The sequence below is a fragment of the Pseudovibrio sp. W74 genome, assembly GCF_001623085.1.
In the GTDB taxonomy this organism is placed as follows: domain Bacteria; phylum Pseudomonadota; class Alphaproteobacteria; order Rhizobiales; family Stappiaceae; genus Pseudovibrio.
In genome coordinates this window covers 127,804-185,474 of the sequence record NZ_LMCJ01000004.1, presented here as the reverse complement: position 1 = coordinate 185,474, position 57,671 = coordinate 127,804, and the positions used below count along the sequence as shown (strand labels likewise).

Below are 57,671 nucleotides of genomic sequence, written 5' to 3'. Positions count from 1 at the left end.
CGTTAGGGCTGTTCCTGCCCCTCCAATGGCTGCAATCTCAGTGTCTTGCGCAGATTGTAACTCAAAGAAGATGTAGGATTTATTGTGCCGAAACACGTCTTTCTGCTGGGATGGGTTTTTGGATAACCAGGCACGAAGCGCATCCATGCCCATGTTATCTCTGGAGATTTCGCCTTGCTCAATCAACACACGGCCAATCGCGGTGTACTCATGACCAGACTTGCCTGCAAAAGCTAAACGCCGCAACTCGCCATTAGGCAGGCGAACACGGGCAGACCCTTGAACAGCTGTAAAAAATGCATCTATCGGGTCTTTCACCCACAGCACTTCAAGGCCCATTCCATCCAGTGCGCCGTCCATCACATCGCCGCGTGTTGGCATCACCTTCAGGCCTTTGGGATAGGCATGAAGGGGAACAACAAACTCGTTAGTGCGAACAAGCGAGCCTTCCAGCTCTGGCATGTAGTAGCCGGTCACAAACCCGTCGTCCTCCACGCGTTGAAGCGTAAAGTTCTGTTCTAAAAAGGTTTTTGCATCACTTGCGTTATTTACGTTGATTTTGCGCGATTTTGCGCAGATAGCGCGTAATTTTGCGTCGCTAATGCCAAACGCCTTTGTCGGCAGCGTTCGGCCCTCGCTCGCCTCGCAGTGAGCCACAAAAGCGGAAAGGGCCGCAGAATGATCATCTGCAGCCCATCCGTCGATTTCGTTGGGATCAAGTGGCCCGGAGAGCTTCGCGCTTCGCATGGTCCTATGGTCTTTTGTAAGGGTGTTTCCAGCTACAGCAGCAGAACTTATCCCCGCCGCGACGCTGAGTGCCATAATGAAACTCATAGCGCCGCGAGAGAAAGAAAACGTCATGCAGATTCAGTTGCAACCAGCTTCCAGTTTGGATCGTTCTCGCCAGTTACCCGAGCGAAGGTCCAGATGTCAGTCAGGTCACTCACTGCGGTTGGGTCACCATCCACAATGCGGTTTTCAGAATCCCGTGTCGCGGTGATCAGCTGACCCTTGAAGCGAACAGTCACTTCAGCAAGCTTGTCTTTGTCGTTGAAGGCCGCTTCCACAATGTCAGCTTTGTCGATGCCCACAAAGGTGGACTCAACACGCTCATTGCGGCTTTCCCGGTCATCAATCGCAGCAGAGAAACCACTGAACACTTCAGGAGAAAGAAGCTCTTTGAGCGTGCGGCGATCACCCTGCGCAAACGACATCAAAATGATTTCGTAAGCGCCGCGTGCACCTTCCGCAAACTCTTTTGGATTGAAAGACGGCTCAGCTTTCCAGATTTCCCGCAGACCGTGATTCAACTCACTGCCTTTTTTGGCAAGCTTGTCGATTTCGGCCTCAATCTGTTCGCGAGCTTCACGCTCAGCGCGCTCAGGGTCATGTTGAACATGCTCACTACCTGGAAGAGGAATAACATTGTCCTCATTCTCAGGAGCCTGAGTCTTTTGAGAGTCTTGTTTTTGCTGAGCAGAATACGGGTCAAATGGTTGACGCTCGTTACCGGTGCGATTGCCCAAAACGGAGCGTAACCGCAGGAAAATAACAACTGCCGCAATAAGGAAGATTATGTTGTAGACGTCGAATATTTCGTTCATTCCGAGTACCGACCGGTCCTTTACTCGTGGGCTGCCAGGCGCCGATGATCAAATGCATTAGATATCTAGATAATGTGCTCTAGCGCATTTTTACAGGCTCTGTCACTAATTTAAGGTTTCTATCAGCAACATCCAGCTATTTCGTGTCCATCCCAATGCCTTTTTAAGGTCTTACCACGCAAGTATAAGCTAAAATCAGTCATTGCAATTCTGTGAAGATCACCCACTATAAGTAAGATCGCTTCAAAAAGAAGTGATCAAAAAGCAAAATAAACCTGAACCTACGCGGACGCTATGCCACTCGGACTTATCATTCTTGCCTGTTTCATTCTGCTACCAACCATAGAGATCTATCTCTTTATTGAGGTTGGAAGTGTTATCGGGGCAATTCCAACAATCCTGTTGACTGTAGCTTCCGCAGCTGCCGGCACGTATATGCTGCGCCAGCAGGGGCTGTCTTTGCTCATGCGCATGCGTGCTGAAATGGACTCAGGACGGGTTCCAAGTCATGAGATGATGCATGGCGCGATGATCGTGTTTGCAGGCCTCATGCTGTTGATTCCGGGCTTCTTTACAGACGCAATCGGCCTTCTGCTCTTCATCCCGCCACTGCGTGAGGTAATTGGCAACTATCTGGCGCGCCACGTGAAGGTGCAAAACCTCAACGTCAATCCGGGTTACCGTCGCCGTGATGGCACTGTGGACCTGAATGAAGATGAGTGGAGCTCCTCCCGTCATACAGAGCAGGATGATGACCCTTCCCGTCCTCGTTCCAATGACCCGGACCAGATCAGCCCATGGTCCTCTGACGACGACAAGCGTAGATGATATGGGATCTCACACCTGCTCGGAGGTTTCGGGCAGGTTTTGATTGCCAATTGAATTTTTGTAATCTTCGATCCATCTATCCTCACACCAAGCCCCTTCTCCTTTTCGTTGTAGAGACTTTAATTCTGCTTGATGGGTACGTTTACGAGACCAGGGGACGACTCTTTTCAGCAAAATACTGAGGCGATAATCTATATCTTTTAGTATCTTAATTTCTGATGCTTCTTTGAAATTCCAAGTATCTATCTTGCCTGAAAAGTCCAAGTTTAAGGGAGTATATGCAGGAGAATAAAACGGATAAGCTCGGAAATCTGAAAAATGCAGTTTTCTTGTGAAGTCGAACACCTCTAGGGTTGTACTCTTTGAAACTGGCCTCAGAAAAGTATGCCGAAAACATAGAATTGTACGGATACAACCCGGGCGAGCGGATCGTCCACCCAGCCGAATTAAGCTGATGTGACGGTCTTCTTCAATGAACTGTAGAGTTTGAGATTCCTTGCATCGCGTAAATCCAAACTCCAAGAGCTTTTTTGAAAATTTTCGCTCGTATATATGCGTAAAATATTGATTTTCCAAATTAATTTCCATTAATAAATTATTGCTTCTTAATTGAGAGCGTCGCTAAATCCCGCCAAGCTTAACGGAGAGCTGCCTGAACTGACTCAGGACTCTCCAACAGTGTCGCGACCAAAGCAATCAGATAAGTGACGTCCAGCTCTTGCTCTGCATTCCAGGTGGTTGAGAAGCACCAGTCATTTCCGTCAGGGTCTTCCAAGGCATAGGTCATGTTGAGCACACCAATCTCACTGCCGCCCTTATAAGCATAAGACGCCCAGTTATCCGGTTCGGCCACACCCGGATTTACGAAAACTCCCTTGATGTCCTTCACTTTTGTTACAATCGTGCACAGTTCGCGGTTCGAAATGTACCACTCGACACCTTCCGTCAAAGGCACGGAAACCTTGTCAATCGGTGGAAGTTGAGCCGGTAAGGCAGTAAGAATCCGCGCCCGCTCCTCTGGCCCTGCTTGGCGATAAGCTTCTGCAACTTGCTCATCCGCTTTCAGATGAAACAGCTGCTGCGTCGTCAGAGCCGGTGAACTCTCTCCCGGCAGCATCACACTTTCCTGCCCCACCAGATCCATCAGCAAGTCCGTGGCCGTGTTGTCCGAGATCTCGATCATGTTGCGCGCCACATCCAGCAAAACAAACTTCTTGCCAACCGGCTCATTTTGCATTGTGCCACCCGGATACGAGATATGCCGTTGTTCCAGTGTGATTTTGTCTTGCCAGCTCAGGTCTCCGTCCCTGACCTGCTGCGCCACTTGGTCCAGCACATAAAGCTTGAAGGCAGATCCGACAGCCAGCTGAGCGTTACTGTTATTTTCAGCATGCACCTTCCCGTTCTGCATCAGCAAAAAGCTCTGCGTCGCGGTCTGCTGTTTCATGTGTTCCAGCAGGTCTTCGTGTTTCACATCCTTCACAAGCGCAAAGCGAAACAGCAGTCCCGTCAGCTGACCAGTCTTATTCTGCTTCAAAAACGTTGGAATCCTGTAGGATTTCGTCTCAACAAGAAACTTATGCGGGTCTTTGGTCGCTTCAACATGAAGCGCAGGGCCATAGATCGAACGTTGTTCTGAAAGTATGGAGACGAGAAGTTCTTTCGGGATCTTCTTGTAGACTTCAGGCGCAAAGTCATCGGCATCAAAGTCCGGCCCATTCCAGATTTTCTTGAGCAACTCCGGCGGGCTTGTTACCTCCTGAGCACTTAAGGGCTGTGGAGTGATGACCAAAACTGCAACAGCGCATAATGCCTTAAAATACCTAAGCAATTGCATCTCCAGAATATCCGGTGGAACTATATGTATCCTAGGCGCATAAAAACTAACATTACCTTAGGTCATAAAGATACAAGCCATAACATCAGGCCGCGTTGCAAAGTCTCAGGTAGCCCTTTGGCAATCAGGCGCGGTAACCAACAATTAAAGTTGAAGAGATGCCGCTAGTATTCGCATCCCTTAAAACTTATGATTGCACGAATTAATTAGTAAATTTATGGGCGGTATTACATGGCGGCGCACCAAACCTCCAGTCGTGTGGATTGGGTCGACTACGCGAAAGGCTTTTGCATCTTTCTCGTGGTGATGATGCATTCAACCCTTGGGGTTGGAAGCGCCATTGGCGAAATGGGGTTCATGGGCGACATCGTTGCCTTTGCTAAGCCCTTCCGTATGCCGGACTTTTTCATGATCTCCGGCTTATTCCTCGCCTTGACGCTGGATCGGGACTGGCGCCTGTATCTGGACCGTAAAGTCGTCCATTTCTTCTACTTCTACATACTCTGGCTTACGATCCAGTTTGGAATGAAAGCACCGTCCTTCGCAGCAGAGTTCGGCTGGGATGGCGTGTTGATGCACTTCGCGCTCGCCTTCGTGCAGCCATTCGGAACCCTCTGGTTCATCTACGCCCTGCCCGTTTTCTTCGTCATCACCAAACTGCTGCACTCACTAAAAGTGCCATGGCAAGTGACCTTGCTGGTCGCTGCTGGCCTGCAAATCAGCGCGTTGCACACCGGCTCTGTGCTGATTGACGAAACAGCTGCTCGCTTCGTGTTCTTTTTCGCAGGCTACATTTTTGCGCAAAAGATCTTCGTCATTGCTGACTGGGTGCGTGAGAACGTGTTGAAAGGTCTGGCCTTTGTGTTTGTCTGGGCCGTCGTCAACGGCCTGTTCGTTGGCTACGGCTATGCCGACCTGCCATTTGCCTCGCTTGCTCTGGGCGGTTTGGGCGCATTGGCGGTGATCACTGTTTCCGCATTGCTTTCCACGGTTAAAGCGCTGGATCTGCTGCGCTATATGGGTAAAAACTCCATCGTGATCTACCTGTCCTTCTTCTTCCCGATGGCCGTATCGCGCACCATCCTGCTCAAACTGGGCATCATTCAGGATGCGGGCGTGATCTCGTTGATCGTCACGTGCACCGCAACCATCGCACCGATGATCCTGTTCTGGCTGATCACCAAAGTAGGTTACGGCCAGTTCCTGTTCAAACGTCCGGCATGGGCCTACATCGCGGAAATGCCGCGTGCCAAGAGCCCTGCACCGTCACCAACCTGATATCTGCACAAAACCGCTGATCTTCCGAAGCCCCCGGAGCCGCCGCTTTCGGGGGCTTTTTGCATGCATGTTCAGCAAGCGCCAATTTTAGTGGTTGGGTGCAGAAGGTCTTTCCGGTCTTTGCTTAGGCTTTGCGGAAGCAAACGGTGTGACAAGATCAAGGAACGTATCTCCATGAAACTCGGGGCTCTCAGGGTTCTGCCGCTTCTCTTCATTCTCGTGGCCATCGGCTTGCTGGAGCTACGCCCCCACCCCGCTGTTGCGCAAAAAGAAGATAAAGCACGTCAAATTCTTAATAAGACCATCGAGAAGTTCAGCGAAATCAAAGCCATGAGCTTTACCGTCTACGCGAGCGAGGAGCGCATCTTTAAAGACAGGGTGCCGCTAAACTTTGTGTTCGAATACACGGTCAACATTCTTGGGCATGGTGATCTGAAAATTGACCTCCCACGCCCCAACGGGATGAGCGAAATCTATCTTGATGATGGCATCATCACTTATTTCGACAAAACGCGGAACATCTACACTCAGGGTGATTTCACTGGAACTTCCTCGGAATTTATTGAGGTACTACGCAGTGACTTTCAGCTCACATTGCCCGGCATTGATTTGGCCAACCCGGAACTGGGCCAGATGCTTGATGACCTGATAACAAAGTCCGTCTACGTCGGGCGTGAGGTTCTGCCAGAAGGGGTTGCCCATCATCTTGCCTTTTTTAACGATCAGGTAGATTGGCAATTGTGGGTCTACGAAGACAGCGGCCTGCCCGGTTATCTTATTATCACTTATAAGGACCTTGTTGGTTTGCCTCAAACACACCTGTCCTATCGAGGGTGGAACCTTGAACCTCAGCTCAATTCAGAAGACTTCCGCTTCAATCCTCCTGAGGGGGCTGAGCGCTTCAGCTTGCCCGCCCTTTCAGCAGTAGAAAACGGAGGGAGCTCAAGATGAGTTACTCCACCACAGCACAGCTTCTCAGCAACTCACTCAGATCACTGGTCATCCTGACCTTCATCACAGGCGCTGGCATACTCACAGCCCAGGCGCAGGAAACCCCGCCTCCCCCCAAACAGGCCACACCCGCCGAAGTTGCGGAGTGCGAGGAAGAACACATGAAGCGTGAGGGCATTGCTGATCTGGGCGGCTCTCAATACCGCGATAAGATCCGCGATCTCTGCAACAAATCCGTACATGGCGCTGACAAAGCAGAGGCGGGAAAAGAGCCAGCTACCAACGATTACTACTTCAGCGGTGACAACAACGGCTTTGTCTATGAGCTCAACGAAGAATGCCAGCAGATCCGCATTCAGGATGAGCTGATTTTTATCTGTCCGGAAGGCAAATACAAACCAACCATCCGCAACAACCAATCCGGTTTCATGCCTTATTTAGAGCCCGTGGAACCCATTAGGCAGGGTGAGAAGCCGTAGGAAGGTCATAAGTAAACACATGGTGTACTCCGTGCCGGATGTTCATTTTGGGAGCGCCTAAATTACATTGGACTTTTACGCCCGACAGAATGCTCTTCGTGTAGCCCTTAGCATCATTCGTTGGGGCAAAATTGCTGATAAAATCAAAAGCATACGCTCTGAAAAAGTTGAAACTGTAAGGCGGTGTGGAGGCTTGTCTGACATGCAAGCACGAACAACTAAACTTGCAAATCGCTCCGGGTCATTTCCGCTTTCTTCGCTTTTCGCCATACTGTTAATTGCACGTGTTGTAGAAGGTTCGTAAGGGTCGTTGTCGGATGGACTTCGCCTTCTCGCTGCACCAAAGCCAGTTCGATGATCTCCCCGTTCCACTAGTATAACGTGGAGTCCAAAAGGAGCGACCTCCATTGATAAGGCCGCCGCATAGTTCGCAATCGCGGCTTTTGATGCACTGTAAAGTGCTTGAAAAGGGATTGGGAGCCGTGATGCAATAGAGCCAATAATTACAATCGTTCCTGCTCGCTTTTTTCGCATATCAGGAAGAAAGGCGCGTACCATTCTATCAACGCCGAGTAGGTTGGTATCGATCTGTCGAACGGCTTCGGAAGCAGCTGTCATTTCAATAGGGCCAGCGATGCCAGAACCCGCATTCAATATCAAACAGTCGGGGACAAGGTTAATGCGGTTGCGAAGTGCAATCACAGAATCTTCGTCGCACACATCAAGTTCTTCTAAAGTGCCTCCATGGCGAGATGTACCAATCGCTTGCCATCCGTTTGTTGTAAAAGCTCTTAACATTGCGGCACCCAGCCCTTTGGAGGCACCGGAAATTAAAACAGAATTCATGAGCAATTCTCCAGATTTCAAATATGTTATCAATGGTAACATCAGTTGAGACTATTTGGTCAAGTGGAAAGTTATCAATGGTAACATCAAGACAAGAAAAACAAATTCCGGGCACATCGGAATATCATCATGGAGGTTTGCGTGAGGCGCTTCTGGATGCTGTCGAAGCTCAGTTGCCCGAAAAAGGGCCTGAGGGGGTGAGCTTACGGGCTGCTGCCAAAAATGCAGGTGTTTCCTCTGCTGCGGCTTTCAGGCACTTTAAAGACAAGCGGGCTGTGATGACGGCAGTTGCTGTCCGCGCACATCGCGGAATGGCAGAGCATATGGAAACGGCAGCCACTGAAGCACGCAGTGCGGGGCTCTCGGTATTTGCCGCTAAGGGGCAGGCCTATCTGGACTTTGCTCTTTCTGAGCCTGCCAAATTCAAAACAATGTTTCGTACGGCATTATTGGATGAGGCAGATGTAGATTTAGTCGAAGCAGAGGCACGCATGACGCGCCTATTGCTTAACGATGCTGTTGAAGATGAAAAACACACTGAAATCCCAGCTAAATCCCTGCTTGCGTGGGGGGCCGTACACGGCCTGGCCATGCTCTCGATTGAAGGTGGATTACCAAGCACAGCCACGAAGGATACACGATCAGCAATTCTGGAGGCATTAGATTTGTTAGAACAACAGGATTAGTCAGAGCAACTTCATTTTTGTTAGGTGGAAGTTGAAAGCTAAGTAGCCAGAGGCCGTTCCAAACTCACCCTCCGCTAAAACATCATTGAAAAAGGGTTAATAGCTCTTTCTTTGTCGGCCCAAGGCGGGCATGATCCCGCTCATGTCGACACAATCCATTGCACCAGCTCTCACAGAGAACGATCACCTCATCCTGATCGATGGCTCTACCTTCATTTTCCGCGCATATCATGCGCTGCCGCCGCTTACTCGCAAGCCCGACGGACTGCCCGTTGGCGCGGTTTCCGGCTTCTGCAACATGCTTTGGAAGATGATGCAGGAAGGCCCCACCAAAGAAACTGGTGATGAGCCAACCCACTTCGCCGTGATTTTCGATAAGTCCGGCAAAACGTTCCGCAACGATTTCTACCCGGAATACAAAGCCCACCGCCCACCGCCGCCAGAAGATCTGCGCCCACAGTTTGGTCTGATCCGTCAGGCAACGCGCGCGTTTGGCGTGCCTGCCATTGAGCAGCAGGGGTATGAGGCGGATGACCTGATCGCCACCTACGCCCGTCAGGCAGCAGCGCAAGGCGCCCGCGTCACCATCGTTTCTGGCGATAAAGACTTGATGCAACTTGTCACCGACAAGATCGGCATGGTCGACACCATGAAGAACAAGGTGATTGGCAAGCCAGAGGTCTTTGAGAAATTTGGCGTTGGCCCGGAAAAGGTCGTCGAAGTGCAGTCGCTCGCAGGCGATAGCGTCGATAACGTGCCCGGCGTCCCAGGCATCGGCCTGAAAACCGCTGCTCTGCTCATCAATGAGTTTGGCGATCTGGATAGTCTTCTGGCACAAGCCGACACCATCAAGCAGAAGAAGCGCCGCGAGAACCTCATCGAGTTCGCCGAGCAGGCCCGCATTTCCAAGCGCCTCGTGCAGCTGGAAGAGGCCGTACCGGTGGAAACTCCGGTCGAAGACTTCACCGTGTGTGATGTGGATGGCGCGCAAGCAGTTGGCTTCCTCAAAGCCATGGGCTTCACCAGCCTCACCAAAAAAGTGGCAGATAAAACCGGCGCTGTGCTGGAAAACATCGAGCCGATTGAGCCTGTGATTGAAGGCTGGGAAAGCACTGCAAAACCGGCAGAACAAGCTGAGGATTCTGCGGGAGAACTTGAGGGTAAAGCATGGACCGCCGCCCCTCTGGCAGAGAAAGTTGCAGCTGAAATATCTGCGCTGCCCATAGATAATTCCGCATACGAAACAGTTTCTACCACTGAGCGCCTCAAAGAGTGGATAGCGCAGGCCTATGAAGTGGGCTATGTGGCTGTGGACACTGAGACAGATGCCCTCAACGCCATGGAAGCTGGCCTTGTTGGCGTCTCCCTCTCCTGCACTCCGGGCAAAGCCTGTTACATCCCGCTGGCCCATGTGGATGGCGAAGGCGATCTCTTCAGCGGCGGTGCGCTGCTGGAAGGCCAGATCCCGCTAAACGAAGCGGTCGCCCTGCTCAAGCCAATGCTGGAAGACCCGGCTGTCCTCAAAATCGCGCAGAACATGAAGTACGACTGGCTCGTGCTCAAGCGTTACGGCGTGGAAATGGCGCCGTTTGACGACACCATGCTGCTCTCCTATGCGCTCGACGCGGGCATGGGCGGCAATGGCATGGATGAGCTCTCCCAGCGTTGGCTCAACCACACGCCAATCCCGTTCAAGGAAGTGTGCGGCTCCGGTAAATCGCAAATCTCCTTCGATAAGGTGCCGCTGGATAAAGCCACCTCCTATGCGGCGGAAGATGCAGACGTCACCCTGCGCCTCTGGAAAATCCTCAAACCACGCCTCGCTGCTGAGGAAATGACCGTGGTTTATGAGCGTTTGGAACGCCCGATGGTGGCCACGCTGGCCAAAATGGAGCGCCGCGGCATCTCCATCGACCGTCAGATGCTCTCCCTGCTCTCCGGTGAGTTTGCGCAAGGCGCAGCCGCGCTGGAAGCTGAGATCCACGATAAAGCTGGCGAAATCTTCAACGTCGGCTCGCCAAAGCAGCTGGGTGAAATCCTGTTTGGCAAAATGGGCCTGCCTGGCGGCAAAAAAACCAAAACCGGTGCTTGGTCTACTTCCGCCTCCGTGTTGGATGACCTCGCCGCGCAAGGTCATGAGCTGCCTAGCAAAATTGTAGAGTGGCGCCAGCTCAGCAAGCTGAAATCCACCTACACCGACGCCCTGCCAAGCTTCATCAATCAGGAGACGGGCCGCGTCCACACCTCGTTCTCGCTGGCGTCCACCTCCACGGGCCGTTTGTCCTCCTCCGAGCCAAACATCCAGAACATCCCGATCAGAACCTCTGAAGGCCGCAAAATCCGTCAGGCGTTTATCTCTGGGAAGGGCAAAAAGCTCATTTCTGCCGATTACAGCCAGATCGAACTGCGCGTGCTCGCCCACATGGCCGATATTCCGCAGCTCAAACAGGCGTTTGCTGATGGGCTCGACATTCACGCCATGACAGCAAGCGAGATGTTTGGTGTGCCGATTGAGGGCATGGACCCAAGCGTTCGCCGCCGTGCAAAAGCGATCAACTTCGGCATCATCTACGGCATTTCCGCGTTCGGCCTTGCAAACCAGCTGGGCATTGGTCGTGGTGAAGCCGGTGATTACATCAAAACGTATTTTGAGCGCTTCCCGGGCATCAAAGAGTACATGGAAGAAACCAAAAAGTTTGTCCATGCAAACGGTTACGTCGAAACCATCTTTGGCCGCCGCGCCCATTACCCGGATGTAAACACCAAAAACCCGAACATGCGCCAGTTCTACGAGCGCGCAGCCATCAACGCCCCAATTCAGGGCTCAGCGGCAGATATCATCCGCCGTGCCATGGTGCGCATGGATGAGGTTCTGGAAACGGCAAATCTGGACGCGCAAATGCTGCTGCAGGTGCATGATGAATTGATCTTTGAACTGCCTGAGGATCAGGTGGATGAGACCAAAAAACTCGTCATCACCACCATGGAAAAAGCAACAGAACCCGCCCTCCAGCTCTCGGTCCCCCTCAAAGTAGAAGCCGAAGCCGCCACCAACTGGGAAGAGGCGCACTAGCGCTTCTTTTCCCCTCAGGGCTAGGCAATTTGCCCCAGCAAACAGTGCGATCCCGGGCCAAGCACCCCGCCAACCCGGGCCGCACAAAACCACGCACATAAAGCTTTTGCCCACCAGCAGACCACGAACACCGAAGCCGCCAAGCCGCACCCCTTCGGTGTCTTCCCGGCCCCCGAGCCGGGATCCATAGACCATACCCTCGAACTCAGCCGCTTTTTGTGTCGATACTCCCCAGCAGCCACTTCATCGGCCCTGCCATCAAGGCCATTCCGTGCTGCTCTGGGTCCCAGATCGCCGCTCTGCTTGTCCGGGATGACGTCAGAGGGCAGCGGCAGACTTCACTCCACCATGTCATGGGTTGTATGGATGAGGGGCAGGAATAGGCAATTCTGGTGCGCAAATACTGCTGCAGGTGCGTGTTAGTGTCTCTTTAAGAAGGCCATGGATTGAGAGGAAGACATAGAGCATACATTGCTTGATATCACGAATGCAGATGTGCTGGCTCAAGCACAATCCCAATTGTATAGGACTCGGGGACTTGTTGATCACATCAAACAATCTGATCTGTATTTGTTAAATTCATTTAGTTGTGAGGGTTTCGGAAACCGAAACCCTCTTGCTTCCTATTTTTTCTTTCGATTTGGTCTTTGTGTTAGTGCTGATCCAGCAGCAGTTTTGGCTGCTGGGCTCGATTTGCGGCTGCGAAGTACTTTGCTTGCAGCCGAGGCTGCTCTTTTGCTGGTAACTTCACTGTTTTTTTTAGGCATATCGTTTTCCTATTCCGCCTGAGTACAAAATTTGCCAAATCAGACCGAAAAAGGTACATAAAGCTTGTTAGAGCAGTTCTTTCTCGGTTTTGGCTTCCTCAACGAGAGGCGGTTAAGCTCGAAGAGAACTCTATTTTGAAGCGGGGTTTGCAGACCCCGCTTCAAACTTAATTGCAGTCAGCAAAGCACCTCCGTACCTCACCGTTTCCTACGAATTTTGTGAGTTGGCGATAGTTGCCACTCTCCTTGCGAATGCGGCCTGCCACGATTGCTGGATGCACGCTTGCTTGTTTCGCAATGGATAAAACTTTGGAGATTTTAGTAGATGGAGCCATTTGGTACTCCTGCCAAATGTCCGCAGGGATAAGCGCATCCAAAGCAATTTGATCTGCTTCTCTTTCTTTTTCCCAGCTTTCGTCGTGGTCGCTCTCATTCAGATTGAGGTCATCGACGAACATATTATCATCGTCGGTCAAGTGATGACCAATATGGGCCAGCTCATGCAATAAGCAGAACCAAAAATTATCTATGCGATCATATCGAATGGTGACCCCAACAACAGGGACACCCTCAACGGTGCGCATTGCAGCTCCATCGAGGTGTGTCTTAGGGAGGTGTGCGGCATAGACAAGTACAATGCCGTGTTTTGCCAGAAACTCTTTTGCTAGTTTAGGTCCTTCGTCAAACTGGCTGAGTCGTGCGACGTTCCGCAAAAACTCAGCAGTAATAGTTTTCTGATCGTATTTTGCAGTTAGTGGTTGGCTTCTGGCTTTAGCAAGAACATAGAGGCACCAAGCTTGTAGCGCGTATGGGTCCATCTTGGCATTACGACGGACGCTATTGTTTTTCCGATACATTGGAGCTGGTATCGCTTGTTCCCCGCAAGCACGCTCAATGAGGTCTCGCATAATCTCCTCAGCTCGATCTTTACAGTTCTTAGCTTGAGGTACCCAGCCAAGCTTAGCCATCTGTAACAGCGGGAATTTTTCCCAAACGACATCAGACATACTGCCGGGAAGTTTCGAATTTTCTTTTCCGATTAACACCTCGGCAGGAATCTCAAGGTGTTTGTTTAGTGCTCGGATCATTGCTAGCGTTAAAGAGCGTTTTCTGGAAAGAACCTCTGAAACTTTAGAGCGATTGCCAATGAAGGGTCCTAAATCTTTTTGAGAAAGACCTTCTTGCTCCATACGGAACTTAATTGCGTCAATTGGGTCAGGAAGATCAATAGGGTGATGTTTTGCTTCATAAGCTTCTACGAGCGTAGACAATACCTCAAGTTCATCTTGTGAGTGATCATCATCTGAAGCCTCGTCCATGAGAACTTCAATCCGCTCTAGAGCAGAGTCATAATCCGCTTCTGTTCTGATTGGGCGAATAAAGGTCATCTCAGACGTCCTCTGCATTAATCTTGTCGTATTCTTCTTGAGTACCGATAAACTTGATCATGACTATGCTGGCTTTGTAATTCAGCGAAACCACAAGTCTGTGTCGGTTTTCCGCAATGTTGAATACAACTCTTCCATTCTTCAAAACACTGGCATGCCTGTACTTAGCTTCGATATCTGATTGGCTATTCCAAGTCGTGTGAATTGCCTCATAATACCAACTATCCAAAGATGCCTTCGCATCCGGTATGCGATCGCCGTACTCGCGGAGTTTCCTTTTTGCATTAACGCGCATACTGATTGCTATATGCTCCCACTTTAGGGATAAAGTCAAACGTTCCCATTCTGAGAGTATATATTATGCGAGTCGTTTGGGATTTGCAATGATGTTACTGCTTCTCGCAATTTTAAACTCCTTCCTCCCTCACCTGCAACAACGCCCCATTGACACCGCATGCATCTACAGCCATCCTAACAACGAGGCTTCACAACCTCTATCAACGCGGTACCGCTCCCGTTAACTAGCGGATTTTTTGTGCCTTTTTTCTAAGGGCGCAAACCCTTTGCTATGAGCGGGAGGGCGGTGAATACAATACCTCCTTCGGGGGGGAATAAACTCGCCTGTCGTTGTCAGGTTGTGAACCTCCCGCTCGCCAGCGGGCCATCACAAGCTCGTTGCCGTTGCGGTTCTTCAACAGCCTACTACGAGGGCCTTGAGAATGGACGACACCGCATGCGCATGTAGCGCCACAAACACGCTTCAAAACGAAATTGACGAAGTCATCATAGCCGTCTCGGATTTGGAAAATCTGGCTTATATGCAGCAATTAGTGCTGAATGAGCGGATGCAGGAATGCCGGGAACGCGATGCTTTGTTCACTCTGCAACAAGCCTTACGCGACCGACTGGAAGCATTAAGAAAAACCTGCGGAATACTGGAGCGGGTCGCCCATCCGCAGCCAAAAAAATCCAAAATATCGCTTCTTGAATAAGCCAGTCTTTGCCTGACACTTATAACAGGCAAAACGGCTTAATCCCATCACGCGCGCAAAACCGGGTGTTCCAACCACCCGCCCGTGCGCACTCACGCACTGTGCCTTTCGATGCTCCGGCGATCTCACAACACCCCGTGTCATCGCCCGTGCACACAGCACAAAATGAGCATCCTGCTGGCCTGCGGCCGGGCAACTAAGCCCGCAGGTCAGCGCCTTGGTAAATATGACCCTAGCAGCACGAACAGGTGCGAGCCATTCCCCGGATCTAAGGAGTGCGGCGCCTGAGCTTGAAGCGAGCCATACTCTGTGCAAACCCCTTAGTCGGTTATCTCGATCTTTCCGCAGGCCTCATCAGAAAAGCTCTTTGGCTTCCACTGCTTACCTGCCAGATACGTGTAACAAACCTTGATTTTGTTGATGGCGACACTGCTGTTCACGTCACTATCTGCATCAAGCGGGTTCCTGTCGAGTATGACCAGATCAGCCACTTTGCCCTGCTCCAGCGTGCCAACCTTGTCATCAATCAGCGTTTGCTCGGCTGCAACGGCGGTGATGCCCTTCAGGTTCTCATAGATGGACCGACCATCCCGGTTTCCAGCCCACTTGCTGTCAGGCATATCTTTGACCTGACTGCCCTTGATATCTGGATAGACCCAGGTGTTGCGAGTGACCATCTGCTCAACATACCAAAGCGGATTCACCGGCGCGATAGGTGCATCACTGTGCAGCGTGAAGGGGATGTTATCGCGAACATCCAACGTGGTGGCATCCAACGTCGGCGCCCGCCCGTTAGGGTCTCCGTCCGCACCTAAATTATTGAGATCCTTGCCATCCAGCAGGCTAACAAACCCGCCACCCCAATACCCGACATGACCGGTAAGGTGCGACACGATGAAATTCAGAGGAAGGCCTCCCTCGTTTTTGCAATGCACCCGCCTTGCAACTTTGGTCAGCTCCCACAAATACTGCGCAACTGAACTGGGTGAAGTTGCAGGGTCCCCGCCAACCGTCGCGTGAATAAGCGTCACAGGATACTCGTTGCACCGTCCGGTACTCAGTCCCAATGTGGTGATCGCGACGGCCTTGATCGCCTTGTCGCCATTGGTGTGGATTTGAATCGGCCAGCCTTTGCTCCAGAAGGGTTGCAAAGCGGTCAGAAAGCTTCCATCCCCTCCGGCAATCTTGCTCAAATCCGGCTCTTCATCATTATCCGGCATAAAAAACTGATAGTTCGCGCCATGCGAGCCAGTAACGGCAGTCTTCTTGCCATTCTCCTCATCCACGCAAATGCCATTTATGTTGTAACCCTGAGTGAGATAAGCCGAGCATCCCTGCGTTGAACCATCCGCCCAGAACTTGATGCCCGTGGCACCGTAGCGACCCTGCGTGTTCTTTATCAGCGTCGTATTGCTCAAAACCTCCTCCGGCCACAAAGACGTCATCTCCGCCTCGGCAATCTGAACCGCTGTTTTGCTATGCTCACTGGGATCAATCGCCGTAGCCGAAATAAGCGTACGGATACGGAACGGGGCTGTGAAGTTGCCAGCCTCATCTTTATGCAGCGCAACATCTTTGTTGAACTGAATGATAGGAACAGTGAAGCCGCCGCCATTCACAATGGTCGTGACACCAGCCGCCGCAATCTTTTCAACCACCGGAGCAACGGCCTTGAGGCCTTCTTCGTAATCCATGAAGAAGAAGGGGCTACTGGCAGGCACTCCTGCCATCTCCTGAATTTTCGCGACAAACGGCCTGTAAGCCGCTTCTTCCTGCAATAAGCCGGAGTAATAGGTGTTCCCGTCCTGACCAGTATAAACCTGCCATTTGCCAAGAGGGTCTGGCGCAGGCATGTCCTTGTTCCTGTTTATCTCCGGCCCACAAGGCCAGGCAGTGCAGATGTTGGCAGCAACAAACGCATTCCCATTGACATAGGCAACGTGTTCGGACTGGTCCAGAATAAGCACAGGATGTTCATCTGCGCCCTCAACACTCTCACTGATTTCCTCAGCGGGATGGGAGCGGAAAGCAACAACGCGCTGGATCTCATCTGGTGTGACACCAAACCGTGAAGGATCAATGCCATTTCCCACAATCCAGGCCTGCTTTGTGGGCATCCCATCCGGCGCAAAAGGCACCCAGCGATTGGGTGCACTGTTCAGGACATTCCAGGTCCATTCAAAACCAGTCTCAATACTGCCATCATATTTGCAAACGGTTTTGTCTCTAAAACGCGGGTCAACTTGGTTGTCATAGGTGCGGTAGCTGTAAGGCTCTGGCAAACAAGGAGAAAGGTCAGCAACCGCAGCATAGTTCACCACAAGCGGCATATGCATATGTGGCTCAATAAAGCCGGGCATTAAGGTTGCTCCACCCAAATTGACCTTGGTGACAGCGCTGTCGGATAAATAGGTTTGGTAGTCTTCGTCCGACTTGAAGATCTCAGAGATTTCGCCATTTCGAACAATCAGCGCTTTGACTGTTTTGCGTTGATCCGCCTTCTCATCGGCCATTGTCAGAATATCGCCGCCATAAAAAAGCGTTTGCGGCTCAGCCTGCGCCTGAGAGAGCGCCATCATCAAAACTGCCGGAGCACAGGCGACCAAAAACGATGCCCGCCGTTTGACCGTGCTGCCTCTACGCCTGGCAGTTGGAAAGCAGATGGATGCAAGCATGAAAACCAAATCTCCAATTGATGACAAACACATAATTGCCAGTGGAGATTGTAATCTGATGTACGCTGATCCCTGATTTCAACCAACCCGCCGCAAGTTCCAGGCATGCCTTACAAAATCTAACCCAAGCCCCCCACAAAGAAGCCTTTCTTGAAAGAAAGTCTTATGTTTTAGGTCTACTTCACTTGCTCAGCCGACCAACCTATAACAAACGGAATAAAGAGAGGCATAGAAATGCCCTCTTTATTCGGGAACTGCTTTGTAAACCGCGGGCTTCAGCGAGAGGTTCTGCTCCAAAGGTGATCGCAGCTCGAAACAAGCGGGTTCCTCAGAGAAGTTGTAGACACGGACAAGCACAAACCGCTCCGGCTCATCTTCCGAAAAGCTCAGTTCATTCTCGGAGATGTAAAATGGTGTTTCCCGCCCACCATTCGTGGTCTTCACCTCAATGAGCCGCTCAGTACCATCAATTTCATAAGAGCGGATGTCATACCCAAGCCCATCGCCTTCCTCTTCAGAAGCCCAAATGACTTGCTCGGCTAAGTCAGTTCTTCCAGCCTTCTTCAGCCGTTGTTGCTCAAGTTGAACAACATACGCCTCACCTAGCTTGCCAAGTTCCCGATTGCTCGCATCCCGCTCTGCGTAATCCAGCTTTTGCGCCCGACGAACCACATTGCGAGGCTTAGTGAGCTCAATCGTCGAAGCTTGGGACGGTGGCGGAGCGATGTACTCCTCAGGTCCTTCATCAAGCTCCATTCGTTCTTCTGGAACTTGCTGCAAGTCCTCCTGTTGTCGTGCATCTAAGTGCCGTTGAACTGCATCTTTGAGAGATTTTTGATAATGTTCGGCTGGACTGAGGCCAGTGATCCATAGTTGATTGCGGTCTTCCAGAATAGCACTTACATTCTGCTGTTTCCGTCCAATGGCTTTCACCGATCTTGGAATAGAGCGCGCAAGTTCTCTCTGCCGAGCAGCCTTATTGAAACTCTGACCTTGAAGCCCCAACTTCAGCATTTCAAAATACTCAGCGACAAGAAGATCATTCTCCTCGTCTGTCCAATCATCTGCGCCCATGAAAATCTCAAATCAAACAATGTTTGAATTGAAGTTAGCACGTTCATTCTACAACCTTAAGTAGGTTTATGAGCCTTATCTCTCATCCCTCACATAAAGCTCGTGGGGCAATCCATCCTCTGTGAAGTCTTTGAAATAGCGAAAGCCTGCGCGTTGAGAGCAGTGGAGTGCAGAGGTGTTTTCGGGTCGGTGACCAACGCAAAAGAACTGATCCTCAGCGCAGACAAGCGGCTTCACATGCTCAACTGCAGCATTCAGCATGACTGTTCCTAGTTGTTGGCCTAGGGAAGCAGGATCGCCGATGTAGTAATCGAAGCTAACACCAGCTATTATGCCAATTGTACCGGTGCCGTACTCTGGAAAGTCGCGGTTCAGATACCATTGCAGATAATCGAAGGGCGCGCCGTTAAGCTCCGCGATCAGGCAGTTGGTTGGATGATTGTTCGAAACGCGGCACGCATAGCGCTCTGTTACTTGCTCAAGCGTGCTGGGCTCACGCTCATAAAAGGGCCGCAGATGGGGTTGGTTGAGCCATTCATGCAATAAAGGCATGTCCGAGACGGTAAGGGCCCTCAGTTGAACAGTGATGCTTTGCGCCTCGCTCATGACCAATGCCTCCGTTTTCCCTGCGTTCAAAACTCTAGCCCATCCAAACTTGCTCCAACAGGCCTCCAAATAAAACAAACCCCGCCATGAAAGACGGGGTTTGATAATATCCGGCGGACTTGCAGGCCATTAAGGCCGGCAGGATTACCTTGCTGGTCTACCAGCCGCAGGATTTGCCAGAATTTTGCTCGTCCAGATAAGCTTGGAGTGGAGCAAAATATTCAAGAATAGCTGTCGCGTCGGCTTCACGGCTTCCGGTGAAGGCCTCCAGGCTGTCCTGCCATGGAAGCGCAGCGCCTGTTTCCAACATGGCGTTGAACTTCTCGCCAACTTCCTTGTTGCCATAGATGGAGCACGCTGCCAGCGGTCCTTCCCACCCGGCAAGGCGACAAGCCTCACGGTAAAACTGGAACTGGAAGATGTGCGCCAGAAAATAGCGTGTGTACGGCACGTTGTTGGGAATGTGGTACTTGGCACCCGGATCAAACGCATCCGCAGCACGGTCAACCGGAGCCGCAACGCCTTGATACTTCTCGCGAAGGTCCCACCAACCGTCGTTATAGGTGTCTGGAGTCAGCTCTCCGTTAAACACCTTCCAGCGCCACTGGTCCACCAGCAAGCCAAATGGCAGAAATGCGATCTTGTCCAGTGCCTGAGCCAACAGGATGTTGGTGTTGACCTCTTCTGAAGCATCAAGAGGCAGAAGGCCTATCTGCTTCAGGTACTTAGGCGTAATGGACAGGCTCACCATGTCGCCAATCGCTTCGTGGAACCCATCGTTCGGGTCATCCTGATACATCGGCGATTGGTGATTATAGGCGCGCTGGTAGAAGTTGTGACCCAGCTCGTGGTGGACGGTATTGAAATCCTCCCCCGTCACCTCGGTGCACATTTTGATGCGCAGGTCATCCTTGCCATCCACGTTCCAGGCAGATGCATGACATTGCACATCACGATCACGCGGCTCGGTAATCAACGAGCGCTCGTAAAACGTCTCAGGCAGCGGGTCAAAGCCAAGCGAGGTGAAGAACCCCTCCGCCGTCTTCACCATTTTGAGCGGCGTATAGTTCTGCTCTTCCAGTAACTTGGTCAGGTCGTAGCCTTGCTCGTCCCCATCAGCAGCGACAAGCGGATAGATGTTGCCCCAGGATTGAGCCCACATATTACCCAGCAAATGCGCAGGAATTGGCCCGTCGGCAGGCACTTTATCGGCTCCGTAATGATCCGCCAGCTTATCGCGAACATAACAATGCAAGCTGTCGTAAAGCGGCTTCACTTCACTCCAGAGGCGATCAACGTCCTGCCGGAAATCATCCGGATCCATGTCGTACTTGGAGCGCCACATGGAGCCTGTGTCTTTAAAGCCAAGCTCGTGAGAGCCCTGATTGGCGATGCCGACCATCTCCGTGTACATGTCCTTCATAGGCGGAGAGACAGTGCGCCAGCCTTTCCAGACTTCCAGCAGTTTGTCGTAATCACGACTCGTCGCCATGATGCGGCTGAGCTTGGAAAGAGACAGCGCCTCGCCATCAAGCTCATACTTGCCCGTGCCGTAAATGGTTTCCATCTCGGTATTGATCTGCGCAAGCTTCTTGATCTTGGCAGGGTCATTCTCAGGGGCAGGCAACGTCAGGTTCAGTTTCAAAAGCTTCATTTTCCGAGCAAGGTCTGGCGGAAGGTCAAGGCCGTCATACTGCTTGGTCTGATTGGCAAGAGAAACGTAGAGCTTCGTGGTGCGCTCCGACATTAACGCATTCAGCCAGTTGGTGTCATAAGTGATGAAATTAGCATTCACCCAGGCAACGCGGCCCGCTTCCTCTCCGATCTCCTGAATGGTTTTTTCGGAGGTTTCAATAAACGTTCTCGCATCCTCAACGCTGACTTTCTTCTCGGCGTTAGCCTGTGCTGAACTCAGCGGAATGAGAGCGAGTGAAAGTGCGGGCAATACAGATAACAACCGCTTCAAGGCAGCCTCCCCAACCATGGCATATTTTAGAGATTTCAGATGCATTTCTAATGCATAATCTCTCTGTTATGCCGTTACGGTAAGGGTTTTATTCTGTAAGTCTAGCCCGTTTCATCGCGATATTTCTCCTATTTTTGGAGTGATCTAGCAAAATTATTGCATTAGCAATTTAGAAGAATCTTCAACACTGAGCCCGTTTCACGCACATAGCTGCAATGCCTGAAACGGTATAATGATTGCGTTTTAAAACGACATTTTGAGTAAGTGTCAGCCCTCCTTGCGAGTCGAGGCAAACTTCATGTCGTTCTATCTCCAGAAGTTGTTCGCTCTTCATTTGACACCGGATGATGACAAAGAAAACTCTGCTTCTGCTCTGGCAACGGTTCAAACATTCGCCGTAATGTTTGGTACCGCTCTCGCGGGCCGCATTGCCAACTCAGCCTTTTGGCTCTTCTCCAGTTTCGCGGTCTTTGGCATTCTCGGTATATTCAGCACATGCAAAATCACCAATTGGCATGCAAGTACCGACCTGAAAGAGGTTGAGACACACTTCTAACCATATGAAGAAAAAAGAAGTTCCGCCCCTATTCATGCTGCAGCCCTCCTAAAGATCTAGCAATGCATGCTTAAGGCAATCGTTAGATTTCTGGTTACCCTAAACGTAAGTTAGAAATCTCACTGTGATACCTCCCTCAAATCAATATGAGGAGAAGTATCATGTTGAGGAAACTAGGCGCAGAATTTGTAGGAACCTTTGCTCTGGTCTCCGCTGTGTGCGGCGGGGCATTGGTGTCCTATGCACCGGTTGAGTGGTATGGCGGATCTGGCTTGCTGGGCGTTGCCTTTGCGGTTGGTCTTTCCGTTGTCTGTATGGCTTACGCGTTCGGCAATGTGTCAGGTGCTCATTTCAATCCATCGGTGACCATCGGCCTTTGGGCTGCAAAACGGTTCCCAACCTCAGATGTGGTCCCCTACATCATCGCGCAGGTGATTGGCGGCACAGCAGCAGCCTTTGTATTCTGGATCATTCTCGCCCATGGCCCGGGCGACCCTCCGGGCTTTGCTTCCAACGGTTATGGAGAGCACTCCAACGGCGGCTTTTCTGAAATTGCGGTCGGCATTACCGAAATCACAGTCACAGCGCTGTTCCTGATTGTTATTATTGGTGCAACCTCCAAAAAAGCACCCGCAGCCCTCGCTCCGCTTGCCATCGGCCTGATGCTGACATGCATGCACATCATCGCGATCCCCATCTCGGGCGCATCTTTAAACCCGGCTCGGTCCACGGCAACAGCTATTGTCAACGGTGGTTGGGCACTGGACCAGCTTTGGTTGTTCTGGCTGGCACCAATAGTTGGGGCGCTCATCGGAGCGGCAGTTTGCTGGATCATCGGCACCTGTGGTCGTGAGGAAACAGATTAACCAACGGAGATGCAATCGTTTTTTGGCCTCCTTCGCAGTCAGGAACCTGTGAAGGAGGCTTTTATTATGAATGCACTCAATCCCCAGCTAGGGAAAAACCCTCAATTTAAAACTTGACTATTATATTCATGTTTATAAAACACGGATAGAAACAACGTTTGCAAAACGCAAACACAAGCTAGCCAAAGCAGCGTCTCAGCCAGCCACTCCCATAAAAATTCAGACTGAGGCGACCATGTCCAATTCGCGCTATTCCCGTGCGGCCCTCCTGGCCAGCACAACCCTCTCGCTCGCCCTGATTTCTGCGGCTGTTTCAGCACAGGAAGCTACACAGCCTGTTGCTGCCGACAGTCCTGCAACCATGCTGGATGAAATCATTGTTTCAGCAGGTAAAGAGAAGGTGGCGATTGATACACCTCAGGCTGTGACTTCAGTCTCTCAGGAGCAAATTGAAGCAGCCCAAGCAAGCACATTGGGCGAGATCCTCGATGCGGTTCCGGGGATCACCACTATAAATGCTGACAATGCGCTGGGGCAGTCATTGAATATTCGTGGTATTGGCGGAGCATTCGCATCCGACGAAAACCGCATGATCATGCAGATTGATGGCGTAACATCGTTCTTTGAAATGTATCGAGCAGGCTCTTTCTTCTTTGACACTGAACTGTTGAAGGAAGTTGAAGTGCTCCGTGGCCCTGCATCTTCAACCTTGTTCGGTTCCGGTGCACTTGGTGGTGTCGTTAGCGCACGAACAAAAGATGCGAGTGACTTCCTCAAAGGTGATGATAGGCTAGCGGTGCGCACCAAAGCTATGTGGGATTCTAACGGCAATGGTGCGCGGAGTACAATCACAGTTGCTGCACGGCCGTTGGAAGATCTGGAGATGCTTCTGAATCTGAATTATGGGCGCGATGGTGATTACGATGGCGCTGATGGTCAGGAGCTTAGCAACTCGCGTATGACTGATCTTTCAGGCCTTGCGAAGCTGAAATACAGCTTTGGTGCTGACAAAGACCAGTCTCTTATTGCAAGCTATTTCAACGTCGAAAAATCTGGTTATGGCCTGTATGATCAGACTAGATATGATCCAACCTTTGGGCTAGCTGATCAAGTAACCAGTGAGCAGCAGGCATTGTTGGCCTATGAAAATACTTTTTCTAATAATGATTTACTTGATTTCAAGGCTCAGATTTCTTGGAGCCAGACTAATCGCGAACTAAAGAATATTACAGTACCTTACATTATCGGATCTGAAGCTGAATACACTTACAATAACTGGCAGGCAAAACTCGAAAATACCTCTGAATTCAAATTCTCTGATGGGCTCGAAACGTACCTAACATATGGTATTGAAGGTCAGTATCGAGAACGCTTGAACCCTCGCCTGAAGACCAATGGAACGGTACAGCCCGGCTCCTCATCTCATCCAGAAGGTGAAACACACACTCTTGGTGTGTTCGGGCAGGCTGAGTTTGTAATTCATGACCGCCTTACACTCATTCCTGGAATGCGTGTTGACCATTCTCGCCTGAAGCCGGGGACTGGCGTGGCTCTGCGTAAAGATCTGGATGAGACGGCCTATTCTCCAAAACTTGCAGCAATTTATGAGCTGACAAACTGGCTGAATGTCTTTGGTTCTGTTGCACACACAGAACGCATGCCAGTTTTGGATGAAGTTTTCTCGGGTGATGGCTTTACCGATCTTGGAAAAGAAAAATCTAACAATTTTGAAGCTGGCTTAGGCTTTAAATTCAATGACGTATTGTTGGAGAATGATAGCCTTCGCTTCAAAGTAACGGGCTTTTACAACAACATCGACAACTACCTCTATTCCTCTCGCGATCATGCAACGGGCAAGACAATCACAACTGCTATTGATGAGGCGCGGATCAAAGGCATCGAGTTAGAAGCAGGTTATTCCTCTGACAGCTGGTACGGCAATCTAGGTGCTTCAGTCACACGGGGTGACAACCTTTCTGATGATGAATATCTGGATAGCGTTGCGGCAGATAATCTTTTCCTTTCAGTAGGGTATAAGATTACCGACTATAATCTGGATGTTTCCTGGCGCTCTGACCTATACGCAGAACAGGACCGCGTGAACGATGCTGACGATGCTTCACCAGGTTATGCGCTGCACAGTGCGCGTTTAGCCTGGAAGCCTGAAGATGGATTCCTTGCAGGCTCAGAAGTGCGCGCTAGCGTGACTAATATTTTCGATCAGAAACACACAGCGCATCTGAGTGAAACCGAAGGCAAAGGTCGGTCCTTTAAGCTTAGCTTGGTGAAAACGTTTTAAGCCTCTCTTCGGTGCGCTGCAAATGCAGTGTGTCTGGCAATGCTGGTGAGACAGGTTTGCCAGAATGAGGCTAGGCCTTCTGTGGCGGAAAGGCCGGGATCGGCGGGGAAGAAATTCTCCGCCGTTTTCTTTTGTAACTCAATTACGCTGGATCAGCCGTGCTCAGTTTCCAGCATTTCACTCCATGTTTTTGGGGTGTCGCCGTTGAGCGGGTTCTTTGCAGAGCGTTTGTACTTGATGGTTTCAAAATGCATGCTCAGTGTGTCTGCCAGCAACAAGCGCCCAACCAGACCTTCACCAAACCCAACGATTTCCTTGATCACCTCAAGCGCCTGCAATGTGCCAACCAGGCCTGTCAAAGCACCCAAAACACCCGCCTCAGTGCAAGTTGGTATGGAGCCAGCCTCAGGGCGTTTGGGGAACAGGCAGCGATAAGTTGGGTTGATGTAATTGCCCTCATCATCGCGCTCAAATGGTTTCAGTAGCGTAACAGAGCCGTCAAACTGGCCCACAGCAGCCGTAACCAAAGGACGGCCAGCATAAAAGCACGCATCCGAAACGAGGTAACGGGTGGCAAAGTTATCAGAGCCATCAACAACGATATGGTAATCGTTGATCAACGCCATTGCATTTTGCCCACTAATGCGTGTCGGATGCGGAACAACGCGCACATTCGGGTTCAGCCGAGCGATCGCCTCCGCCGCACTGGCAACCTTAGGCTCGCCAAGCTTCTCCGTGTCATGGATGATCTGACGCTGAAGGTTAGACAGCGAAACAACGTCATCATCAACAATACCAATGGTGCCAACACCAGCCGCCGCCAGATATTGCAGAACCGGTGCGCCAAGTCCTCCAGCGCCGATTACCAGAACGCGCGCAGCTTTAAGTTTCTGTTGCCCAGGACCACCGACATCTCGCAGGACGATGTGGCGGGCATAACGTTCCAGTTCAGAAGCTGTAAGGGAAAGCAATTGAGACTCCAGTAGTTTAACCGAGCATACGGCTCACCAGTCGGGCTGTGTAATCCACCATGGGAATGACACGCGCATAATTGAGACGAGTCGGCCCGATAACACCAAGAACGCCCACAACGCGCTGTTCACTATCGCGGTATGGAGACACGATCAAGGAAGAACCGGAAAGCGAGAACAGCTTGTTTTCTGACCCGATAAAAATACGTACGCCTTCGCCGCCCTTTGCAAGATCAAGCAGGCGGATCAGTTCACTCTTGTTTTCCAAATCATCAAATAGCAGGCGAATACGCTCCAGATCTTCCTTCGCACCCACATTTTCAAGCAGATTGGAACGACCACGCACGATAAGCGTACCCGGATCGTTTTTATCTCCCCCCCAAACGGCAACACCTGCATCCACCACTTTGGATGTCAACGTATTCAGCTCGGCCTGAAATTCGTTTCGCTGCCGAACAAGTTCAAATTGCGCATCAGCTAGTGTGCGGTTCCGGATGATGGAGTTGAGGTAGTTCGAGGCTTCGGTCAGCGCAGACGGTGGCAGACCAGCGGGCAGGTCGACAACACGGTTTTCAACGGAACCGTCCTCACTCACCAGCACAACAAGTGCTTTAAGCGGCTCAATCTGCACAAACTCGATATGACGAAGAGTGGTGTCTGTCTTGTTGGAAAGAACAACCCCCGCCCCGCGGCTCAGGCCAGATAGCATCTGACTGGCTTCTGTCAGGACCTGCTCCGGTGTTTTCTCACCACCTTTAGCCTTCACCTGAACAGCAATCTGCTCGCGCTCTTCCTTGGTCAGGTCGCCAACTTCCAAAAAACCGTCCACGAACAGACGAAGACCAGACTGCGTCGGCAAGCGTCCAGCACTGGTGTGCGGAGAGTAGAGCAGCCCATGGTGCTCCAGATCTGCCATTACGTTGCGAATAGAGGCCGGAGACAGAGGTTGCGAAAGCCCGCGTGCAAGGTTGCGAGACCCCAACGGTTCGCCGGTATCAAGGTAGTTCTCGACAATGCGCCGGAAGACCTCACGGGAACGTTCATCAAGATCCTCAAGAGGGACAGAAGGAGGAACGCTCGTCACGGTATCGGTACTCCACATCAACAGCAGGTTTGGGCCAAAGCCTGTATTCAATCCCTAACACAGGACAATTGAACAGCCAAAACTCATTTTTAGCAGAAAATAGCCTCTCAAACCAAAACCAGCCTTTGCGCTAACGGCAATCCGCAGCTAAAAGATCCGCAATACCATTTGTGAATTTGTAGCTATTAAGCAACCCGAGGGAGCTTGCCTTGAACCGTCCATCCAAACGTACACCAGAAGAAATGCGTCCAGTCAGCCTGGAGCGCGGTGTTGCCAAACATGCCGAAGGCTCCTGCCTGATCAAATTCGGCGATACCCATGTTCTGTGTACCGCAAGTTTGGAAGAGCGTGTTCCGCCGTGGCTCCGTGGTCAGAACCGTGGCTGGGTAACCGCAGAATACGGCATGCTGCCACGCGCAACTCACGACCGTATGCGCCGTGAATCCTCTGCAGGCAAGCAGTCTGGCCGTACTCAGGAAATCCAGCGCCTCATTGGCCGCTCTCTGCGTGCTGTTGTTGATCTGGGGGCACTGGGCGAGCGTCAGATCTCCGTTGACTGTGATGTCATTCAGGCAGACGGCGGCACCCGTACAGCATCCATCACCGGCGCATGGGTCGCTCTGCACGACTGTCTGAAATGGATGGAAGCGCGCGACATGGTCAAAACCGATAAGGTTCTCAAAGACCACATCGCAGCGATCTCCTGCGGTATCTACGAAGGCACTCCGGTTGCTGATCTGGACTATATCGAAGATTCCTCTGCTGACACTGACGCAAACTTCGTCATGACTGGCAAAGGCGGCATCGTTGAAATTCAGGGTACTGCTGAAGGTGAGCCATTCTCCGAAGAAGAACTCGGCCAGCTCATGGGTCTTGCAAAACAGTCCATTTCCAGACTGGTTGAGCTGCAAAAGCTGACGGTGCTCTGATGCAGGCAGAAACAACAGAAAACCGCCGTCTGGAACCTGGCAAGCTCGTGCTTGCCAGTCACAACAAGGGCAAGCTGCGCGAAATTCAGGACATGCTTGCACCGCATGGCTTTGAAGTTCTCTCTGCTGGTGATCTGGATCTGCCAGAGCCAGTGGAAGATGGTGACACGTTTGAAGCAAACGCTGCAATCAAAGCACTTGCTGCGGCAACGGCCACTGGCCTGCCTGCCCTTGCAGATGACAGCGGTTTTTGTGTAAACGGCCTCAACGGTGATCCGGGCATCTACTCCGCACGTTGGGCTGGGTCAGACAAAGACTTCGGCGTGGCCATGCAGGCCGTGCAGGACAAGCTGACCGAAACGAACGCTACAGACCGGACCGCTTACTTCGTTGCTGTGCTGTGCATGGCATGGCCGGATGGGCGCACTCAGTTCTACCGTGGTGAGATTCATGGTGAACTGGCGTGGCCGCCGCGCGGTCTGGAAGGCTTCGGCTACGATCCAATGTTCGTTCCAGAAGGTTTCGATAGGACCTTCGGTGAGATGGACAAGCAAGAAAAACACAAAACAAAAGAAGGTGAAGCGCTGTCACATCGCGCCCGCGCCTTTGTTAAGTTTCAAAAAGAGTGTTTGCCAGCGTAATGCGTGTTCCCGAAAAGTGGATACCGATTTTCGGATAAGAACTCGTGCGAAATACGTTGGCAATCACAAAGGAAAAAGAATGACTGTGTCACCGGTTGGCGGCTTTGGGATTTACGTGCATTGGCCTTTTTGTTTGGCAAAATGCCCATATTGCGACTTTAACTCCCACGTGCGCCACCAGCCGGTTTCGCAGGAACATTACGCCAAAGCTCTGGCAACAGAGCTGGCACGCTATGCGCAGATGGTGCCGGGTCGCACGGTTGACTCCGTCTTCTTCGGCGGCGGTACACCATCTTTGATGGAGCCGAAAACCGTTGAGACAATCCTCAATGAAGTTGCGCGCCTCTGGCATCTGCCGTCCACCGCTGAAATCTCCATGGAAGCCAACCCAACCAGCGTGGAAGCAACCCGCTTTGCAGGCTATAGATCTGCAGGCGTAAACCGCCTCTCCGTTGGTATTCAGGCGTTGGATGACAAGGAACTGAAGATCCTTGGTCGCCAGCATTCTGTTTCGGAGGCGATTCAAGCTGTTGAAATTGCGCGCAAAACTTTCCCACGCATCTCGTTTGATCTGATCTACGCGCGCCCCGATCAGACCTTGAAGGCATGGGAGCAAGAGCTCAACCGTGCTATCGATCTGGCCGCTGATCACCTCTCCATGTATCAGCTCACCATCGAAAGCGGCACCATGTTCCAGCGCTTGTATGCAGCTGGAAAGCTGGAGATGCTGGACCCTGATCTAGCCGCAGACATGTTTGACCTGACACAGGAGGTCACCGCAGCACGCGGTTTGCCGGCCTATGAGGTCTCAAACCATGCGGCGCCTGACGCTCAGTGCCAGCACAACCTCATTTACTGGCGTTATGGTGATTACGTCGGTGTTGGACCTGGTGCACACGGCCGATTGACGCTGGAAGATGGCACCAAGCTGGCAACCTCGACTGAAAAACATCCGGAAACATGGCTAGGTTTGGTTGAAAGTCAGGGCCACGGCTCTATTTCTGAAGACATACTTGGTCATGGCGAGCAGGGTGACGAGTTGTTGTTGATGGGTATGCGATTGCATGAAGGCATTGACGTACCACGTTATGAACAGCTCTCTGGCCGTCAGTTCAAACCGCAGAGATTGTTAAATCTGCAGGAAAACGGCATGGTAGAATGGGTGAGCAACACTCGCCTGCGTGCAACGCAAGCAGGCTTTCCCCTACTGGATGCCGTAATTGCTGAGCTGGCTTCCGATTAGCATTCCCAAATAAAATTCATTAGCGATTTCAACTTAGTGAAATAATTGCAGTCGAATTACTCGATTCGATTGGGGTATTAATTTACATATTGTGCAATGCAACATAATTGATTACACTGACATGCACCTCAGCGATGGTGAAGAACCTATTGATCTTCAATGCAAGTTAAGGTTGGTTTGAATTTCTCCATGAGTCTATGTTGCTGAAAAGGTATAGAGCTGTCTATACTTTTGCGGTGCAGCACTTCGGGCTAAAGTGTATTCGTGTTGCGGAAATCAAGAATTACATGAACAAGAGTTGGCTGAAGCGAACGTCTTGGGAGGAAACATTCTGTGCTGTTCTACCACTTGTATGAAATGAACCATGCAGCGATGTCCCCTGTCCGGGCTGCAGCAGACATGACAAGATTGTGCTTTCAAAACCCGCTCAATCCCATGTCACACACGCAGGTTGGTCGCACGGTTGCTGCATCCTGTGAGATGCTTGAGCGCGTAACCCGTCGTTATGGCAAGCCGGAGTTTGAGCTCGACACCACTGTCGTGGATGGTAAAGAAGTAGACATCACGGAAGAAATCATCTGGGCGAAACCATTTTGCGGCCTGTTACACTTCAAGCGTGATTTACCTCAAAGCAGAAAAGACGATCCTAAAATTCTGATCGTCTCACCCATGTCTGGCCACTATGCAACTCTTCTGCGCGGCACTGTTGAAGCCTTACTGCCAAATCTGGATGTTTACATCACGGACTGGGAAGACGCGCGACAGGTGCCTGTAGCTGATGGCCGTTTCGACCTGGACGATTACATCGAATACATCATGCAGATGCTGCATTATCTGGGGCCAAATACGCACGTTCTGGCGGTTTGCCAGCCATCCGTTCCAGTTTATGCCGCCGTTGCCTTGATGGAAGAGAACGGAGACAAATGCGCTCCGGCGACTATGACGCTGATGGGTGGCCCAATTGACACCCGCGAAGCGCCAACCGCCGTGAATGATCTGGCCGTCGAAAAAGGTATCGATTGGTTCAAGCGCAATGTTGTTATGGAAGTTCCTTTTCCGCACAAAGGCTTCACACGACAGGTTTATCCGGGCTTCCTCCAGCTCTCTGGCTTCATGAGCATGAATCTGGACCGGCACATGGTTGCCCATCGCGATTTCTTCCAGCATCTGATTGAGGGTGATGGTGACAGCGCTGAGAAGCATCGTGACTTCTATGATGAATATCTCGCTGTTATGGATCTGACCTCCGAATTCTATCTCCAAACCGTGGAGACCGTGTTCATCGAGCATTCGTTGCCAAAAGGCGAAATGATGCATCGTGGCAAGATGGTTGATCCGAAAAAGATCACCGGCACGGCGCTGTTTACCGTTGAAGGCGAAAACGACGACATTTCTGGTGTTGGCCAAACCCAAGCGGCTCAAAAGCTGGCTGAAAACATCCCATCCAACCGCCGGTTGCACTACATCCAGCCCGGTGTAGGCCACTACGGTGTGTTTAACGGTTCAAAGTATCGTTCAGAAATCGCGCCACGTATCGTCAAGTTCATTCAGGATAATCCAAGAAACGTGCGTGCGGAGCAAGTTTCCAAACGTGCAGCGAAAAAGACCCTGCGTGAAAACACCTCTGAGAAAATTGCGGGTGATCCACTACGCGAAATCCTGCTTGCTGAGCCAAAAGGCGCTGCAGATGACCTGCAGTTGATCAGCGGTGTTGGACCTAAACTAGAGCGGGCTTTGAACGGCGCAGGTATCTTCCACTACTGGCAAATTGCAAATCTGACAGAACATCAGGCCGCGGCGCTGGACGATCGTTTGGATATTCGCGGACGCATGGTTCGGGATAATTGGGTTGAGCAGGCACGCCGTCTCAATGAAACAGTGCATTCCAACTGAACGTAAGTGAAGATAACCCATCGTCTAATAAAATTTCATTCTATCTCTTGAAAGTAAAATAAAATCATCCCATCTCAAGCTTGTTGATTTGAGAAAGGGGTGATTTTAATGAATGTAAATGCAATAAAACCCTCCTGGAATCCTCTAAGTATTGCACTTATGGTTCTTGGATTCGTAGTTTTCTGGCCTCTTGGCCTTGCTATGCTTGCCTACATCTTATGGGGCGACAACTTAAATGGCTGGAAGCGTGAAGCTAAATGCCAGTGGAATCGTAGCAACTTGAAAAATACGATGGACAATATGCAAAATGCGACCCGCAGCGGTAATGCTGCATTTGACGACTACCGTGAAAAAGAGCTGACCCGCTTGGAAGAAGAGCGCAGAAAGCTTGATAGCATGCGTCAGGAATTCGATGATTACATGAACGACCTGCGTCGGGCTAAAGATCAGGAAGAATTCGACCGCTTCATGAGAAACCGCCACAACCGTCCTGGTGAGCCATCTGCTGGTGAAGCAATCTAGTGGTTCTCAAAGGCTCATAACAAGCATCTGGTGCTCTGCTTTTGCAGGGCACCCTTTTGTGCGTTGAGGCTTACTCGCAAAGCAACACACACGCTAAAGTAATTCGCACTGGTCGACTTTCAAATCGCCCCTTTCTCTGCAATAACGAGAGCGACCAGTGCAATTTTTGAGGTGATATGGGGTTTTTTGCGACAAAGGTTTTGCCGGAGTTTATTGAGGTGGATCTGGGGCATAAGCCTCTGCAAATCCGCCTGAAACGCAACTCCAGAGCAAAGCGCTATATCCTTAGAATTCCCCCTGGAGACCCAACACCTGTCATCACTGTTCCTGCTCGCGGCAATCTGAAAACAGCCCAGGATTTCGCCAACCGGCAAGTCGAGTGGCTGAAGCAAAGATTGGGCTCTCGTCCGAATATCATCAAATTTGAAGAGGGCGCCCGCATCCCTATAAAAGGTGTCCTGCACACCTTGCGGTCTTCTGGCAAACTGCGTGGGCTTGCGAAGCTTGACCTTGAAGAAGAGACGGATGAACCGCTGTTGTTACTGCCGGGCGAAACCCAAAGCTTTCATCGTAAAACCAAAGACTTTCTGCGCAAATCAGCCAAAGAAGCTCTTGAGGCACACGTACAACACTTCACAAAGAAGCTTGGATGCAACTATCATAGCATCACACTACGAGACACTAAGAGCCGTTGGGGATCCTGCTCGTATGATGGGAAACTATCGTTCTCCTGGCGCCTTGTGATGGCACCACCCGACATTTTGGAGTACGTAGCCGCTCACGAAGTTGCTCACTTGGTGAAACTGGATCATTCACCAGAGTTCTGGCGTGTTTGCGAGCAGTTAGCACCCCACACAAAGCAAGCCCAACGCTGGCTCAAAGAGCACGGCTCTCAACTTCACCTTTACGGACAGGAATAGCTAGCCACCGCCAAACAACCTTCCAAGCAGGTCCAGGGGGCTTGTGCTGGAGTTGTTTTGCGGGCGCGGAGCTGTTGTTGCTTGAACAGCAGGCCTTGGTGGCTGTGGTTGCTGAGGAGCTGCCAAAAATGTTGGTTGACGACGCGTAGGCGCGGTACCCGGCTTTAGCAATGGTGATGTTTCCGCAAGATTAATCGGCACCCCCGGCAGTCTGGCAATCGGGATATCCTGATGCTCTGTCTCCATCACCCATGCCCAGATTTCTGCTGGCAGTGTACCCCCACTCACCTTCTTCATTGGCTTGTTGTTGTCGTTTCCAAGCCAAACCGCAGTGGTGAGTGAGTTTGTATAACCAATGAACCACGCATCTTTGTAGCCTTGCGTTGTACCGGTTTTGCCTCCCGCCGGTCGTCCAGCCAACAGCGCGCGTTTTCCTGTGCCTCCATAGACTGTTTGTGCCATCATAATATTGATTTCACTCAGCTTATCTCCGCGAACAACGCGTCCTGTACCATCACCGGAACGGCGATAAAGCACTTTACCATGTTCATTTCGAATTTGCCGTACCACATGAGGAACGACACCATATCCGCCATTGGAGAAAGGCACATACGCAGCTGCAATCTCAAGCGGGGTAACCTCTGAAGTTCCAAGAGCGATGGACGGATTGGACTTGAGCGCAGATGTAATGCCCAGACGACGTGCTGTACGCGCCACGTTGGCCGGACCAACCTCATGCGCCAGCTTTGCTGCAACGGTGTTGATCGAAAATGCAAGCGCTTGCGTCAGTGTCACATCGCCGTAGTATCGCTTGGTGTAGTTCTTCGGCGTCCAGCCCCTGTAGGTGACACGAGCATCCCTGCGGACAGTATTAGGGGTCATACCCCGTTCCAATGCCGCAAGATAAACAAACGGTTTGAAGGCGGATCCCGGCTGTCTGCGTGCATAAACAGCGCGGTTGAACTGGCTTTTCCGATAATCAACACCACCAACCAGAGCACGGATTGCACCACTGCGATTGAGCGTAACAACCGCGCCTTGTGTGACATTAAACTCTTGGCGAGACTCCGCAATTCGAGTGGTCAGCGCCGTTTCTGCCGCTTGCTGCATGTCCCAATCGATGGTGGTATCGACGATGATGTCCTCGCCAATAGAGCCGACGAAGCCAGGTAGCAACTCCATCACATAATCAGCGACATAATTGCCACTGCTGCTGTTATGGCTTGTGACCACGTTCGCCGGGTTGAACAGGGCATTCTTAGCGTCATCAGCGGTGATGAAGCCAGCCTTATGCATTGATGCGATCACCACCTGCGCACGACCCTCTGCAAGAGCGGCATTGCGTGTGGGGGCATATTTACTAGGTGCTTTCAGAAGTCCTGCAATGGTTGCCGCTTCAGCAAGATTGATGAGATGAGCGGATTTGCCAAAGTAAACCCGCGAGGCGGCATCAACACCATAAGCCCCGGCACCGAGATACACCCGGTTAAGGTACATCTCCAGAATTTCGTCCTTGCTGTAATTCCACTCCAACCACAGCGCCATCACCACTTCCTGCATCTTGCGTTGCATGGTGCGCTCAGGCTTTAGGAACAGGTTCTTCGCCAGCTGCTGTGTGAGTGTTGATCCGCCCTGTACAGTTCGCCCGCTGGTGTAGTTGACAAATGCAGCGCGGGCGAGACCAATTGGATCGATGCCGAAATGATACCTGAACCGCCTGTCTTCAATAGCCATTACAGCTTCAGGCAGATACGTAGGCAACTGCTCAAGACGGACGGCCTCTCCGCCGGTATCTCCACGATTGGCAATCAAAGTGCCGTTTGCTGAAACGATGCGCACGTTAGGTGGGCGTTGCGGAACAGCCCACTCCGATGCTGGTGGCAAATGCGCAGCGTAATAGGTGAGAATACCGCCAACAACGACGATCCCCCAAATGCCAAGTACGACGCTCCAATACATGGAAAAGCGAAAGGACTTCCACAAGAACCGTCGAAACTTGCTTTGGCTCTTTGGCTTGCCAGAGGAGGTTGCTGCATCAAGAGCTGCCAGTGTCTGTTGACGTGCCTTGCGGCTAGGCTTTTTGGCAGGCTTCTTGACTGGCGCTCCTTGCGCAGGTCTGGCACGTTGAGGTGCAGGTTTTCTGGCCTGTGCCGTTGGGTTTTGCGGTGAAGAGCGTTGCCCTGATGATGATTGCTTGCTTGGAGCGTTGGTTTTGCTCGGGCGGCGAATATAATCTTCCACCTCGTCCGGACGCAATGCGACGCCTTGTAAGCGTGGGCGTTGAGGTTGTGCTGGGCGTTTAAGACGCTGTCCCTCAGGGTGTTGAGGCGGCCTGCCGGAAGGGCGTTGCCCGGGGCGCACTGGCCTCCGTTTTTTGCCATTTCCATTTTGGCCTGTCGCCATAACTTTAAAACACCCCAGTACCAATCACTCAAATTTTGGGCAAATATTGCCATTAAAGATTGAGCAAGCCTGAACAAACTCAGGCTACTGACCGCTTGGGAGGGAGGTCGCAACCTGGATACAAAACACGAACGATTTTAGGGAAACACGCTTAATTGAGCGTTAAGCTATTGAGGTGAATTGCGCGGAGTTGGCCGGGAAATGCCACAAATATGAAGAGATGTTAGCGCTTCTACGCAAATAAAAAAGGGCGGAAACCCGCCCTCTCCATTTTGAGATACTAGTAGCTCTGTGATCAGCTGGAATACCGGCTGGCATCTTGACCATAGTAGTTCACATAGCGTGAGTTCAGCTTGGACACTGGCATGATGATCAAAACATCAGTGGTACCGAACTGGTGATCAACAACTGCTCCGTTACCGATATAGGCGCCAAGGCGTAGATATCCTTTAATCAGCGGTGGTAGAGAACGTAGCGCAGCGCGTTGATCCACCTGATCTTTCGCAATGCGGTTCATTTCTACATACTGGTCCGGCAGTGCTGATACATGCCATTCTTCTGGCGCACTAGCAAAATGATGCAGGAAGGAAAGCTGCTCAGCAAGAAGATCAGGATCAGTACCTTCGATAGAGGCACAGCCAATCATAACATCTACATTATTCGTCAGCACATAAGACCAGATGCCATGCCATAGCAATTCTACGGTCTTCTTGGTGCGATAAGGTTTCAAAACACAAGAACGACCGAGTTCCATGAAATTCAGATCACTGTGACGATCCAGAATCCCTTGAATATCAAACTCGCCTGCTGTGTAGAAACCGCCATTGAGCTGTGCAAGTTCCTGACGGAGCAATCGGTAAGTGCCTACGATCTGCGGCTTGAGTTTGGAAAATGGTTTGTTGCGAACCTGACTGTTGTGATCAACGACCAATAGATGATCACAAATCTCGTCATAACTGTCGCGATCAAGACGCGATAACTGAGTTTGTGCATCTGCAATAGCGGACATCTCTTCGTAAAACACTTCGTAGCGTAAACGCTGAGATTGCTTGAGTTCTTTGGCTCCGTTGGAAAGACGAACCTCGAGTGGGCCGACCTTACCGAGGCTTTGTCCTGCCTCCGGTATTTTTCCAAGCATTGCCTGAGGGATCCACCGCGGCGCAGGTCGCCCTGACAGCTTACTCGGTGTGAACTTTTTTAGGACTTTCATCGGGGAAATATGTCCAGATCCAGCCATACTATTATTATCTCATATTGCTTAGGTGCTTAAGAAACATTGCAATAATGAGAACGCCTTTCTGAATTTGCACCAATTGAGTCACCCATGTCAATTTTGGGTAGTCAATCTGTGATATAAGCCCATTTTAGGACAGTTGAGTGACACAACACCAACATTTACCCGCGTAACGACGCTCACATTTGCTAAACAATGCTGCGGTCGCGGTTAATCTGAGTATAACAACCGCCTCGTGATATTGAACAGGCTAAATATACCGAGCTATCCCTTAGCATAGCGTTTTAAAACAGCCTCAAGATCCTGCTTTTTTAGGGGTTTGCTTAAAAAACCGTCTGCTCCGGCCTTAATAGCCTCTTCTTTTGCCTCCGGCATAACATCTGCTGAAACAACATAAATTGGCACTTGCGACGCAGATTTGTCTTCCCTGCCTCTAATTTTGGAGATGGCTTCAAGTCCATCCAGACCGGGCATGTGCAGATCCATAAGCACAATATCAAACGTGCCGCTGGCACAGAGCGAAACAGCCTTATGCCCATCCTCCGCAAGCTCCGATCTGTGGCCCAGTTTGTCCAGTAGTGCTTGAACCAGCATCCAGTTAATTGGATTATCTTCGGCCACTAATACATTGAGATTTGTGTTTTGGCCTTGCTGTATAGGCGCCACCTCTTTTTCTATTACATCGTTATCTACCGCGTCAGTCTGCAGCAAACCGGGGGAGAGTACCCGAAGCAGTGAGCTGCGACGAACAGGACGGGTCAAGTAACCAGAAAACTCCCCGGTCTTGATATCTGCAATCCGCGCCCGCTCCTGTGGTTTAATGAGGACAAAGATCTCTGGCGCACTCTCAGATTGCTGCCCATAGAATTTGCGAATGCGTCCCACAAATTCTTCACCAACAAGCAAACGGTCAAAAGGTGGCGTTAGAGGCAATTCTTCGAGCTCGTCTACTTCCAGAACCTTGGTGTGAATGAACCCGCTGGTGTTGAGCGTTTTATGGACAAGGCTGGCTTCAATCTGATTGCTGGTTACGATCGCGATGCGATCTTCATGACTTTCGGCAGGGTCTGCAGAAATCTCATCAACAGGCATCTCAAGAAGGAAGGTGGAGCCGCAACCCAACTGACTCTGAACGGTGAGTGAACTTCCCATTAGCTCAGCCAGCCGTTTGGAAATTGCCAGACCCAGGCCAGCTCCATCGAACTTGCGATCGCGGCCATACTCACCCTGTTCAAATTCCCGGAAGATGCGAGCTGCAGTGATTTCATCCATGCCAGGGCCAGTATCTTTAATGGCGAACTCTAGCAAATGATGGCCTGTGGTATCAGTAGCGACTTTCAGGACTAATGAAACACCGCCCTCTTCTGTAAATTTGATCGCGTTTCCAACCAGATTGTATAGGATTTGCTGTAATCGTGCAGGGTCGCTCTGAATGGTATCTGGAACGGATGGACTGATAAATGAACCAATCTGCAACCCCTTTGCATGAGCTTTGGGAGAGAGCAACTCCACAACGCGCTCCACTAGCGGAGTAAGCTCAACACTGCCAGATTCCAATTCCAGCTTACCCGCTTCGATCTTGGAGTAATCAAGAACCTCATCAATAAGCATTAAAAGTGTGGAGCCTGAAGTTCTGATCGCATTAATATAGTTTTGCTGCTCTGCAGTGGTTGTCGTGTCATCCAACAAATCTGCCATGCCCAAGACGCCGTTTAAGGGCGTACGAATTTCGTGACTGACCATCGCAAGAAAACGAGATTTTGCCTCACTAGCATTTGCTGCATGGTCGCGGTCTTCGCGTAGCTTTTGTTCAGCTTGTCGCCTGTCTGTGACATCCGTCAGGATCCACTGAATGATCGGAGCACCGCCGCTGCCATCGCGAATACTCAGGCGCAGGAGTGAATACCAGCGAGTGCCGTGTTTTGTGCGCAAAGCAACGTCTTCGGTTGCTCCAGCAGCCCCTTCCTCAAGGTCGGGTGTGAAGTCTTCAGCATAGGGCAGATGAATAGCCCGCCCGACTTCAACACCAAATCCAGTCGGAAAATTGCGTTTGCCTGCATCATTCACGGAAAGCACCAGGCCTTCGCTGTCACAACGGATCACGATAGCGCCCAGCGCATCCAGAATAGAGCGGTGCCGATCATCTGCTTCGCGCAGTTGCCAGTCAGCATCACTGGCTAATTCGGATGGATCTTCAAGTTGTTCAACTTCACTGCGGATCTGAGCTGTTTTCCAGCTTTGTGCGATAACATCACTTGCCGGAAATCGGCGAAACAACACGGCGCCAGCTCCAAAGGCAAGCAATACAACATAGAGGCTTTGTGCAGATCGCCAATCAGTCAGCAGCAGCGCAATCAGCAAGCATATAACGCCCACGAAAATGGAGAGGCTCTTTAGAACAAAGGAGGATTTCTCGGTGATTTCGCTTTGCTTAATCAGAGACACGCGGGCCTGAGTAACAACATGGGTGCTCTCCTCAGTTTTTAGTCTCCGTTTCAACACTGCTTTTGCTCCACCCGAACTATTTCGGTAAATCAGTAAAATTCAATTGGTAGGATATAACAGATTACGCGGCGGCCAAATAGGCGGAAGAGCGCTTGAAGCTCAGGGCCTCGGCCAGGTGAATACGCTGAACGGAATCTGACCCGTCCATATCTGCAATTGTCCGCGATAGTTTCAGAACCCGATGGTAGCCACGTGCAGAAAGACCAAACTGTATGGATGCCTGTTCAATCAACTCCTTACTGCCCTGATCCAGCGCAACAATTTGCTCAATGGTCCGCGCGCTGGCATGTGCATTGACGGTGATGTCTAGTCCAAGGGAGACATAACGGGCTTGCTGAATTGTACGAGCACGTGCCACACGTTGAGCAACCACTTCCGAGCTCTCTGAAGTGTGCGGGCTGATCAGGTCTCTTGCAGAAACTGCGGGAACATGAAGTTGCAGATCCATCCGATCAAGAAACGGCCCGGAAACTCGCGACTGATAAGAACTGGCGCATTTATCGCCTCGCCTGCAAGTGTGCCCCGGTTCTCCTGCATAACCGCAACGGCAAGGGTTCATCGCGGCAACCACTTGCACCATAGATGGGTAGCTCACACGATAATTGGCACGAACAATCGTCGCCACACCGTTCTCAATAGGCTGTCTCAAGCTGTCCAGAACGGAACTATCGAACTCTGGCAGTTCATCCAAAAAAAGTACACCATTGTGAGCCATGGACACTTCGCCGGGTCTGGCTTTTATGCCACCGCCAACCAGTGAGGCCATGGAGGCAGAGTGATGCGGTGCCCGGAAGGGACGTTGATTGCTCAAGGCACCATCTTCCAGCTCACCTGATATGGAAGCGATCATGGAAACTTCCAGCAGTTCGCGCGCTGATAGTGGCGGTAAAAGAGCAGGTAACCTGCTCGCGAGTAAGGTCTTTCCAGAGCCTGGAGGGCCAATCATCATCAGGTTATGAGAGCCAGCCGCTGCAATCTCCAGTGCTCGCTTCGCTGTTTCTTGCCCTCGAATATCGGCAAGGTCTAATGAACTAGCAGCTTGTGGAGAGCTACGCGGTTTTGGGGCAGAAAGAGTAATGTCACCTTTCAAGGCGCGGTAGAGCTGAACCAGTGATCCCGCAGCCATAATTTTCAGGTTCTCATCCGCCCATGCCGCTTCAGAGCCGCAACTTGCTGGACAAATCAAACCTTTCCCGTTTGCAACAGCAGCGATTGCAGCTGGAAGGGCTCCGTTCACGTGCGAAATGCTGCCATCTAGTGAGAGCTCACCCAGAACGAGGAAGCCTTCGACAGCTTCCGCAGGCAGTGCCCCCATCGCCACTAAGAGGCCAAGCGCAATCGGAAGGTCATAATGAGATCCTTCCTTAGGTAGGTCAGCCGGAGCCAGATTAACCGTCACACGTTTGGCTGGTAGCGCGAGGCCGGAAGCAATGAGTGCTGACCGAACCCGCTCCTTGCTCTCTGCAATCGCCTTATCGGGCAGGCCAACAAGAGTGAAATAGACAGAACCGGGGCTAATCTGGACCTGCACGTCAACATTTGCAGCGTCGACACCCTGAAAGGAAACGGTAGAGATGCGAGCGAACACCAGACACTCCTGCGACCACAATTTATCATCATTGTAGTAATTAAGCAGGAACGAACAGGAAACACACAAGCCTTGAATACTCAGAAATACGAAAGCCCCCATAAGAAGCTCTATCTGAAATCTCTGAGTTCATAATTGAAAGTCACTGGGAAAAAGAAAAGCCCTGTCAAACAACAGGGCCCTTGATATTTTTTAGCCTTCAAGCTTTTTCTCAAGCACATCCCAGACCATGCCGGCCACATCTGGCCCGCCCAGCTTCTGGATTGCGCGAATGCCAGTCGGAGCTGTCACGTTGATTTCAGTGAGGTTTCCGTCAATCACATCGATACCAACGAGAATGAGTCCTTGCTCCTTCAGTGTCGGCCCAAGGCGCGCGCAAATCTCTCTTTCGCGCTCAGTCAAATCACTGTCTTTTGGAGACCCACCGCGTACCATGTTGGAGCGCAGGTCACCTTCTGCAGGGACACGGTTTACTGCACCAGCAAACTCGCCATCGACCAACAGAATGCGCTTATCGCCATGTTTCACATTTGGCAGGAACTTCTGAATAACCCAAGGCTCGCGAAATGTGACGGAGAAGAAGTCATAAAGAGAACCGTAGTTCAGGTCATCCTTGGTCACGCGGAAAACAGCAGCTCCGCCATGTCCAAATAACGGCTTCATTACAATATCGCTATGGATATTGCGGAACTCGTCGATCTCTTCGCGATCATGAGTAATCAGCGTTGGTGGCATCAGGTCTGCAAACTGGGTCACAAACAATTTCTCTGGCGCATTACGCACAGAGACTGGATTGTTCAGGACCAGCGTTGTCTCGGAAAGCTTTTCGAGAATATGGGTTGCTGCGATGTAAGCCAGATCAAACGGAGGATCCTGACGCATCAGAACGACATCCATATCAGACATGTCAACGCGCTGAGGCTCACCAAAACTGAAGTGATTGCCAGCTTCGTCGCGCACGGTTACCGGCTCAACGCGGCACATAACCTTTTCACCCCACAGGGCCAGACGCTCTGGTGTGTAATGATACAGCTCATAACCACGGTCCTGCGCTTCTAGCATCAGAGCAAAAGCACTGTCGCCCGCAATGTTGATGGTTGAGATATGGTCCATCTGAACGGCGACTTTAAGCGGCCGCTTGGCACCAGAAGAAGCTGCTTGGGACATGAGGCACTCCTGAAATAACGCTGGGATAGAAATCCATGTAAATAAAAATGGATGTTAGCTGCAGATATGTGGGTCAGAAAGCAATTTGTCTACATTTTTGCGATAAAATATTTGTTTCCTAAAAAATTTCAGCTTCAAAAAGATTAGGGAAGTGCTGGGCTTCTCCATATTTGGGAAGAATAACCGCATCAAATCGCAAGGTTTTTCCAACCACATCGTTGTGATGGGAAACCCATTCTCGAGCGGCATTTGCAATCCTTCGTTGAGAGCGTTGCGTGATTGCATATAAGCCATCATCCACACCCCGCCTGGCTTTCACCTCCACAAACACGATCGTCTGGTCTTGTTCGGCGATCAAATCGATCTCGCCCTGCTTGGTTTTGTAGCGTCTTTCAAGAATCTGCCAGCCCGCTTGGCGAAGCAGCATCTCTGCTTTCAGCTCCGCCTGTAGTCCTTTTCGATAAGCAGCCTGCTTCTTAAGAAGGTTGCTTTTAGTCGCTCTCGGGCTCTTCTGCGGTTCCTGCATTTTTCAGCTCCATAGCACGGGCATAAATCGTCTTTCGATCCACCCCGGTTGCTTTGGAGACTTTCTTCGCTGCTGCGCTTACTGGCATTTCTTTCAATGCCTCGAGCAACAGTTCGTCTGCATCAACCTCGGTCAGTTCCTGCTCTTCAGGTGGTGAGACAAGAATAACAATTTCTCCCTTAGGGCGATCCCCCGAATAGAAATCACTCAGTTCTGCAAGGGTACCACGCTGGAAGGTCTCAAACCGCTTGGTCAGCTCGCGTGCAACAGCTGCTTTACGCTTCCCAAGAATTTCAGTCATATCGACAAGAGAAGCCCCAACTCTGTGAGGGCTCTCATAAAACACCAGTGTCGCCGGAATATCTCTCAGTTCTTCAAGACGTTTCTTTCTGCCGTGGGTCTTATTGGGCAGAAAGCCAGCAAACAAAATAGTGTCAGAGGGTAAACCGGCGCCAACCAGACCGCTCAACATGGCTGAGGCACCTGGAATTGGCACCACCTTGTGTCCGTGCTCCACCACATCACCAACAAGCCGAAAGCCGGGATCAGAGATGAGCGGCGTACCAGCATCGGAAACCAATGCAACGGCTCGTCCAGCACCCAATGCCTCCAAAATCTTAGGCAGTTGCCTGTGAGCATTGTGCTCATGATAGGTCATCATCTGCGTGCGGATGCCATAACGCTGCAACAAGACACCCGTCACACGAGTATCCTCGCAGGCAATAAGATCACAAGCAGCCAAAGTTTCCAGCGCACGGATTGTGATGTCTTGCAAATTGCCGATTGGGGTCGAAACGATGTGCAATCCCGGTTCAATCCGTTTAGCCGTTAGCGAATGCTCGCCAATATAGTATTTCCGCTCGGATGCAGCTTCGGAATGATCCATGGTCGCCTCGTGAGAGCTCCAGAATGGAGCAAGTTTTGCACAGTAGAGAGTGCACATCTAACCAACAAACCGCAAAATGACTAATTACAACGGGGAGTTTTTGACAGAATCCTTAAAAAAATCGCGGATTTCCTTGGGTTGAGGCTGTATTAACTGCGTTGGATCTGTAGAAATAAACCAAACTAAGGCATATCTCCGAGAAGTGGGGTCCGGTTTTCGGATAAGAGTGTGCGCATAATAATCGATTAGAGCATGGCGCGTGAGCAATCGCGACGAGTTCTAAATGTAAATTGCCGGATTTCATCCCTTGCAAAACGAGGGATTGATTGAACGGCCTTCGGAATAGATGGGGCATCCATGAGCTTAGGATCAGCCACACTGCGTGGAATGAGCTTCCGCAAACTTGTGACAGGGGCTGCACTCGGCGTCTCCGTCCTGTTGGCTGGCTGTGTTAATTCACCTAACTTCTCATCGGTGAACACTCCTTTTCAGCCTGATTTAAACCCAAACGGCCAGCCGCAACTGGTCTCGGGCCGTGCGATTGGCAATGGCTCCGTTCGTGTTGGCCTGCTGCTGCCATATTCTGGCGAAGGTCAATCCGCCGCTTCTGTTGCCACTCTTTTCGAAAATTCCGCCAAGCTCGCGCTTGAGGATTTTCAGGGTGCTGACATCCAACTGCTCGTGAAAGACACTGGCGGAACCTCAGAGGGTGCAAGCATTGCTGCTCAGCAGGCGATCAGTGAAGGCGCAGAACTCCTTATCGGTCCGGTTTTTGCCCCAGCTGTTCAGGGTGCCTCTGCTGTTGCGCGTCGCTCTGGTGTTCCAATCGTTGCATTCTCCTCTGATATCAATGCGGCAAAGCCGGGCACGTACCTGCTCAGCTACCTGCCAGTATCTGACGTGAACCGCATTGTGTCTTACGCAGCAGAACAAGAGCGTGGCTCCTATTCTGCGCTGTTGCCAAACAATGCCTATGGTGCGGTGGCTGAAGCTGCATTCCGTCAGGCTGTTGGGCAGACAAATGGCCGTATCATCACCATCGAGCGCTACATCCCGGGCAATGCTGAAGACATCCGCGCCCGTGTCGCCAGCCTGAGCCGCTCTATTTCGCAGGTGGACACTCTGTTCGTTCCTGAAGGTGGCGGTGTTCCTCCGTTTGTGATGCAGGTGATGACCGAAATGGGTGCAAGCCTTGGTGAAGTGAAGATGATCGGCAGTGGTCAGTGGAACACGCCGGATATCCTCCAGTCTCCTGTCATGGTTGGCAGCTGGTTCCCGGGTCCGGATAACCAGAGCTTTGAACGTCTTGCGACTCGTTACCGCGAAACCTATGGCTCCCAGCCGCCGCGCAACGCTTCCTTGGCTTATGATGCAACCATTCTGGCCGCTGGGCTGGTCCGCTCCGCTGGGCCTGATCGTTTCTCTGATCGGGTGTTGACCAACCGTGATGGTTTCCTCGGCATTGATGGTATTTTCCGCTTCCAGCAAGATGGCCTGAATGACCGTGGACTTGCGGTTTATGCTGTTTCTGGCAAGAGGACTGCCGAACCAATTGCTCCAGCACCTCGCAGCTTCTCCGGCCAATTCTAGGCTCTGGAACTTCTGATGTTGAAAGCCTCGCTCGCAAGAGCGGGGCTTTTTTGTGTGTGGCTCTGAAGGATATCTTCAATTGCACCTGTTATCTTGGGGCTGTGGTGATCGAAAAAGCCTAATCTGCATCGGCAAAATCGCCATTAAAGGCAAGGAGCTATGCAGGAACTACGCTTTCATCATGTCGGTATTCCAACCAGCGAAAAACTGCCGGAAACGCACCACAACAAAACCCTCAAATTCACTGCAACAGGCTATTTTGAGGGTCCCTATGCCATTGAGTGGATGAACTTTGATGATGACAACCCACTCCCCGAAATAATCAAGACAACCCCTCATGTTGCCTATGTGGTTGATGACCTTACCGAAGCTTTGCAAGGTAAGAATGTTATTTTGTCTCCGGAAAGTCCGGCCAAAGGCGTTTGGGTCGCCTTCATTCTGGAGGGCAGAAACCTCATCGAACTCATGCAATTCGATAAGCCCGAAGAAGAAATTTGGCCTCATCCCGGAAAATTCAGGATCTGAAGGCGCTGCACTGTTACCGCGATTTACCCAATGGGACGAAAGGCCTTTAGGAAACTAATGAAATCCGGAGTGAAAACGGATAGAAATACCTCAGGAAATGAGTTGGCGGGCCTGATGGTGATCAAGCCTGCGCAAAAGGTGGTTTTAAAATGCTTTCAGACAAGCGCATTCTCCTCATCATCACAGGCGGTATTGCAGCCTATAAATCGCTGGATCTGATCCGCCGCCTGCAAGAGCGAGGCGCGCAAGTTCGGGCAATTCTGACCAACGGTGGCTCCCAGTTCATCACACCGCTTGCTATTGGTGCGTTGACGGGCGACACAGTCTTCACCGAGCTGTTTGACAGAGAAGCCGAGCACGATGTCGGCCACATCCGCTTGTCGCGTGAGGCGGATCTCGTCGTCGTCGCCCCAGCCACCGCAAACATCATGGCAAAGATGGCACATGGATTGGCTGACGATCTGGCATCCTGCGTATTGCTGGCCAATGACAAACCGGTCCTCGTTGCTCCTGCTATGAACTCTAAAATGTGGAGCCACCCAGCCACCCAACGCAACGTGGCTCAGTTGAAAGCGGACGGCCTGAATTTTGTTGGCCCCAATGCGGGCGAGATGGCGGAAAAAGGCGAAGCAGGTTATGGCCGCGTGTCCGAGCCGCTGGAAATTGTCGCCGCGATTGAAGATCTCCTTTCTCCAAAAGAACAGCCCCTGAAGGGCAAACGCATTGTCATCACAGCTGGTCCAACCCATGAGCCAATTGATCCAGTGCGTTACATCGCCAATCGATCCTCCGGCAAACAAGGCTATGCCATTGCAGAAGCTGCGGCTAATGCTGGAGCGCAAGTGACGCTTGTCTCAGGCCCAACAGTTCTGTCAGACCCGAAAGGCGTTGAGACAATCCGCGTAGAGTCTGCAAGCGCCATGCTGGCCGCGGTTGAATGTGCCTTACCAGCTGACATCGCGATCATGGCTGCAGCCGTAGCAGACTGGCGGGTTGCTCACGATAGCAACCAGAAAATCAAGAAAGACGGAACAGGCTTGCCGCCACCTCTGAGCCTTGTCGAAAACCCGGATATTCTGAAGACAGTAGGACATTTGCAGGGCAAACGACCAAAGCTAGTGGTTGGTTTTGCTGCCGAAACAAATGACCTGATTAACAACGCCCGCGGAAAGCTGGAGCGTAAAGGCGCTGATTTGATTGTAGCAAACGATGTCAGCCCAGAGAATAACGTCATGGGCGGCGACAACAACACCGTCCGTCTCGTGACCCATAACGGCGTGGAAGACTGGCCGAAAATGGGTAAGGACGAAGTCGCTCGCCAGCTTGTCAAAAAGATTGCAGAGCTGACTTAACCCGTTCGCCAAACTGTCTCGTTAGAAGGCCGGTATGTTCGTACCGGCCTTTTTGCTGCTTAGGCCGAAACTTGCTCGCTCTCGTGTTCAGCGCTCAAAAGCGGTTTACCGAGGATCATGTCTGAAGCCTTCTCGGCAATCATGATTGTCGGCGCATTCGTATTGCCTGAGATCAGCGAAGGCATCACAGAAGCATCAATCACACGTAGACCTTCCAGCCCGTGTACTTTCAGGTCCGGTCCGACCACCGACATCTCATCTATGCCCATCTTGCAAGTGCCAACAGGGTGATAGATCGTCTCCGCCCTCTCCCGCACTGCTTGCTTGATACTGCGCTCATCACGGCCAAACTCGTAGAGCATGTCCTCCCGATAATCCGAGAGCTCTGGCCCTTCCAGAATGTCCCGCGTCATGCGGATACCCTTCACCAACACATCCATGTCTTCCGGATCTGTCAAATATTTCGGGTCAATACGAGGTGCATCCATTGGATTTGCTGAATTGAGCCCAACTTCCCCGGTTGATTTTGGCCGCAAAACACAAACGTGACAGCCAAATCCGTATCCGCCATAGAGCTTCCGACCATGGTCATCAATAATAGAGATGACGAAGTGTAGTTGAACGTCAGGCCTGTCCAGCTCCGGGCTGGTCTTCAAAAAAGCTCCGCCCTCAGCTGCCGGAGAAGCGATTATGCCAGACCCATCCTTTCGCCAGCGCATAATTTCCTTGATCAGTTGAATCCCCGGCTTAAGCCCTAACCCCAGCATATCCGTTTTATTGGAGCGGTAGCTGATGGTGTAATCCAGATGATCCTGCAGGTTCTTGCCCACACCAGGCAGGTCATGCAGGACCGGAATGTTGTGTTTCGCCAGCTCATCCGCTGGCCCAATGCCAGAAAGCATGAGCAACTGCGGAGACTGGAAAGCGCCTGCTGAGGCAATAACCTCACGTCCAGCTTTCACCGTCGCAAGTTTGCCCTTCTGACTGTATTCAACACCAACGGCTTTCTTGCCTTCAAACAACACCTGAGTGCTACGGGCATGCGTGATCACTGTTAGGTTGGGGCGATCCATAACGGGATGAAGGTAGGCAGCAGCAGCTGAACAGCGTTCGCCCTTTTTGTTATCCTCATGGAACTGCGTGACCTGATAAAGCCCAACGCCTTCTTGATCTCCGCTGTTAAAATCATTGTTGCGTTTAATCTGCCTGCCTTCAGCTGCAGCTAAAAAGGCGTGCGATATTGGAAGAGGCGAACGTTGCCCGGAAACGTGTAAAGGCCCATCGGCCCCATGCATCCCGCTTTCACCGCGCTGATTGCATTCAGATTTTTTGAAGTAGGGCAGCACATCATCAAAGGACCACCCTTTAGCACCCTGCTCCACCCAACCATCATAATCCTGTTTTTGGCCGCGGATATAAAGTTGCGCGTTGATTGCGCTGGAACCACCCAAAGCCTTGCCGCGTGGATGGAATGTGGTCCTGTCGTTCAGCTCTGTTTGTGGAACCGAGTTAAAAGCCCAGTTGTTGATGGCAAAGGGCTTTGCGGAAACCATCGCTGCAATGCCAAGAGGTGCCCGTACCAGAACGGACTTTCCTTCACCTCCAGCCTCAAGCAGGCAAACCGTTATTGAAGGGTCTTCTGTAAGTCGGGCTGCAAGCACACACCCTGCTGAGCCGCCTCCAACAATCACATAATCAAAATCCATTGCGCCCCTCCCCAGAAACACACCACACGCCCGAAAGCCCTCAACTCTCTCGGAAATGAAACAGCAAAAATGTCTAAAGCACTTTTCTCTCGCCCCAATACGGACAAGCTGTTTTATGTTTCAATGTTAGTGAGCCTTTCCCCAAACGGAAACCTGAACATTCTGGTGAGTATGTTATGCGCTAAACTTCTCTGAGGGCGTTCTTTGAAAATAACATTTGAACGCAGAAGCTTGCTGAGGTTCTTCCCCAGTTTATCCCCTGCGCAGGTTTCTCTGGTTCGGGTCGGTCAGATCGTGCAGTCTGTTCGCCGCAGCCTGCGCAAATCGCAAAATCACCGCTTTACGGGTTGCAGCAGAAAGCTTGTGTTCCGGAGCTTCTCGAATGATTTCTGCCATATAGTCATCAGCCAGAATGAAGCCGGTTTCTTCGGGAAAGATCTCTTGCGGGACATCCGCGCTGGTAGCGAAAAACAGCCGGTCGCAATAGTCGCGATACTCATGCCATTTATTGTCTGCTTTGAAGTCCTCAATGGATGACTTGATCTCGATAATCCAAATCTCGGACTTCTTGCCAAGAACCACCAGATCAGCCCGACGGCCTGAGGCCAATGTGATTTCTGGCAGGCTCGTATGACCCAGCACTCGCAAATAGCGTTGCACCCCACGCTGGATTTTCAACGCACGTTCGGACTGACGACCATCGATCAACGGATCATCCAGTTGAACGCGATTTGAGCCCTTCACAAATTCCATGAAATCGTTCCCACTTTGTTCTTGGTGATACTATCAAGCTGACTGACAATTTCAATCCAAGATTAGATCAGGGCTTCACTGAGTTTCAGGCAAAACGAAATCCAGCTTTGCTGCCAACTGCAACATCCGTTCATCAATCGGAAACTGTGCAGCGCAGTTAGCAAGGGCTTCCCGAGCGTTTGTGTGTTCAGAGCAGCTTGAATACAACTCAGCTGCACCTATCAAAAAACTTTTGCGCCAACGCTTTGGTGTCGTCTTCAACACGGCATCACATTGCAAGGTACTATCCCACTCCAGAAGCAGTTCAGCACCCTCTTGAGGCTTTCCTTGCAACGCAAGATGTTCGGCCTTTAGCAACCCATAGCCCGGATTTGCAGAGAGTGCTCTCGAGACATCTGGCTGATGCATCACTCTGCCTTCTGCGAGCGCTTGCCCCAGACGAACGAAACCCGCGCAGTCAGCAAGGCTTAGCGTGATAAGGAGACCTCGCGCCCTAAGCAGCTCAGCAACATCGCGCTGAAACGTCTTGATCAGCTGGCGAATAATGTTGAGAGAGTAGAGCTGATCATGCAACGCATGCGGCCCTGCAACCCCATAATAAAACCGGTTTGCACAATGCGGCAATCGCTGCGCGGTACGGTATCCGTTCGTATCGACCCAATCGAATAGCCCGAAGAAGAGATGAACGGGATGCTTCATACTCTCTGATAGAAGCGCCAGCAGATCTGCCTTATCATGAGCAGAAGGTGTCAGGTATGCAGCGCTCTGCGTGCCAACCACACCCAGCTCCAGCTCCGGTGAAAATGCATAAATCTCACCGTCCTGACGCCGCAGGCCAGTCACCAACGCCCCATAAGCCCCCATGGATGCGCCGTAATAGATGATGCGCTCCGGGTTCTCTTGCGCAATCGCTTCGTCAATCGCACGGTCGATGCCCTGTTGAGCACTTAGGTACCATTGTGATTGGGTATCATTCAGAAAAACACAGGAATGCTGTGTCTTTGCAAACAAGCGCTCCAGCCCGAATTTACCAGAGGGTATCCGGACCTGAGAGAAAACAACCAGTAACACACCGCTGCGACCACCGGATTGGAACTTCACTTCCAATCCGTGAGATACACTCGGCACTGTCGTAAGCCCCTGCATTGAGCGGAGGTTTAAGGCTTCTTGCGCTTGAGATAAACGCCACCACCGGAAGCAGGCGCTGACGACGTGCCAGATGACTTGCTTGGCGACCGGCGTGGAGGTGCTTTTTTACTCGGCTTGGCAGAAGATTTGCCCTTTGGCTTTTGAGCGAACTTACCGCCGCCCGGGCCTTTCCGCTGCCCACCAAGCTTCTGTTTTTTGCCCGCTAATTGCGCACTGCTGCGTGCACTTTTCGGCTCGCGATCTGATGGGAAGAAGGTGTATCCATCCATCTCGGGGATCTTCTTACCGATCAGCTTTTGAACAGCACGCAGCATACCGCGATCTTCAGGCAAACAGAACGTAATCGCGTTTCCGCTCTTACCCGCACGCGCCGTACGACCAATACGATGCACGTAGTTCTCGGTCGCATTCGGCATGTCAAAGTTGATCACATGCGAAATGTCTGAAACGTCAATCCCGCGGGCTGCAACATCAGTTGCAACAAGGGTTTTCAGCTTGCCGCCCTTGAACTTGTCTAGCGTCTTCTGGCGTTCTGCCTGAGACATGTCGCCATGAATAGCTTCTGCTGGCACACCGTCTGCGTTCAGCCGGGCAGCTAGTCGCGCACTGCCTTTTTTGGTGAGCGTAAACACAAGAGCGCGCTCGCATTCTTCCGTTTCAAGAAGCGTCTTCAAAAGAGGATACTTGGCGTTATCTTCCAGATGCGCGATCTTCTGGATAACGGCTTCTACTGTTGTTGCTGGTGGCGCAGTGCTCACCTCAACAGGATCACTTAGGAAGCGACCAGCAAACTCACGAATTTCTGCAGGCATAGTTGCTGAGAACAGCAGTGTCTGCCGTTTTTCCGGCAGCAGATAAGCAATCTCTTCCAGCTCTGCGATAAAGCCGAGATCAAGCATCTGGTCCGCTTCATCGAGAACAAAAATCTCCAGCTCATCAAAGCTGACGCCGTTTTTGCGGTGCAAGTCGAGCAGTCGACCAGGTGTCGCCACAAGCACATCCAGGCCACGCTGCAAAGCACGGAACTGCGGAGGAAACGGCACACCACCAACAACGCAGCTGGAGTACATTTTGGTGCGGCCTGAATAGGCCTTGATGTTCTTTGAAATCTGATCCGCCAGCTCGCGGGTTGGCGTCAGAATAAGGCTGCGCACGCTCTTTGGCGCTGCGCGATATCGGCTCTCAAGCAAGCGCTGAAGAAGCGGCACTGCGAAAGCTGCGGTTTTACCTGTTCCGGTCTGAGCAAGACCAAGCAGGTCCTTGCCATCCAGAATGTATGGAATAGCGTTTTCCTGAATAGGTGTTGGCTCGTCATAACCTTTAGATTTCAGGGCGATCTGAAATGGTTTTGCAACGCCAAGTTTGTCGAAGTCGGTCAAAAGTGATCTTTCGAATGAGCAGAGTGTCCGAAGCCGGTTCTGCTGATTTCATCATGTGTTTTTTGCGCGTCCCGGAAAAGTAGAAACCGTTTTTCGATTTAGGATGCGCACAAAACAAGCTTGAAGAAGTTTGCCTTCGAGAAATCCAGCACAAAAGCAGGCAGCTTCAATTAATTCTACTGGAATAGTCTCTGAGGCTCGGTTTGATCGGGCTATTAACATAGACCCGCCACATTATGCTAGAATTATTGCAGGAGAGCATAATATTCTGGTTGTCCCGACAAGAAAAGGACGACAAATTTGGTTAGAGCAGTCCAGCTACTTGCATGTTTCATGTTCTTCTTTATGTATGGGGACCAAGAATAATGACGCTGCTTTTATGGCCCACATCCTATAAATGGCCTGCTGCTAATAACATTAAAGATTAGGGTTCGAGCTTTGATTGATGCAAATTTTGAAGACTTAGAAGAAAACGCTGAGGAAGCTTCGCGGCTTCTTGCTAACATGGCGCATCCCAAGCGCTTGATGGTGTTGTGTCGACTGGTACAGAGCGAATGTACTGTAGGTGAACTTGCCGAAGCTGTTAATCTTAGTCAGTCCGCGCTGTCACAACACCTTGCCAAGATGCGTGCCAGCAATCTGGTGTCCACCCGTCGTAGCGCCCAGACAATCTATTATTCTCTGGCCAGTGCCGAAGTGGAATCCGTTCTGCAAACTCTCTACGGCCTGTATTGCGCTCCTCAGGAAAAAGCCTAGCAGGGCCTGCTTTAAGGCCCCGCAATTACCACAGAGCTACCATCCCACCTGCGCTTCTCTTCTGCATTCGGTAGCTGGTTGAACATGTGAAGATCCACTGGAATTTCATCTTCAGACTTCAGACCTGAAAACTCACCAAATAGACGGACGGTTTCTTCGTCCAGCGCACCGCCGATATACAGATTGGAAATATCTCCGCTCACATCGGAGAGCTTGAACCGGGTTTCCCAGAGCCAAAACACCTGTCTGTGGTCCTGATCGCTTTCATAAACCATCGTCAGCGCAGGCAGAAAGCCTGCATTGGTGTGTGGTACCGGAGGCAGTTCGCCAGCAGGTGTCTGGCCTTTCAGGTATCCAGTCGCCGTTGGAACAGACCATTCCGGAGCCTTGCGCCAGCCCAGGTCTGTCAGTTGTTTTTCCAACTGCTCCGGCGTGCCGGACCATTGCAGTGTTATCGGCTCTTCCAACTCACCCGTAATGGATACACGCTTGGCAGGCAGCAAACGCCAGTCCTGCAAGCGCCAGCTGGATTTTTGGATCACAACGGATTCACTGCGCGGCTCATAAGCCTCAGCAGTTGTCTTGTAATTGGTGCTGATGTGCCAGATGGAAGCAATCGCCAGTGCACTCAGCGAAATGATCGTCAGCGCAGTTCTGCCAACTTTCTCGTTGTGAATATGCCCAAACACGAATGAGAAGAAGAAGACCGTACCGGAGCCAAATAAGAGACCTGCCAGCACGTCTGAAAGCCAGTGCGCGCCGAGATAAACTCGTGAGAACCCGATCAGGATCGCAAAGGTTGCCGCCACAGAATAGATGATCGTCTTGCTCAACCGGGAACGATCATGAGCCACCAAAACCGCAATGACCCCGATTAGAACCGTATTGATCGTCGCGTGCCCGGATGGAAATGAAAATGCGTCCGCTCCAGAGTACAGCTCAATCGGACGATCGCGGCCAATCAGCGCCTTGGTGATCACCACAAAGATAGAGGAGCTGACAATCGCGATGACAAAGCCTGTCGCTCTGCGCCATGCCTTCCGCCCAAACAGATAAAGCCCAACAGCCAGTGTCACAGTTGCAGTGACATGACCATCGCCCATCATGGTGATCATAACCATGACCTTATCGATGATCGGTGTCCGGGCGATCTGGAAGAAGTTGCTGATCGCAAGATCAGCCCGCGCCATCGGCATTCCCGGCGCCACAGCACCTGTAAACCAGATGAAACCGGGCAGCGTCACGAGCAGGAAGAACGCAGAGACCAGCATTCCTACACTACGTGGGTTTTCAGGGTCATACGTCCGTGCAACCCATTGGCTGAAACGATCAGGACGGCGGGCAAACCAATTGACTGTTGCCTGATGAGAACCGCCAACGATTGGCAGAATAAACATGATCAGCCAGCGGATCAGGGCCACGGCAATCAAGAGAACCAGCAGCAAGCCACCAAGAATAATCGCCAGACGCGTATTGAACTCGCCAATAGCAAACAGAGCAGATCCAGCCATCACACCGGGTATCAAATGGATCGCGGCCCAAGCGAAGGCTGATGTTACGTTGAAGAACGTAAAGCGGCCAAAACTCATGTCCGCCATACCAGCAATTCCGGGTACCACGGACTTCACACCTGGCACAAAACGGCCAATGAAGATGCTCTTACCGCCATGTTTGGCAAAATAGTCTTCACCGCGCTGCAGCCAATCCGGATACCGGCTTAATGGCCAGATGGTGCGCACTTTGTCTTTGTAAAAGTAGCCAAACCAGTAGGAGAACGCGTCGCCCGTTACGGCGCCTGCGGTTGTCCATAAAAAGATGCTCAGAAAGGGCAGCTCGCCAAGGCCAATAAGCGTTCCGGCGCCCACAAGAACAACCGTGCTTGGAAACACCAGTCCAATCAGAAAGAGCGCTTCGCCCATTGCGACGATAAAACAGATAAGGCCAGCGAACGCTGGGTTTGCTGCAATGAAATCAACAATGTGGTTGAGGAATGTGGTGACGAAATCGACGTTCACTGAAAAGTCTCTAGCTCTTTCATAAATGACTTAGATCGCTGGGTGACTGCTTGAAATGTATACATAGTGCCAAGGTGACCAAAATAAGGTCTGCATTCTGTTACATTTATATGCAGGCATCTGGCGCTTTGAAAGGGAAATAACAAGCCCTAATCCCTTCAAAAAGCATAATAGTCCCACTAATCAGACCCATACGTTAATTCTGGTGACGAAAAACATCGTTTAGCTCTTTAAGCAATAATACAGAATGGCTATTCTTGGCTGCAAAGCCGAATGAGCAAAAATAACATTTTACGCCATGCCCCAGATGCGAAGGTCACTTGCATGTTTCAGTCTGCAAACATTCCTCAGACAGTCAGCAAAGAGCTGCTTCAAAAAAGACTGCCTGAACTCCGTGAGGAATTGTTGGAAGTTCAGCACAAGCTGAGAGAGAACAAAGCTTTTGCAACGATCATTTTGCTCGCTGGTGTAGACGGCTCGGGTAAAGGAGCGGCGATCTCCCGTTTGTATGAGTGGATGGACACCCGTTATCTGTTCTGCAACGCCTACCATGAAGAGCGCAGCGAGTCTGAAAGCGCCCGGCCAAACTACTGGCGCTACTGGCGTGATCTGCCTGCACGGGGCGAAACCTCCATTGTGTTTGGCTCCTGGTATCAGGAACCTTTGCGTGATGCGGTTATGGGCAAGATTGATGACGCAGAGCTGGAGCGCCAGCTGTCGGCCATCAACCGCTTTGAAAAAATGCTGGCCTACGAGAACATTCTCCTTCTCAAGTTCTGGTTCACTCTTCCAAAGGCAGAGCAGCAGGAACGCCTGCATGATATCGAAGCCAAAGGCAAGAAAGGCCGTAACTTCATTGAGGAATGGTCTGGCTCAGAGCACTATCGCGCCGCGCAGACGGCTGGCGAAAAGGCATCCCTGCAAACCAGCACCGGCTATGCCCCTTGGTTTGTGATCCCCTCTCAGGATCCGGATGTTCGCGATCTCGCGCTGGCTGAAACCATCGCACAATCCATGAAGAAGAAGCTGGAAAGCGGCAACGGCAATCCGGTTTCAGCTCCGGCTGTGGTCACGACCCTGTCGCAGGCCAACGCCGTGGATGCGATAGACCTGACAGCAACCATTTCCAAAGAAGACTACAAGGCAGAGCTTGAAGAGCTTCAGGACAAGATGGCGTACCTGACAGACCGCAAGCGTTTCAAAAAGTTCGGTCTAATCTCCGTCTTCCAGGGCAACGATGCAGCCGGCAAAGGCGGTTCAATCCGCCGCCTCACCCGCTCCATGGACCCACGAAACTACAAGGTGCACCCAATCGCAGCCCCTTCCGTCGAAGAAAAGCTGCACCCGTACCTCTGGCGTTTCTGGCGCCGCCTGCCGAAAAAAGGCCACAGCGCCATCTTTGACCGCTCCTGGTACGAGCGGGTTCTTGTTGAGCGCGTCGAAGGCTTCTGCTCCGAAGCGGACTGGATGAGGGCCTACAACGAAATCAACGCCTTCGAAAAAGAGCTGACAGATTCCGGCTTCGTCCTCTGCAAGTTCTGGCTGGCGATCTCGGAAGAAGAGCAACTGCGCCGCTTCAAAGCCCGCGAAGAAACCGCTTACAAGAACTACAAAATCACCGAGGAAGACTGGCGCAATCGCCTCAAGTGGAACGAATACGCCATCGCAGCTGGTGACATGGTGGACCGCACCTCCACCCGCTATGCGCCATGGACGCTCATTTCTTCCGAAGACAAGCGCTACGCCCGCATTCAGGTACTTAGAACCACCGTCAACGCTCTCGAAAAGGCGATGAAGAAGAAGGACAAGGAGAGCTAACTCGGCGTCCTTCGTCTACAACACTCCGCAACAGCTCCTGTCACACTTCGTTTTGTGACAGGACTTCTGCAGAAACCAGATCAACTTCCTGGCCACCTCGCCAGATATTGATCACGGCTTCAATCTTCAGCGACTTCTTAACGCCGTCATATTCAGCAACCTGCTGCTGTTGTTCCTCGAAGAATGGTCCATCGAAGTCCATTGAGATGTCCTTCTCCATGTAGGCCTCAATGCGCAGATCATCTGGTCCCGGCTTGCTGATATCAAACTGCATGTCCTGATTGTTGGACATACACATCACCGCGTCAGAGAGCTGCGGAAACAGCCCTTGATGGCAAACTGCAAAGATGGCGGCACGTTCCTGTGGCGAGAACTGATCAAAGAAGCTCATGTCTTCAATCGGTTTTGAATCGAACGTAAAAGTGCGCTCCTGCCTGCGGTCAAAGTCCTTTTGAAACTGTATGCCCTGCTGCTCGGGGATCTTGATCCCCTCCATCATGATGTCGTTTTTCAGGTTAGCTTCCACGCGGTCTTCGTCAGGACTGCGCACATCAAATTCCAGCTTAAAATCCAAAACGCTGTAGCTGCGATAATGGGAACTGTCATAGACTTTGAAATTGTCCTGATAGTTCGCACCAGCCAGTTCGCGCAGTTGCTCAAAGGCTTTGACCTTGCTTTGGTCCGTCACACCCGGAGAATACAGATCAAACGTCAGTTTCTTCGCTGTTACGCGGTCCGTCCCGCAAAACCAGTCAACAATCTTGTCCCAGAGCCGTGTTGCCGGATTCCCAACATGGTCTCTGTCCGAGGCTCTCTTGATGTTCTCAAGATCCCCCGCTGAGATGTGCGGATTAATTTGCGGTGTGCTCAAAGCAACTGAAGATGACATGTTCCACCCTCCTGAACGCGGTCAATCGGTTATGCTGGGCCTTGTAACCCTGACGCCAAGATTGCAGGAAGTTGGAGAGTTGCGCTGTTCTGAATGGCACTGGAACAACAAAAACATGCACTAAAAGCACCGCATGGCAGCCCATGCAGTGTTGAAGCTAAGGTTCCCAAACTTGGGATGAGCAAGGCGAGCAGGCAGTGCCTGCGCTACTTGTTTAAATATGAGTCTTCGGCAGTGGCTGCTCGCCTCGCCCGGGCTTTCTTGTAATGAACAACGTCGCCTCTTTGCCTGTAAGGCACGATAGCCGGTTTCCCGGAAAGACAATGGCTTATCCAATCAGGTTTCCCTAACCGAACAGTTCCTCCGTCTTTGACAAACGCATCTGTAAAAGCAGGTTTTACTGCCGGTACATTTGCACTTGTCGCCGCGTGATACCCTACAAACTTGGGCCCTTCC

General features: G+C 51.3%; 47 protein-coding genes (1 of these 47 running past the window's edge). 21 read left to right on the top strand and 26 right to left on the bottom strand.

Annotated features, from left to right (window positions below; genetic code table 11):
• Together PsW74_RS03985 and PsW74_RS03980 are read right to left on the bottom strand one after the other, a co-directional pair.
• Positions 1-822: the 5' portion of an MltA domain-containing protein gene (locus PsW74_RS03985; protein WP_208987821.1), read on the bottom strand. The gene continues 249 nt to the left of window position 1, outside the view; 822 of the gene's 1,071 nt are visible here — the first part of the coding sequence; its start codon is at positions 820-822; its stop codon lies off the left edge, out of view.
• Positions 823-857: 35 nt separating this feature from the next.
• Entirely contained in the window at positions 858-1,604 is a 747-nt protein-coding gene (locus PsW74_RS03980; RefSeq protein ID WP_063286251.1) for a Tim44/TimA family putative adaptor protein, read from the bottom strand.
• A gap of 294 nt (positions 1,605-1,898) precedes the next feature.
• Between PsW74_RS03980 and PsW74_RS03975 the strand changes: the two genes are divergently transcribed.
• A complete protein-coding gene (locus PsW74_RS03975; protein ID WP_063286252.1) occupies positions 1,899-2,432 on the top strand; it encodes an FxsA family protein in 534 nt (177 codons plus the stop codon).
• 9 nt (positions 2,433-2,441) lie between these two features.
• On the opposite strand, the gene PsW74_RS03970 is transcribed toward PsW74_RS03975, so the two are convergent.
• A complete protein-coding gene (locus tag PsW74_RS03970; RefSeq protein WP_153041637.1) occupies positions 2,442-3,008 on the bottom strand; it encodes a hypothetical protein in 567 nt (188 codons plus the stop codon).
• A gap of 61 nt (positions 3,009-3,069) precedes the next feature.
• Positions 3,070-4,263 (bottom strand): serine hydrolase, encoded by a 1,194-nt coding sequence (locus PsW74_RS03965; protein ID WP_208987820.1) that lies wholly within the window; start codon positions 4,261-4,263, stop codon positions 3,070-3,072.
• 237 nt (positions 4,264-4,500) lie between these two features.
• On the opposite strand from PsW74_RS03965, the gene PsW74_RS03960 reads away from it, so the two are divergent.
• The 3 genes from PsW74_RS03960 to PsW74_RS03950 all read left to right on the top strand — a co-directional run bounded on the left by PsW74_RS03960 (position 4,501) and on the right by PsW74_RS03950 (position 6,977).
• Entirely contained in the window at positions 4,501-5,547 is a 1,047-nt protein-coding gene (locus PsW74_RS03960; RefSeq protein WP_063286254.1) for an acyltransferase family protein, read from the top strand.
• A 174-nt stretch (positions 5,548-5,721) separates the two neighbouring features.
• The gene (locus tag PsW74_RS03955; RefSeq protein ID WP_063286255.1) at positions 5,722-6,498 is read left to right on the top strand and encodes a DUF2092 domain-containing protein; all 777 of its coding nucleotides are present in this window, start codon (positions 5,722-5,724) and stop codon (positions 6,496-6,498) included.
• Positions 6,495-6,977: a hypothetical protein gene (locus PsW74_RS03950; RefSeq protein WP_063286256.1), complete on the top strand. Its 483-nt coding sequence runs from the start codon at positions 6,495-6,497 to the stop codon at positions 6,975-6,977. The genes PsW74_RS03955 and PsW74_RS03950 overlap by 4 nt, the downstream gene beginning before the upstream one ends.
• Positions 6,978-7,052: 75 nt before the next feature.
• Here the strand turns inward: PsW74_RS03950 and PsW74_RS03945 are convergent, their stop codons facing one another.
• On the bottom strand, positions 7,053-7,823 hold the full coding sequence (locus tag PsW74_RS03945) for an SDR family NAD(P)-dependent oxidoreductase (RefSeq protein ID WP_208987819.1): 771 nt from the start codon (positions 7,821-7,823) through the stop codon (positions 7,053-7,055).
• A 77-nt stretch (positions 7,824-7,900) separates the two neighbouring features.
• Here PsW74_RS03945 and PsW74_RS03940 point away from each other — a divergent pair, with 77 nt between their 5' ends.
• Positions 7,901-8,509 carry a TetR/AcrR family transcriptional regulator gene (locus tag PsW74_RS03940; protein WP_208987818.1) on the top strand — a complete coding sequence of 203 codons (609 nt, stop codon included), beginning with the start codon at positions 7,901-7,903 and terminating at the stop codon, positions 8,507-8,509.
• A 130-nt stretch (positions 8,510-8,639) separates the two neighbouring features.
• Positions 8,640-11,582, top strand: a complete 2,943-nt coding sequence (gene polA / locus PsW74_RS03935; RefSeq protein WP_082830469.1) for a DNA polymerase I — start codon at positions 8,640-8,642, stop codon at positions 11,580-11,582.
• A gap of 934 nt (positions 11,583-12,516) precedes the next feature.
• On the opposite strand, the gene PsW74_RS30195 is transcribed toward polA, so the two are convergent.
• Positions 12,517-13,737, bottom strand: a complete 1,221-nt coding sequence (locus PsW74_RS30195) for a hypothetical protein (protein WP_063286259.1) — start codon at positions 13,735-13,737, stop codon at positions 12,517-12,519.
• 1 nt (position 13,738) lies between these two features.
• Positions 13,739-14,032 (bottom strand): type II toxin-antitoxin system HigB family toxin, encoded by a 294-nt coding sequence (locus PsW74_RS03925; protein WP_063286469.1) that lies wholly within the window; start codon positions 14,030-14,032, stop codon positions 13,739-13,741.
• Between the two features lie 424 nt (positions 14,033-14,456).
• Here PsW74_RS03925 and PsW74_RS03920 point away from each other — a divergent pair, with 424 nt between their 5' ends.
• Positions 14,457-14,729 carry a hypothetical protein gene (locus PsW74_RS03920; RefSeq protein ID WP_063286260.1) on the top strand — a complete coding sequence of 91 codons (273 nt, stop codon included), beginning with the start codon at positions 14,457-14,459 and terminating at the stop codon, positions 14,727-14,729.
• A 320-nt stretch (positions 14,730-15,049) separates the two neighbouring features.
• On the opposite strand, the gene PsW74_RS03915 is transcribed toward PsW74_RS03920, so the two are convergent.
• From PsW74_RS03915 to PsW74_RS03900, 4 genes are all read right to left on the bottom strand, one after another.
• Positions 15,050-17,404, bottom strand: a complete 2,355-nt coding sequence (locus tag PsW74_RS03915) for an amidohydrolase family protein (RefSeq protein ID WP_063286261.1) — start codon at positions 17,402-17,404, stop codon at positions 15,050-15,052.
• 243 nt (positions 17,405-17,647) lie between these two features.
• A complete protein-coding gene (locus PsW74_RS03910; protein WP_063286262.1) occupies positions 17,648-18,478 on the bottom strand; it encodes a DUF3883 domain-containing protein in 831 nt (276 codons plus the stop codon).
• A gap of 75 nt (positions 18,479-18,553) precedes the next feature.
• A complete protein-coding gene (locus tag PsW74_RS03905; protein WP_063286263.1) occupies positions 18,554-19,084 on the bottom strand; it encodes a GNAT family N-acetyltransferase in 531 nt (176 codons plus the stop codon).
• Between the two features lie 157 nt (positions 19,085-19,241).
• Entirely contained in the window at positions 19,242-21,050 is a 1,809-nt protein-coding gene (locus PsW74_RS03900) for a M2 family metallopeptidase (RefSeq protein ID WP_153041638.1), read from the bottom strand.
• A 298-nt stretch (positions 21,051-21,348) separates the two neighbouring features.
• Here PsW74_RS03900 and PsW74_RS03895 point away from each other — a divergent pair, with 298 nt between their 5' ends.
• From PsW74_RS03895 to PsW74_RS03885, 3 genes are all read left to right on the top strand, one after another.
• Positions 21,349-21,606, top strand: coding sequence for a hypothetical protein (locus PsW74_RS03895; RefSeq protein WP_063286264.1), 258 nt, complete (start codon positions 21,349-21,351; stop codon positions 21,604-21,606).
• 161 nt (positions 21,607-21,767) lie between these two features.
• Positions 21,768-22,472 carry an aquaporin Z gene (gene aqpZ, locus PsW74_RS03890; RefSeq protein WP_063286265.1) on the top strand — a complete coding sequence of 235 codons (705 nt, stop codon included), beginning with the start codon at positions 21,768-21,770 and terminating at the stop codon, positions 22,470-22,472.
• A gap of 235 nt (positions 22,473-22,707) precedes the next feature.
• Positions 22,708-24,771, top strand: coding sequence for a TonB-dependent receptor (locus PsW74_RS03885; protein ID WP_063286266.1), 2,064 nt, complete (start codon positions 22,708-22,710; stop codon positions 24,769-24,771).
• A 152-nt stretch (positions 24,772-24,923) separates the two neighbouring features.
• Here the strand turns inward: PsW74_RS03885 and PsW74_RS03880 are convergent, their stop codons facing one another.
• Positions 24,924-25,742: a molybdopterin-synthase adenylyltransferase MoeB gene (locus PsW74_RS03880; protein WP_063286267.1), complete on the bottom strand. Its 819-nt coding sequence runs from the start codon at positions 25,740-25,742 to the stop codon at positions 24,924-24,926.
• Positions 25,743-25,758: 16 nt separating this feature from the next.
• Positions 25,759-26,844, bottom strand: a complete 1,086-nt coding sequence (gene hrcA / locus PsW74_RS03875) for a heat-inducible transcriptional repressor HrcA (protein WP_063286471.1) — start codon at positions 26,842-26,844, stop codon at positions 25,759-25,761.
• A 191-nt stretch (positions 26,845-27,035) separates the two neighbouring features.
• On the opposite strand from hrcA, the gene rph reads away from it, so the two are divergent.
• From rph to PsW74_RS03845, 6 genes are all read left to right on the top strand, one after another.
• A complete protein-coding gene (gene rph / locus PsW74_RS03870; RefSeq protein WP_082830467.1) occupies positions 27,036-27,755 on the top strand; it encodes a ribonuclease PH in 720 nt (239 codons plus the stop codon).
• Positions 27,755-28,396 (top strand): RdgB/HAM1 family non-canonical purine NTP pyrophosphatase, encoded by a 642-nt coding sequence (gene rdgB, locus PsW74_RS03865; protein WP_063286268.1) that lies wholly within the window; start codon positions 27,755-27,757, stop codon positions 28,394-28,396. The genes rph and rdgB overlap by 1 nt, the downstream gene beginning before the upstream one ends.
• Before the next feature lie 79 nt (positions 28,397-28,475).
• Positions 28,476-29,639 carry a radical SAM family heme chaperone HemW gene (hemW, locus tag PsW74_RS03860; RefSeq protein ID WP_063286269.1) on the top strand — a complete coding sequence of 388 codons (1,164 nt, stop codon included), beginning with the start codon at positions 28,476-28,478 and terminating at the stop codon, positions 29,637-29,639.
• 333 nt (positions 29,640-29,972) lie between these two features.
• A complete protein-coding gene (phaZ, locus tag PsW74_RS03855) occupies positions 29,973-31,532 on the top strand; it encodes a polyhydroxyalkanoate depolymerase (protein ID WP_082596818.1) in 1,560 nt (519 codons plus the stop codon).
• A gap of 108 nt (positions 31,533-31,640) precedes the next feature.
• Complete coding sequence (locus PsW74_RS03850; RefSeq protein WP_063286270.1) at positions 31,641-32,054, top strand: DUF2852 domain-containing protein; 414 nt, start codon at positions 31,641-31,643, stop codon at positions 32,052-32,054.
• Positions 32,055-32,230: 176 nt separating this feature from the next.
• Complete coding sequence (locus PsW74_RS03845) at positions 32,231-32,974, top strand: SprT family zinc-dependent metalloprotease (protein WP_063286271.1); 744 nt, start codon at positions 32,231-32,233, stop codon at positions 32,972-32,974.
• Here PsW74_RS03845 and PsW74_RS03840 read toward each other — a convergent pair whose 3' ends face one another.
• The 7 genes from PsW74_RS03840 to rsmI all read right to left on the bottom strand — a co-directional run bounded on the left by PsW74_RS03840 (position 32,975) and on the right by rsmI (position 43,283).
• Positions 32,975-35,377: a PBP1A family penicillin-binding protein gene (locus PsW74_RS03840; RefSeq protein WP_244271701.1), complete on the bottom strand. Its 2,403-nt coding sequence runs from the start codon at positions 35,375-35,377 to the stop codon at positions 32,975-32,977. It lies immediately after the preceding gene.
• A gap of 295 nt (positions 35,378-35,672) precedes the next feature.
• Positions 35,673-36,515: a GNAT family N-acyltransferase gene (locus tag PsW74_RS03835; RefSeq protein WP_153041646.1), complete on the bottom strand. Its 843-nt coding sequence runs from the start codon at positions 36,513-36,515 to the stop codon at positions 35,673-35,675.
• A gap of 360 nt (positions 36,516-36,875) precedes the next feature.
• Positions 36,876-39,110 (bottom strand): PAS domain-containing hybrid sensor histidine kinase/response regulator, encoded by a 2,235-nt coding sequence (locus PsW74_RS03830; protein WP_208987816.1) that lies wholly within the window; start codon positions 39,108-39,110, stop codon positions 36,876-36,878.
• A gap of 67 nt (positions 39,111-39,177) precedes the next feature.
• The gene (locus tag PsW74_RS03825) at positions 39,178-40,704 is read right to left on the bottom strand and encodes a YifB family Mg chelatase-like AAA ATPase (protein WP_063286475.1); all 1,527 of its coding nucleotides are present in this window, start codon (positions 40,702-40,704) and stop codon (positions 39,178-39,180) included.
• A 192-nt stretch (positions 40,705-40,896) separates the two neighbouring features.
• The gene (gene gshB / locus PsW74_RS03820) at positions 40,897-41,871 is read right to left on the bottom strand and encodes a glutathione synthase (protein WP_082830466.1); all 975 of its coding nucleotides are present in this window, start codon (positions 41,869-41,871) and stop codon (positions 40,897-40,899) included.
• Positions 41,872-41,989: 118 nt separating this feature from the next.
• Positions 41,990-42,397, bottom strand: coding sequence for a YraN family protein (locus tag PsW74_RS03815; protein WP_153041639.1), 408 nt, complete (start codon positions 42,395-42,397; stop codon positions 41,990-41,992).
• A complete protein-coding gene (rsmI, locus tag PsW74_RS03810) occupies positions 42,363-43,283 on the bottom strand; it encodes a 16S rRNA (cytidine(1402)-2'-O)-methyltransferase (protein WP_063286273.1) in 921 nt (306 codons plus the stop codon). Before rsmI ends, PsW74_RS03815 begins: the two co-directional genes overlap by 35 nt.
• Before the next feature lie 357 nt (positions 43,284-43,640).
• Here rsmI and PsW74_RS03805 point away from each other — a divergent pair, with 357 nt between their 5' ends.
• The 3 genes from PsW74_RS03805 (at position 43,641) to coaBC (ending at position 46,750) form a co-directional block, all read left to right on the top strand.
• Positions 43,641-44,873: a penicillin-binding protein activator gene (locus tag PsW74_RS03805; RefSeq protein ID WP_063286274.1), complete on the top strand. Its 1,233-nt coding sequence runs from the start codon at positions 43,641-43,643 to the stop codon at positions 44,871-44,873.
• Between the two features lie 159 nt (positions 44,874-45,032).
• Complete coding sequence (locus PsW74_RS03800; RefSeq protein ID WP_063286275.1) at positions 45,033-45,398, top strand: hypothetical protein; 366 nt, start codon at positions 45,033-45,035, stop codon at positions 45,396-45,398.
• Positions 45,399-45,547: 149 nt separating this feature from the next.
• Positions 45,548-46,750, top strand: coding sequence for a bifunctional phosphopantothenoylcysteine decarboxylase/phosphopantothenate--cysteine ligase CoaBC (gene coaBC / locus PsW74_RS03795; RefSeq protein WP_063286276.1), 1,203 nt, complete (start codon positions 45,548-45,550; stop codon positions 46,748-46,750).
• A 59-nt stretch (positions 46,751-46,809) separates the two neighbouring features.
• Here coaBC and PsW74_RS03790 read toward each other — a convergent pair whose 3' ends face one another.
• The 4 genes from PsW74_RS03790 to PsW74_RS03775 all read right to left on the bottom strand — a co-directional run bounded on the left by PsW74_RS03790 (position 46,810) and on the right by PsW74_RS03775 (position 51,737).
• Positions 46,810-48,456: a GMC family oxidoreductase N-terminal domain-containing protein gene (locus PsW74_RS03790; protein WP_063286277.1), complete on the bottom strand. Its 1,647-nt coding sequence runs from the start codon at positions 48,454-48,456 to the stop codon at positions 46,810-46,812.
• Between the two features lie 252 nt (positions 48,457-48,708).
• Positions 48,709-49,209 (bottom strand): MmcB family DNA repair protein, encoded by a 501-nt coding sequence (locus PsW74_RS03785; RefSeq protein WP_063286278.1) that lies wholly within the window; start codon positions 49,207-49,209, stop codon positions 48,709-48,711.
• Between the two features lie 75 nt (positions 49,210-49,284).
• The gene (locus tag PsW74_RS03780) at positions 49,285-50,337 is read right to left on the bottom strand and encodes a hypothetical protein (protein WP_208987815.1); all 1,053 of its coding nucleotides are present in this window, start codon (positions 50,335-50,337) and stop codon (positions 49,285-49,287) included.
• 29 nt (positions 50,338-50,366) lie between these two features.
• Positions 50,367-51,737 carry a DEAD/DEAH box helicase gene (locus PsW74_RS03775; RefSeq protein WP_063286280.1) on the bottom strand — a complete coding sequence of 457 codons (1,371 nt, stop codon included), beginning with the start codon at positions 51,735-51,737 and terminating at the stop codon, positions 50,367-50,369.
• 438 nt (positions 51,738-52,175) lie between these two features.
• On the opposite strand from PsW74_RS03775, the gene PsW74_RS03770 reads away from it, so the two are divergent.
• Complete coding sequence (locus PsW74_RS03770) at positions 52,176-52,493, top strand: metalloregulator ArsR/SmtB family transcription factor (RefSeq protein WP_057463148.1); 318 nt, start codon at positions 52,176-52,178, stop codon at positions 52,491-52,493.
• A gap of 11 nt (positions 52,494-52,504) precedes the next feature.
• Here the strand turns inward: PsW74_RS03770 and PsW74_RS03765 are convergent, their stop codons facing one another.
• Positions 52,505-54,508, bottom strand: coding sequence for a bifunctional DedA family/phosphatase PAP2 family protein (locus tag PsW74_RS03765; protein ID WP_063286281.1), 2,004 nt, complete (start codon positions 54,506-54,508; stop codon positions 52,505-52,507).
• A gap of 324 nt (positions 54,509-54,832) precedes the next feature.
• Here PsW74_RS03765 and pap point away from each other — a divergent pair, with 324 nt between their 5' ends.
• Positions 54,833-56,326, top strand: coding sequence for a polyphosphate:AMP phosphotransferase (gene pap, locus PsW74_RS03760; RefSeq protein ID WP_057463258.1), 1,494 nt, complete (start codon positions 54,833-54,835; stop codon positions 56,324-56,326).
• Positions 56,327-56,366: 40 nt separating this feature from the next.
• Here pap and PsW74_RS03755 read toward each other — a convergent pair whose 3' ends face one another.
• Entirely contained in the window at positions 56,367-57,215 is an 849-nt protein-coding gene (locus PsW74_RS03755; protein WP_063286282.1) for a hypothetical protein, read from the bottom strand.
• Positions 57,216-57,671 lie beyond the last annotated feature (456 nt).

Coding starts and splice junctions, on each gene's coding strand:
- aqpZ (WP_063286265.1), top strand. CDS start 21,768: ATGTTGAGGAAACTAGGCGCAGAATTTGTAGGAACCTTTGCTCTGGTC.
- coaBC (WP_063286276.1), top strand. CDS start 45,548: ATGCTTTCAGACAAGCGCATTCTCCTCATCATCACAGGCGGTATTGCA.
- PsW74_RS03920 (WP_063286260.1), top strand. CDS start 14,457: ATGGACGACACCGCATGCGCATGTAGCGCCACAAACACGCTTCAAAAC.
- PsW74_RS03955 (WP_063286255.1), top strand. CDS start 5,722: ATGAAACTCGGGGCTCTCAGGGTTCTGCCGCTTCTCTTCATTCTCGTG.
- PsW74_RS03800 (WP_063286275.1), top strand. CDS start 45,033: ATGCAGGAACTACGCTTTCATCATGTCGGTATTCCAACCAGCGAAAAA.
- PsW74_RS03905 (WP_063286263.1), bottom strand. CDS start 19,084: ATGAGCGAGGCGCAAAGCATCACTGTTCAACTGAGGGCCCTTACCGTC.
- PsW74_RS03850 (WP_063286270.1), top strand. CDS start 31,641: ATGAATGTAAATGCAATAAAACCCTCCTGGAATCCTCTAAGTATTGCA.
- PsW74_RS03755 (WP_063286282.1), bottom strand. CDS start 57,215: ATGTCATCTTCAGTTGCTTTGAGCACACCGCAAATTAATCCGCACATC.
- PsW74_RS03840 (WP_244271701.1), bottom strand. CDS start 35,377: ATGGCGACAGGCCAAAATGGAAATGGCAAAAAACGGAGGCCAGTGCGC.
- PsW74_RS03790 (WP_063286277.1), bottom strand. CDS start 48,456: ATGGATTTTGATTATGTGATTGTTGGAGGCGGCTCAGCAGGGTGTGTG.
- PsW74_RS03980 (WP_063286251.1), bottom strand. CDS start 1,604: ATGAACGAAATATTCGACGTCTACAACATAATCTTCCTTATTGCGGCA.
- PsW74_RS03940 (WP_208987818.1), top strand. CDS start 7,901: ATGGTAACATCAAGACAAGAAAAACAAATTCCGGGCACATCGGAATAT.
- PsW74_RS03945 (WP_208987819.1), bottom strand. CDS start 7,823: ATGAATTCTGTTTTAATTTCCGGTGCCTCCAAAGGGCTGGGTGCCGCA.
- pap (WP_057463258.1), top strand. CDS start 54,833: ATGTTTCAGTCTGCAAACATTCCTCAGACAGTCAGCAAAGAGCTGCTT.
- PsW74_RS03975 (WP_063286252.1), top strand. CDS start 1,899: ATGCCACTCGGACTTATCATTCTTGCCTGTTTCATTCTGCTACCAACC.
- PsW74_RS03950 (WP_063286256.1), top strand. CDS start 6,495: ATGAGTTACTCCACCACAGCACAGCTTCTCAGCAACTCACTCAGATCA.
- hemW (WP_063286269.1), top strand. CDS start 28,476: ATGACTGTGTCACCGGTTGGCGGCTTTGGGATTTACGTGCATTGGCCT.
- gshB (WP_082830466.1), bottom strand. CDS start 41,871: ATGTCCCAAGCAGCTTCTTCTGGTGCCAAGCGGCCGCTTAAAGTCGCC.
- hrcA (WP_063286471.1), bottom strand. CDS start 26,844: ATGTGGAGTACCGATACCGTGACGAGCGTTCCTCCTTCTGTCCCTCTT.
- PsW74_RS03960 (WP_063286254.1), top strand. CDS start 4,501: ATGGCGGCGCACCAAACCTCCAGTCGTGTGGATTGGGTCGACTACGCG.
- rsmI (WP_063286273.1), bottom strand. CDS start 43,283: ATGGATCATTCCGAAGCTGCATCCGAGCGGAAATACTATATTGGCGAG.
- PsW74_RS03925 (WP_063286469.1), bottom strand. CDS start 14,032: ATGCGCGTTAATGCAAAAAGGAAACTCCGCGAGTACGGCGATCGCATA.
- PsW74_RS03910 (WP_063286262.1), bottom strand. CDS start 18,478: ATGGGCGCAGATGATTGGACAGACGAGGAGAATGATCTTCTTGTCGCT.
- rdgB (WP_063286268.1), top strand. CDS start 27,755: ATGCAGGCAGAAACAACAGAAAACCGCCGTCTGGAACCTGGCAAGCTC.
- PsW74_RS03785 (WP_063286278.1), bottom strand. CDS start 49,209: ATGGAATTTGTGAAGGGCTCAAATCGCGTTCAACTGGATGATCCGTTG.
- PsW74_RS03845 (WP_063286271.1), top strand. CDS start 32,231: ATGGGGTTTTTTGCGACAAAGGTTTTGCCGGAGTTTATTGAGGTGGAT.
- polA (WP_082830469.1), top strand. CDS start 8,640: ATGATCCCGCTCATGTCGACACAATCCATTGCACCAGCTCTCACAGAG.
- PsW74_RS03885 (WP_063286266.1), top strand. CDS start 22,708: ATGTCCAATTCGCGCTATTCCCGTGCGGCCCTCCTGGCCAGCACAACC.
- PsW74_RS03805 (WP_063286274.1), top strand. CDS start 43,641: ATGAGCTTAGGATCAGCCACACTGCGTGGAATGAGCTTCCGCAAACTT.
- PsW74_RS03815 (WP_153041639.1), bottom strand. CDS start 42,397: ATGCAGGAACCGCAGAAGAGCCCGAGAGCGACTAAAAGCAACCTTCTT.
- PsW74_RS03915 (WP_063286261.1), bottom strand. CDS start 17,404: ATGCTTGCATCCATCTGCTTTCCAACTGCCAGGCGTAGAGGCAGCACG.
- PsW74_RS03835 (WP_153041646.1), bottom strand. CDS start 36,515: ATGCTTGGAAAAATACCGGAGGCAGGACAAAGCCTCGGTAAGGTCGGC.
- PsW74_RS03895 (WP_063286264.1), top strand. CDS start 21,349: ATGTCGTTCTATCTCCAGAAGTTGTTCGCTCTTCATTTGACACCGGAT.
- PsW74_RS30195 (WP_063286259.1), bottom strand. CDS start 13,737: ATGACCTTTATTCGCCCAATCAGAACAGAAGCGGATTATGACTCTGCT.